This is a genomic window from Phaeovulum sp., from assembly GCF_030684035.1.
GTDB lineage: Bacteria > Pseudomonadota > Alphaproteobacteria > Rhodobacterales > Rhodobacteraceae > UBA6213.
The window spans coordinates 55,562-110,693 of sequence record NZ_JAUXPI010000058.1 but is presented as its reverse complement, the minus strand read 5'-3'; the positions used below and the strand labels follow the sequence as shown (position 1 = coordinate 110,693).

General features: G+C 64.3%; 56 protein-coding genes (2 of these 56 cut by a window edge). 30 read left to right on the top strand and 26 right to left on the bottom strand.

Features of this window, described 5'->3' with window-relative positions; all coding sequences use genetic code 11:
• The 9 genes from Q8J98_RS13500 to Q8J98_RS13460 all read left to right on the top strand — a co-directional run.
• Nucleotides 1-722 carry the 3' portion of a type II and III secretion system protein family protein gene (locus Q8J98_RS13500; RefSeq protein ID WP_305294829.1) on the top strand. 685 nt of this gene lie to the left of the window's left edge, so the window shows 722 of its 1,407 coding nt (coding positions 686-1,407); its start codon lies off the left edge, out of view; it ends in the stop codon at nt 720-722.
• Between the two features lie 3 nt (nt 723-725).
• Nucleotides 726-1,394 (top strand): OmpA family protein, encoded by a 669-nt coding sequence (locus Q8J98_RS13495; protein WP_370868092.1) that lies wholly within the window; start codon nt 726-728, stop codon nt 1,392-1,394.
• A 259-nt stretch (nt 1,395-1,653) separates the two neighbouring features.
• Complete coding sequence (locus Q8J98_RS13490; RefSeq protein WP_305294828.1) at nt 1,654-2,922, top strand: AAA family ATPase; 1,269 nt, start codon at nt 1,654-1,656, stop codon at nt 2,920-2,922.
• 10 nt (nt 2,923-2,932) lie between these two features.
• The gene (locus Q8J98_RS13485) at nt 2,933-4,363 is read left to right on the top strand and encodes a CpaF family protein (protein ID WP_305294827.1); all 1,431 of its coding nucleotides are present in this window, start codon (nt 2,933-2,935) and stop codon (nt 4,361-4,363) included.
• A 2-nt stretch (nt 4,364-4,365) separates the two neighbouring features.
• Nucleotides 4,366-5,334 carry a type II secretion system F family protein gene (locus Q8J98_RS13480; RefSeq protein WP_305294826.1) on the top strand — a complete coding sequence of 323 codons (969 nt, stop codon included), beginning with the start codon at nt 4,366-4,368 and terminating at the stop codon, nt 5,332-5,334.
• Between the two features lie 13 nt (nt 5,335-5,347).
• Nucleotides 5,348-6,337 carry a type II secretion system F family protein gene (locus Q8J98_RS13475; protein WP_305294825.1) on the top strand — a complete coding sequence of 330 codons (990 nt, stop codon included), beginning with the start codon at nt 5,348-5,350 and terminating at the stop codon, nt 6,335-6,337.
• 4 nt (nt 6,338-6,341) lie between these two features.
• Nucleotides 6,342-6,914, top strand: a complete 573-nt coding sequence (locus Q8J98_RS13470) for a tetratricopeptide repeat protein (RefSeq protein WP_305294824.1) — start codon at nt 6,342-6,344, stop codon at nt 6,912-6,914.
• A gap of 26 nt (nt 6,915-6,940) precedes the next feature.
• Nucleotides 6,941-7,801, top strand: a complete 861-nt coding sequence (locus Q8J98_RS13465; RefSeq protein WP_305294823.1) for a lipopolysaccharide assembly protein LapB — start codon at nt 6,941-6,943, stop codon at nt 7,799-7,801.
• Between the two features lie 5 nt (nt 7,802-7,806).
• A complete protein-coding gene (locus tag Q8J98_RS13460; protein ID WP_305294822.1) occupies nt 7,807-8,304 on the top strand; it encodes a prepilin peptidase in 498 nt (165 codons plus the stop codon).
• On the opposite strand, the gene Q8J98_RS13455 is transcribed toward Q8J98_RS13460, so the two are convergent.
• Nucleotides 8,294-9,919 (bottom strand): hypothetical protein, encoded by a 1,626-nt coding sequence (locus Q8J98_RS13455; protein ID WP_305294821.1) that lies wholly within the window; start codon nt 9,917-9,919, stop codon nt 8,294-8,296. The genes Q8J98_RS13460 and Q8J98_RS13455 overlap by 11 nt on opposite strands.
• A gap of 119 nt (nt 9,920-10,038) precedes the next feature.
• On the opposite strand from Q8J98_RS13455, the gene Q8J98_RS13450 reads away from it, so the two are divergent.
• Nucleotides 10,039-11,349 (top strand): ATPase, encoded by a 1,311-nt coding sequence (locus tag Q8J98_RS13450; RefSeq protein WP_305294820.1) that lies wholly within the window; start codon nt 10,039-10,041, stop codon nt 11,347-11,349.
• Nucleotides 11,350-11,354: 5 nt separating this feature from the next.
• On the opposite strand, the gene Q8J98_RS13445 is transcribed toward Q8J98_RS13450, so the two are convergent.
• Nucleotides 11,355-11,732, bottom strand: a complete 378-nt coding sequence (locus tag Q8J98_RS13445) for an HIT domain-containing protein (RefSeq protein WP_305183584.1) — start codon at nt 11,730-11,732, stop codon at nt 11,355-11,357.
• 14 nt (nt 11,733-11,746) lie between these two features.
• Nucleotides 11,747-13,324 carry a DUF5928 domain-containing protein gene (locus Q8J98_RS13440; RefSeq protein ID WP_305294819.1) on the bottom strand — a complete coding sequence of 526 codons (1,578 nt, stop codon included), beginning with the start codon at nt 13,322-13,324 and terminating at the stop codon, nt 11,747-11,749.
• Between the two features lie 149 nt (nt 13,325-13,473).
• On the opposite strand from Q8J98_RS13440, the gene Q8J98_RS13435 reads away from it, so the two are divergent.
• Complete coding sequence (locus tag Q8J98_RS13435; RefSeq protein WP_305183586.1) at nt 13,474-14,292, top strand: sulfotransferase family protein; 819 nt, start codon at nt 13,474-13,476, stop codon at nt 14,290-14,292.
• Between the two features lie 10 nt (nt 14,293-14,302).
• Here the strand turns inward: Q8J98_RS13435 and ruvB are convergent, their stop codons facing one another.
• Nucleotides 14,303-15,337 (bottom strand): Holliday junction branch migration DNA helicase RuvB, encoded by a 1,035-nt coding sequence (gene ruvB, locus Q8J98_RS13430; protein ID WP_305183587.1) that lies wholly within the window; start codon nt 15,335-15,337, stop codon nt 14,303-14,305.
• Between the two features lie 383 nt (nt 15,338-15,720).
• Between ruvB and Q8J98_RS13425 the strand changes: the two genes are divergently transcribed.
• Nucleotides 15,721-16,038, top strand: coding sequence for a hypothetical protein (locus Q8J98_RS13425; protein WP_370868091.1), 318 nt, complete (start codon nt 15,721-15,723; stop codon nt 16,036-16,038).
• Nucleotides 16,035-16,646 carry a cytochrome b/b6 domain-containing protein gene (locus tag Q8J98_RS13420; protein WP_305294818.1) on the top strand — a complete coding sequence of 204 codons (612 nt, stop codon included), beginning with the start codon at nt 16,035-16,037 and terminating at the stop codon, nt 16,644-16,646. The genes Q8J98_RS13425 and Q8J98_RS13420 overlap by 4 nt, the downstream gene beginning before the upstream one ends.
• Nucleotides 16,647-16,883: 237 nt before the next feature.
• On the opposite strand, the gene ychF is transcribed toward Q8J98_RS13420, so the two are convergent.
• On the bottom strand, nt 16,884-17,981 hold the full coding sequence (ychF, locus tag Q8J98_RS13415; RefSeq protein WP_305183590.1) for a redox-regulated ATPase YchF: 1,098 nt from the start codon (nt 17,979-17,981) through the stop codon (nt 16,884-16,886).
• An 87-nt stretch (nt 17,982-18,068) separates the two neighbouring features.
• Nucleotides 18,069-19,670, bottom strand: coding sequence for a sulfatase-like hydrolase/transferase (locus Q8J98_RS13410; RefSeq protein WP_305294817.1), 1,602 nt, complete (start codon nt 19,668-19,670; stop codon nt 18,069-18,071).
• Between the two features lie 250 nt (nt 19,671-19,920).
• Between Q8J98_RS13410 and trpA the strand changes: the two genes are divergently transcribed.
• The gene (gene trpA, locus Q8J98_RS13405) at nt 19,921-20,712 is read left to right on the top strand and encodes a tryptophan synthase subunit alpha (RefSeq protein ID WP_305183592.1); all 792 of its coding nucleotides are present in this window, start codon (nt 19,921-19,923) and stop codon (nt 20,710-20,712) included.
• Between the two features lie 74 nt (nt 20,713-20,786).
• Here trpA and Q8J98_RS13400 read toward each other — a convergent pair whose 3' ends face one another.
• Nucleotides 20,787-21,602: a ZIP family metal transporter gene (locus tag Q8J98_RS13400; protein ID WP_370868094.1), complete on the bottom strand. Its 816-nt coding sequence runs from the start codon at nt 21,600-21,602 to the stop codon at nt 20,787-20,789.
• Nucleotides 21,603-21,684: 82 nt separating this feature from the next.
• Between Q8J98_RS13400 and Q8J98_RS13395 the strand changes: the two genes are divergently transcribed.
• Nucleotides 21,685-22,848, top strand: coding sequence for an alpha-hydroxy acid oxidase (locus Q8J98_RS13395; protein WP_305294816.1), 1,164 nt, complete (start codon nt 21,685-21,687; stop codon nt 22,846-22,848).
• Nucleotides 22,849-22,855: 7 nt separating this feature from the next.
• Here the strand turns inward: Q8J98_RS13395 and ruvA are convergent, their stop codons facing one another.
• Both ruvA and ruvC read right to left on the bottom strand, forming a co-directional pair.
• A complete protein-coding gene (gene ruvA / locus Q8J98_RS13390) occupies nt 22,856-23,512 on the bottom strand; it encodes a Holliday junction branch migration protein RuvA (RefSeq protein ID WP_305294815.1) in 657 nt (218 codons plus the stop codon).
• Nucleotides 23,509-24,012, bottom strand: a complete 504-nt coding sequence (gene ruvC / locus Q8J98_RS13385) for a crossover junction endodeoxyribonuclease RuvC (RefSeq protein WP_305183595.1) — start codon at nt 24,010-24,012, stop codon at nt 23,509-23,511. Before ruvC ends, ruvA begins: the two co-directional genes overlap by 4 nt.
• Nucleotides 24,013-24,335: 323 nt before the next feature.
• Between ruvC and Q8J98_RS13380 the strand changes: the two genes are divergently transcribed.
• Nucleotides 24,336-24,530, top strand: coding sequence for a DUF1127 domain-containing protein (locus tag Q8J98_RS13380; protein WP_305294814.1), 195 nt, complete (start codon nt 24,336-24,338; stop codon nt 24,528-24,530).
• A gap of 80 nt (nt 24,531-24,610) precedes the next feature.
• Here Q8J98_RS13380 and Q8J98_RS13375 read toward each other — a convergent pair whose 3' ends face one another.
• From Q8J98_RS13375 to msrA, 3 genes are all read right to left on the bottom strand, one after another.
• On the bottom strand, nt 24,611-24,958 hold the full coding sequence (locus Q8J98_RS13375; protein WP_305183597.1) for a hypothetical protein: 348 nt from the start codon (nt 24,956-24,958) through the stop codon (nt 24,611-24,613).
• Between the two features lie 86 nt (nt 24,959-25,044).
• Nucleotides 25,045-25,917, bottom strand: coding sequence for a 50S ribosomal protein L11 methyltransferase (locus tag Q8J98_RS13370; RefSeq protein WP_305294813.1), 873 nt, complete (start codon nt 25,915-25,917; stop codon nt 25,045-25,047).
• A gap of 109 nt (nt 25,918-26,026) precedes the next feature.
• On the bottom strand, nt 26,027-26,665 hold the full coding sequence (gene msrA / locus Q8J98_RS13365; protein WP_305294812.1) for a peptide-methionine (S)-S-oxide reductase MsrA: 639 nt from the start codon (nt 26,663-26,665) through the stop codon (nt 26,027-26,029).
• Between the two features lie 280 nt (nt 26,666-26,945).
• Here msrA and Q8J98_RS13360 point away from each other — a divergent pair, with 280 nt between their 5' ends.
• The 3 genes from Q8J98_RS13360 to Q8J98_RS13350 are packed head-to-tail and all read left to right on the top strand — an operon-like array spanning nt 26,946 to nt 28,668.
• Nucleotides 26,946-27,326, top strand: a complete 381-nt coding sequence (locus Q8J98_RS13360; protein WP_305294811.1) for a hypothetical protein — start codon at nt 26,946-26,948, stop codon at nt 27,324-27,326.
• 35 nt (nt 27,327-27,361) lie between these two features.
• Entirely contained in the window at nt 27,362-27,886 is a 525-nt protein-coding gene (locus Q8J98_RS13355) for a sigma-70 family RNA polymerase sigma factor (protein WP_305294810.1), read from the top strand.
• The gene (locus tag Q8J98_RS13350; protein ID WP_305294809.1) at nt 27,883-28,668 is read left to right on the top strand and encodes an anti-sigma factor; all 786 of its coding nucleotides are present in this window, start codon (nt 27,883-27,885) and stop codon (nt 28,666-28,668) included. The genes Q8J98_RS13355 and Q8J98_RS13350 overlap by 4 nt, the downstream gene beginning before the upstream one ends.
• A gap of 52 nt (nt 28,669-28,720) precedes the next feature.
• Here the strand turns inward: Q8J98_RS13350 and Q8J98_RS13345 are convergent, their stop codons facing one another.
• Entirely contained in the window at nt 28,721-30,916 is a 2,196-nt protein-coding gene (locus tag Q8J98_RS13345) for a primosomal protein N' (protein WP_305294808.1), read from the bottom strand.
• 230 nt (nt 30,917-31,146) lie between these two features.
• Between Q8J98_RS13345 and fsa the strand changes: the two genes are divergently transcribed.
• The 4 genes from fsa (at nt 31,147) to Q8J98_RS13325 (ending at nt 34,286) form a co-directional block, all read left to right on the top strand.
• Nucleotides 31,147-31,800 carry a fructose-6-phosphate aldolase gene (fsa, locus tag Q8J98_RS13340; protein WP_305294807.1) on the top strand — a complete coding sequence of 218 codons (654 nt, stop codon included), beginning with the start codon at nt 31,147-31,149 and terminating at the stop codon, nt 31,798-31,800.
• Nucleotides 31,801-31,883: 83 nt separating this feature from the next.
• Nucleotides 31,884-32,588: a DUF484 family protein gene (locus Q8J98_RS13335; RefSeq protein WP_305294806.1), complete on the top strand. Its 705-nt coding sequence runs from the start codon at nt 31,884-31,886 to the stop codon at nt 32,586-32,588.
• Nucleotide 32,589: 1 nt separating this feature from the next.
• Entirely contained in the window at nt 32,590-33,513 is a 924-nt protein-coding gene (locus Q8J98_RS13330) for a tyrosine recombinase XerC (RefSeq protein WP_305294833.1), read from the top strand.
• Nucleotides 33,514-33,584: 71 nt separating this feature from the next.
• On the top strand, nt 33,585-34,286 hold the full coding sequence (locus tag Q8J98_RS13325; protein ID WP_305294805.1) for a phosphatidylcholine/phosphatidylserine synthase: 702 nt from the start codon (nt 33,585-33,587) through the stop codon (nt 34,284-34,286).
• Here Q8J98_RS13325 and Q8J98_RS13320 read toward each other — a convergent pair.
• On the bottom strand, nt 34,283-35,119 hold the full coding sequence (locus Q8J98_RS13320) for a DMT family transporter (RefSeq protein WP_305183608.1): 837 nt from the start codon (nt 35,117-35,119) through the stop codon (nt 34,283-34,285). The two genes, Q8J98_RS13325 and Q8J98_RS13320, sit on opposite strands and share 4 nt — an antisense overlap.
• Nucleotides 35,120-35,338: 219 nt before the next feature.
• Here Q8J98_RS13320 and Q8J98_RS13315 point away from each other — a divergent pair, with 219 nt between their 5' ends.
• On the top strand, nt 35,339-36,313 hold the full coding sequence (locus Q8J98_RS13315) for a glutathione S-transferase family protein (protein ID WP_305294804.1): 975 nt from the start codon (nt 35,339-35,341) through the stop codon (nt 36,311-36,313).
• A 68-nt stretch (nt 36,314-36,381) separates the two neighbouring features.
• Entirely contained in the window at nt 36,382-36,768 is a 387-nt protein-coding gene (locus Q8J98_RS13310) for a DUF302 domain-containing protein (RefSeq protein WP_305294803.1), read from the top strand.
• Nucleotides 36,769-36,833: 65 nt separating this feature from the next.
• Here Q8J98_RS13310 and ileS read toward each other — a convergent pair whose 3' ends face one another.
• The gene (gene ileS, locus Q8J98_RS13305; RefSeq protein WP_305294802.1) at nt 36,834-39,761 is read right to left on the bottom strand and encodes an isoleucine--tRNA ligase; all 2,928 of its coding nucleotides are present in this window, start codon (nt 39,759-39,761) and stop codon (nt 36,834-36,836) included.
• A 223-nt stretch (nt 39,762-39,984) separates the two neighbouring features.
• On the opposite strand from ileS, the gene Q8J98_RS13300 reads away from it, so the two are divergent.
• From Q8J98_RS13300 to Q8J98_RS13290, 3 genes are all read left to right on the top strand, one after another.
• A complete protein-coding gene (locus tag Q8J98_RS13300) occupies nt 39,985-40,392 on the top strand; it encodes a group III truncated hemoglobin (RefSeq protein WP_305294801.1) in 408 nt (135 codons plus the stop codon).
• 393 nt (nt 40,393-40,785) lie between these two features.
• Nucleotides 40,786-43,005, top strand: a complete 2,220-nt coding sequence (locus Q8J98_RS13295) for a NosR/NirI family protein (RefSeq protein WP_305294800.1) — start codon at nt 40,786-40,788, stop codon at nt 43,003-43,005.
• Between the two features lie 40 nt (nt 43,006-43,045).
• Nucleotides 43,046-43,987 carry an FAD:protein FMN transferase gene (locus Q8J98_RS13290; protein ID WP_305294799.1) on the top strand — a complete coding sequence of 314 codons (942 nt, stop codon included), beginning with the start codon at nt 43,046-43,048 and terminating at the stop codon, nt 43,985-43,987.
• Between the two features lie 9 nt (nt 43,988-43,996).
• Here Q8J98_RS13290 and Q8J98_RS13285 read toward each other — a convergent pair whose 3' ends face one another.
• The 7 genes from Q8J98_RS13285 to argC all read right to left on the bottom strand — a co-directional run bounded on the left by Q8J98_RS13285 (nt 43,997) and on the right by argC (nt 50,086).
• Nucleotides 43,997-44,773, bottom strand: coding sequence for an enoyl-CoA hydratase-related protein (locus Q8J98_RS13285; RefSeq protein ID WP_305294797.1), 777 nt, complete (start codon nt 44,771-44,773; stop codon nt 43,997-43,999).
• 71 nt (nt 44,774-44,844) lie between these two features.
• On the bottom strand, nt 44,845-45,312 hold the full coding sequence (locus Q8J98_RS13280; protein ID WP_305294796.1) for a cytochrome c-type biogenesis protein: 468 nt from the start codon (nt 45,310-45,312) through the stop codon (nt 44,845-44,847).
• Nucleotides 45,313-45,317: 5 nt separating this feature from the next.
• Nucleotides 45,318-47,279: a heme lyase CcmF/NrfE family subunit gene (locus Q8J98_RS13275; protein WP_305294794.1), complete on the bottom strand. Its 1,962-nt coding sequence runs from the start codon at nt 47,277-47,279 to the stop codon at nt 45,318-45,320.
• Between the two features lie 176 nt (nt 47,280-47,455).
• On the bottom strand, nt 47,456-47,929 hold the full coding sequence (locus Q8J98_RS13270) for a holin family protein (protein ID WP_305294793.1): 474 nt from the start codon (nt 47,927-47,929) through the stop codon (nt 47,456-47,458).
• Entirely contained in the window at nt 47,920-48,534 is a 615-nt protein-coding gene (locus Q8J98_RS13265) for a holin-associated N-acetylmuramidase (RefSeq protein WP_305294791.1), read from the bottom strand. Before Q8J98_RS13265 ends, Q8J98_RS13270 begins: the two co-directional genes overlap by 10 nt.
• A gap of 69 nt (nt 48,535-48,603) precedes the next feature.
• On the bottom strand, nt 48,604-49,047 hold the full coding sequence (ccmE, locus tag Q8J98_RS13260) for a cytochrome c maturation protein CcmE (protein ID WP_305183620.1): 444 nt from the start codon (nt 49,045-49,047) through the stop codon (nt 48,604-48,606).
• A gap of 10 nt (nt 49,048-49,057) precedes the next feature.
• Entirely contained in the window at nt 49,058-50,086 is a 1,029-nt protein-coding gene (argC, locus tag Q8J98_RS13255) for an N-acetyl-gamma-glutamyl-phosphate reductase (RefSeq protein WP_305294790.1), read from the bottom strand.
• 412 nt (nt 50,087-50,498) lie between these two features.
• On the opposite strand from argC, the gene Q8J98_RS13250 reads away from it, so the two are divergent.
• Nucleotides 50,499-51,659, top strand: coding sequence for a DNA cytosine methyltransferase (locus tag Q8J98_RS13250; protein ID WP_305294789.1), 1,161 nt, complete (start codon nt 50,499-50,501; stop codon nt 51,657-51,659).
• Complete coding sequence (locus Q8J98_RS13245; protein WP_305294787.1) at nt 51,631-52,488, top strand: hypothetical protein; 858 nt, start codon at nt 51,631-51,633, stop codon at nt 52,486-52,488. Before Q8J98_RS13250 ends, Q8J98_RS13245 begins: the two co-directional genes overlap by 29 nt.
• A 57-nt stretch (nt 52,489-52,545) precedes the next feature.
• Here Q8J98_RS13245 and Q8J98_RS13240 read toward each other — a convergent pair whose 3' ends face one another.
• The 4 genes from Q8J98_RS13240 to Q8J98_RS13225 all read right to left on the bottom strand — a co-directional run.
• Nucleotides 52,546-53,559: an SMP-30/gluconolactonase/LRE family protein gene (locus Q8J98_RS13240; RefSeq protein WP_305294785.1), complete on the bottom strand. Its 1,014-nt coding sequence runs from the start codon at nt 53,557-53,559 to the stop codon at nt 52,546-52,548.
• Nucleotides 53,556-54,062 carry an OsmC family protein gene (locus Q8J98_RS13235; protein WP_305294784.1) on the bottom strand — a complete coding sequence of 169 codons (507 nt, stop codon included), beginning with the start codon at nt 54,060-54,062 and terminating at the stop codon, nt 53,556-53,558. Before Q8J98_RS13235 ends, Q8J98_RS13240 begins: the two co-directional genes overlap by 4 nt.
• A complete protein-coding gene (locus Q8J98_RS13230; RefSeq protein WP_305294783.1) occupies nt 54,062-55,000 on the bottom strand; it encodes a 3-keto-5-aminohexanoate cleavage protein in 939 nt (312 codons plus the stop codon). Before Q8J98_RS13230 ends, Q8J98_RS13235 begins: the two co-directional genes overlap by 1 nt.
• 64 nt (nt 55,001-55,064) lie before the next feature.
• Nucleotides 55,065-55,132 carry the end of a cyclase family protein gene (locus Q8J98_RS13225; protein ID WP_305294782.1) on the bottom strand. Its footprint extends 703 nt past the window's final position, so only the last 68 of its 771 coding nucleotides appear in the window; its start codon lies off the right edge, out of view — the gene reads right to left on this strand; the stop codon is at nt 55,065-55,067.

Here is a 55,132-nt window from a genome sequence, read left to right as displayed (position 1 = left end):
AAGACAGCTTCGGCGGCATCGGCGCGACCGTGACCATGGGCGACATCACGCTTGGCGTCATGCTCGAGGCGCTTGAAGCCAAGGGCATGGTGCGCACTCTGGCCGAACCGAACCTGACCGCGCTTTCTGGCCAGGAAGCCAAGTTCCTTGCTGGCGGCGAATACCCGATTCCGGTTTCCACCTCGGATGGCATCGCGATTGAATACAAACCCTTCGGGGTCGAGCTTTCGTTCGTGCCGCGGGTGGTTGATGGCGACATCATCAACCTTGAAATCAGGGCGGCGGTCTCGGCAATCGACACCACCCAAACCATGGTCAACAACAACGGCTTCTCGATCAATGCTTTCAAGCGGCGCGATGCCCAGACCACCGTGGAAATGCGCGATGGTGAAAGCTTTGCCATCGCGGGCCTGCTGCAAGACGATTTCAACGACCTCAACAACCAGATCCCCTGGCTTGGCGATGTGCCGGTGCTGGGTGCCTTGTTCCGCTCTGCCTCGTTTGAGCGGCGGCAGTCCGAACTGGTGATCATCGTGACCCCGCATCTGGTCACCCCGACGCGCGGCGAGGCGCTTGCCCTGCCCACCGACCGGGTGCGCCCGCCAACCGAAAACCAGCTCTTCCTGTTCGGCAAGACCTCGGATCAGACCCCCACCACGGGTGCTGCCGCCGAAGTCGCCCGGCAGGATTTTTCGGGCTCCTATGGCTATGTGATGGAGTAGGCGATGCGCGCGCACACAAAACTTGCGGTCATGCTGCTGTGCCTCGCCGGGCTTGCCGGCTGCCAGCGCAGCGGCTCGTTCTTTGGCGAGGCAGGGTCCGAGCTTGATACCGCCGATTTCGGCAATTCGACGATGAACAACACGATGCTGCAATCGGGCGAGCGCGACTATGCGGTCAACCTCAACCAGCGCTTCACCGCGCAGGTGCCAACCACGGTGAACTTTGCCTTCAACTCCTCGGTGCTCGATGGTGCCGCGCAGCGGGCGCTGGCACAGCAGGCCGACTGGATCAGGCAATTCCCGGAAGTGCGTTTCCGCGTCTATGGCCACACCGATCTGGTCGGGTCCGATGCCTACAACAAGGCGCTCGGTCTGCGCCGCGCCCAGGCGGTGGTCGCCTTCCTCACCTCGCAAGGCATCAGCCGCTCGCGGCTGGAGGCGATGGTCTCCTACGGAGAAACCCGGCCGCTTGTCTATGTCCAAACCGAAGACGTGCGCAACCGCCGCACGGTCACCGAGGTTTCGGGCTTCGTGCGCAACAATCCCACGGTGATGAACGGCAAATACGCCGAGATCGTGTTCCGCGATTATGTCGCCTCGGCGCAATGGATGCAGCTGAGCGGTGCCACCGGCGGCGCTGCTGCGGCGGCCGGGGTAGGCGGTGGCGGCTGAGGCATTCGGTCAATCTTGCGAATATCGGGGGCGGTCTTTGGGAACAAAGGCCGCCCCGGCATTTCGATAGTCTCTCGAAATCGCACAATTACGTTTCTTTAGCCCCATTCTGGCCAAGATTGGCAGCGAATTTACCCTCCTGAGATAGTGGCATGGCGAGTGAGTCGTGCAGGGGTGTGTGAGCAATGAATGCGGGACAACAGCAAGAACTGCCCCAAGGCATCGCCCCCCTGCCCCGCGGACAGAAGGACGACAGGCAATGAGCAGCGCAGCAACAGTCTTGAAACCGGAACCGGCCCCGATTCTGGCCTGCACCATCTCGCGTGATGTGGCCAACTTCGATCTGCTGATCGAGGATATGGAAGCCGAAATGGGCGAAAGCTGGGGTGATCTAAACTTTCAGGATGCGGTGCTGTTTCTGAACCAGCCCGAGGCGGCGCAACTTCGGTTCGTGGCAATCGCTGTGGACAATGAAGACGAAGCCGACCTGAAGCGGATCTCCGGCATCATCAGCGCCGCCAAGGAACACGCCGTTCATGTGATCCTGATCGCCGAGGAAATCAGCCCGATTGCGCTGCACCAGCTGCTGCGCCTCGGGGCCGACGATTTCGTGCCCTATCCGCTGCCGGAACGCGCCCTGCACGATGCCATCGAGCGGCTGGGCAAGGCCCCCGCCCCGGCGGCAGATCAGCCGATCGCGCTGCATGACCCCGCGCACGCCAAGCCGAAATTCAAGGCCACCGGTGGCAAGGATGCGGTGATTCTGCCGGTGCACGGCCTGGCCGGCGGCACCGGTGCCACCACCTTTGCGGTAAACCTCGCCTGGGAGCTTGCCAATATCGACAAGAAGAATCCGCCGCGGGTCTGCCTGCTCGATTTCGATTTCCAGTATGGCTCGGCCTCGACCTATCTCGACCTGCCGCGCCGCGAGGCGGTGTTCGAGCTGCTCAGCGACACCTCGCAGATTGATGCCGACAGCTTCAGCCAGGCCCTGACCACCTTCAACGACCGCCTGCATGTGCTGACCGCGCCCGCCGACATGCTGCCGCTCGACATCGTCACCAGCGACGATATCGCCCGGCTGCTTGATCTCGCGCAGGCAAACTTCGATTTCGTCGTCATCGACATGCCAAGCACCGTAGTCAGCTGGACCGAAACCGTGCTGTCGCATGCGCATGTCTATTTCGCGCTGCTCGAACTCGACATGCGCTCGGCGCAGAACGCGCTGCGGATGATCCGGGCGCTCAAATCCGAGGGTCTGGCCGCCGAAAAACTGCGTTTCGTTCTGAACCGCGCCCCGCGCTTTACCGACCTCACCGGCAAGAGCCGGGTGCGGCGGCTGGCCGAAAGCCTCGACATCGCCATTGAGGTGCAGCTGCCCGACGGCGGCAGACAGGTCACCCAGGCCAATGACCACGGCCTGCCGCTGGCGGAAACCGCCGCCAAGGCACCGCTGCGCAAAGAGATCCAGAAACTTGCCAAGTCGCTCTACGACTTGAACCGCGCCGCCGAGGCAGGCCGCAGCTAAGGACGTTAAGATGTTTTCGCGTTACAAGAAACCCTCGGTCTCGGCTGCGGCCCCCGCCGCCCACAGCGCCGCCCCGGCGGCTGCCGCCCCACATGCCGCGATATCGCACCGCCGTATCGCCCCGGTGCAAGATGCCGCCACCGCCGCGATCCTCGACAAGGAACGCAAGCGCAAGGAGCGGATGGGCGAGCTGAAGGTCGAACTGCACAAGCGGCTGCTGGAAAACCTCAACCTTGCTGCGCTTGAAACGGCCCCCGAAGCCGATCTGCGCGCCGAAATCGCCTCGATCGTTTCCGAGGCGCTTGGCGAGATGTCGGTGGTGCTGAACGGGGCCGAGCGCGCCACCCTGAACCAGGAGCTTTATGACGAGGTGATGGGCCTCGGGCCGCTGGAGCCGCTACTGAAAGACGACACCATCAACGATATTCTGGTGAACGGCCCGCAGCAGATCTTCGTCGAACGCGCCGGCAAACTGGTGCTGACCGACACCACCTTCAAGGACGAAAAGCACCTTCTGCGGATCATCGACAAGATCGTGTCGGCGGTGGGTCGCCGGGTCGATGAATCGAACCCCTATGTTGACGCCCGCCTAGCCGATGGCTCGCGTTTCAACGCCATGGTGCCGCCGGTCGCGGTTGATGGCAGCCTCGTCTCCATCCGCAAATTCAAGAAAGACAAGCTCGGCATCGACGATCTGGTGCGCTTTGGTGCCTTCACCGAAGAAATCGCCGCCTATCTTCAGGCCGCGGTTTCGACCCGGCTCAACATCATCGTTTCCGGCGGTACCGGCTCGGGCAAGACCACCACACTCAACGCGCTTTCGTCGTTCATCGACAATACCGAGCGGATCCTGACCATCGAAGACACCGCCGAATTGCAACTGCAACAGGTCCACGTCGGCCGCATGGAAAGCCGCCCGCCAAACGTCGAGGGGCGCGGTGCGGTGACCCAGCGCGATTGCCTGCGCAACGCGCTGCGGATGCGCCCCGACCGCATCATCGTTGGCGAAACCCGCGGCGAAGAGGTCATCGACATGTTGCAGGCGATGAACACCGGCCACGACGGATCGATGACCACCATCCACGCCAACTCGGCGCGCGATGCGGTCAGCCGCCTAGAAAACATGGTGGCGATGTCGGGCATCGAAATGCCGATCAAGGCGGTGCGCAGCCAGATCGCCAGCGCCGTCAACCTTGTCGTGCAGGCCTCGCGCCTGCAAGACGGCTCGCGCCGCATGGTCTCGGTAACCGAAATCACCGGCATGGAAGGCGAGGTGATCTCGATGCAGGAAATATTCCGCTACGAGCGCCTCGGCCTGGCACCTGACGGCAAGATCATCGGCCGCTTCACCGCCACCGGCGTGCGCTCGCATTACTCCGACCGCTTCAAGCAATGGGGCTACGATCTGCCAGCCTCGATCTACGAACCCGTGGGGAACTGAGCATGATCATCAGCCCGACTCCGATCATCTACGGCCTGATCTTCGTCGCCGTGCTGCTGTTGGTCGAAGGCATCTACCTGCTGGTGTTCGGCAAGTCGATTTCGCTCAACAGCCGCGTCAACCGCCGACTGGAGCTTCTGGAGAAAGGCGGCCGCCGCGAAGCGGTGCTGGAACAGTTGCGCCGCGAAATCTCGCAGCACCGCAACTCCAAGGGCATTCCGCTTTACTCGCTGCTCGCCGAAAAGGCGCAAAAGGCCAATATCGCCTTTTCGCCAAGGGCGCTGATGGCGGTGATGGGCTTGCTGGTGGTGGTCGCCTATCTTGGCCTCACCATCGGCACCGATGCTGCGGCCCCGGTGCGCATCGCGCTGGCGGTGGCGATGGGGGTTGGCGCTGTGTACCTCTGGGTCAGCGGCAAGGCCAACAAGCGCATGTCGATGATCGAAGAGCAATTGCCCGACGCGATTGAGCTGATGGTGCGGTCCCTGCGCGTCGGCCACCCGTTTTCCGCTGCCATCCAGATCGTCTCCAGAGAGGTCGCCGACCCGCTTGGCTCCGAATTCGGGATCATCGCCGATGAGGCTGCCTATGGGCGCAACGTCTCGGAATCGCTCGCTGATCTGGCCGAACGCATGGATATGCAGGATCTGCGCTTCCTGGCGGTCGCGGTGTCGATCCAGCAAAGCTCGGGCGGCAATCTGGCGGAAATTCTCGAAGGGCTTTCCAAGGTCATCCGCGCCCGCTTCCGGCTGTTCCGCCGGGTCAAGGCGATCACCGCCGAGGCGAAATGGTCGGGCAAGTTCCTTTCGGCCTTTCCGCTTGGCGTGCTGCTGATCATCCAGGTCACCTCCCCCACCTATTACGACGCGGTCAAGGAAACCTCGGCTTTCGTTCCTGCGGCCATCATCGTCTTCGTGTTTCTTGGCATCAACATGCTGTTCATGAGGGCAATGGTGAACATCAAGGTCTGAGGGGGGGGTCATCATGCAGTTTTTCGCGCCCATTACCAGAATGCTGACCGAGACGCTCGGCCCGCTCGGGCCGGTGATCGCTGTTGCCGCTGTCGGCATCCTCCTGATGCTTGCGGTGCTGCCGACAATGCTGCGCAAAAGCACTGACCCGCTCGACAAGCTGCGCGAAAGCGTGCGCGGGACGGCGCAACGCGCGGGCACCGAGGCGCAGCAATCGCTGCGGGTAGGCAGCGGCAAGAACAAGCTCGAAAAGTTCGCCGGTTTCCTTGAACCGCAGACCGAAGAGGAAATGACCGACGCGCGGCTGAAAATGACCCGCGCCGGTTATCGCAGCAAGAACGCGGTGCGCAACTTCCACGCCATCCAGTTCGGGCTGGGGCTGGGCATGCTGGCGCTCGGCGTGGTCTTTGCTCTGGTCTCGACGCAGACCGGCGAGGTTTCGACGCCGCAGATGATCCTGACCGTGCTGCTGCCCGGCGGTGCCGGGTATTACCTGCCGAAATACTGGGTCGAGCGGCGCGTGCAAAAACGCCAGAGCGATATCCAGAACGGCTTTCCCGATGCGCTTGATCTGCTTCTGGTTTGCGTCGAGGCCGGGCAATCGCTCGATCAGGGCATCATTCGCGTCTCGAAGGAATTGCAGGCGGGCTACCCGGCATTGGCCGAGGAATTCGGCCTTGTCGCCTATGAAATCAAGGCCGGCAAGGAAAAGTCGCAGGTGCTGCGCGCCTTTGGCGAGCGTTCGGGCGTGCAGGATGTGAACTCTTTCGTGACGGTGATGATCCAGTCGCAGACCTTCGGCACCTCGATCGCCGAGGCGCTCCGGGTCTATGCGGGCGACATGCGCGACAAGCGGGTGATGCGCGCCGAAGAGGCCGCCAACAAGATCCCCACCAAGATGACCCTCGGCACCATGATGTTCACCGTGCCGCCGCTGCTCATCATCCTTGTCGGCCCGTCGGTTCACGATATGATGCAGACCTTCGCGAACCTGAACATGTGAGGCGATGCGATCTGGTTTTCCGGGCGGCAAGGCCGCCACCGCGATCATGGCCGTTCTGGCACTGGCCGCCTGTCAGCCGACAGGCGGTCTTGGCCGTGATCCGGGCTCGCCCTACGCGCCTGGCACGGCGCGCGGTGCCGCAGTGGACGGGCTGACGGTCGGGCATCGGCTGATGGAAGCGGGCGAATACGAACTGGCGCTTGAAGCCTATTACCGCGCCGCGGCAGAACAGGGTGCCACGGTCGATGTCATCGCCGCCCTGGGCTCGGCCAATCTGCAACTCGGGCGGCTCGGGCAGGCTGAAAGGCTGCTGCGGCAGGCCATTACCATCGACGGCAAATTCGTGCCCGCCTGGAACAACCTCGGCGTGGTGCTGATGGAAACCGGCAAATATGCCGAAGCCGCGCGGGTTTTTCAGACCGCCTACGCGCTTGACAGTGGCCAAACAGACTCGATCCGCGAAAATCTGCGCCGCGCGCTCGCCAAGATCGAAAACCCGTCGTATGATCTGCCCGGCGAGGCATATTCGCTGGTCAACCGCGGGAACGGGCAATACCTGCTTTTGACCAGTCCCTGAGGCAACGAGCAAAAGGACGCACAAAGATGCGCCACCCGGTTCTGATTTCGCTCTGCATTGGCAGCGTGTTTGCATTGCTTGGCTGCGAGCAGCAGTCCGACGCCGACGTGGCGCGCGCCATGGCCAGCGTCAACGTGATCGACGAGACCAACCTTTCCGATGTGATGCTGACCGCGGGCGACCCGAACGAGGCGGTCGCCTATTTTCTGCGCGCCACCACCGAAAAGCCCGGCCGCATCGACCTGATGCGCGGGCTGGCAAAATCGCTGGTGCGGGCCAAGAAGCCCAACGACGCCGCGGCGGTCTGGGAAGCGGTGCTGGCGCATCCCGAGGCAAGCAACCAGGACCGCGTCGATTTTGCCGACACGCTCATTCGGATGAACGCCTGGGAACGCGCCGAGGCCGAGTTGAACAAGATCCCGCCGACGCATGAAACCTACGCGCGCTACCGGCTGGAAGCGATGGTTGCCGACTTCCGCAAGGATTGGAAGAAGGCCGACAGTTTTTATGAAATCGCCGCCGGGCTGACCACCACCCCCGCTTCGGTGCTCAACAACTGGGGCTATTCCAAACTCTCGCGCGGCGACCACGCCGGGGCCGAAAGGTTGTTTTCCGAAGCGCTGACGCATGACGCCAGGCTTTTCACCGCCAAGAACAATCTGGTGCTCGCCCGCGCCGCGCAGGGCAAATACGACCTGCCGGTGATGCCGATGACCCAGATCGAACGGGCGCAGTTGCTCTATACCGCGGCGCTTTCGGCGATCAAGCGGGGCGATGTCAACATTGGCCGCACGCTCTTGAAGCAGGCGGTCGATACCCACCCACAGCATTTCGAGGAGGCCGCGCGCGCGCTTGCCGCGCTTGATGCCAACGTCGGGCGGGGTTAGCCCCCGTGCTCGGCCTTTCGGTTCCCGCCTCGGCGCTGGTGTTTCTGGTGCTGGTCAGCCCGATCTGCGCCTGGGTCGCCTGGTCCGATCTGAAAACCATGAAAATCCCGAATGCGGCGGTGCTCTCGCTGCTCGGCGTCTATCTTCTGGCCGGCCCGCTTTTGCTGCCCCTCGATGTCTGGGCCTGGCGCTGGCTGCACTTTGCGCTGGTGCTTGTCGCCGGGATCATTCTCAACGCGGTGGCGCATTTCGGCGCGGGCGATGCGAAATTCGCCGCCGCGATGGCACCGTTTTTTGCGCAGGCGCACCTGAACCTTGTGCTGATCCTGCTGGCGGCGTTCCTGCTTGGCGCGTTTGTCGCGCACCGTCTGGTGCGGCGGGTGCCCGCGCTGCGCGGCCTCGCCCCCGACTGGGTATCCTGGAGCCGCGCCGATTTTCCGCTTGGTCTCGCGCTTGTCGGCACGCTTTGCGGCTATCTGGCGATCGTCGCGCTCACGGCTTGAACGGGCGCAGCAGAATGAAGCTGGCGCTGCGCCGCGCTTCGGTCAGCGTCCACCCATCTTCCGCCAGCGCCTTGAGCATGTCGGCGCGCGAGTGCAGCGTGGTCGGGCAGAGCGGCACCAGCACGAATTCCGCCGCCTCGATGCCCGGCGCACCGCCATAAAGCCACGCCGCCCCCCCCGGCAGCGGCGGAAACGGCCCGTAAAGCCAGAGCGACGAGAAAAGATCGGCCACCAGTATCCGCTTGCCCGCATACCCCGCCGCCACAAGCTCTGCCGCCGCCGTCTCGAACCAGGCGCTGTAGCCCGCCTGCAATTCGCACTCGGGCAGGGTCTCGCCATTGAGCACCGCCGCCTCGTCCCGCTCGGCGCGGTCGCGGTAGGCGGCAAAGGGGCCGCCCGGCAGATCAAGCGGCTGCAACGCGCTTGCCCGGTAAAGCCGGGTTTCCTGCACCAGAAGGTCGGCATGCTCGGGGCGAGCCGAAAGCAGCGGCACCATGCCTTCGCTGCTGGCAAAGGCCTGCCGGAACGGGCTCGCGGCAAGGTTGAGTATCGAGGGTGTGGCAAAAGCCAGTGCCGCCACCGCCGCGGTGGTCAAACTGGCCTTGAGCGGCATGCCAAGGCCGTTATGGCGGTAGGGATCGGGCCGAAGCTGCAACGCGAAAGCCGCCAGCAACACCAGCCACTGCGGATCGTTGCCAAAGTTCTGCCAGGTGATGAGGAAGAACCCCGGCGTCAGCACCAAAAGCAAAAGCCCCTCGGCCAGCCTGTCGGATTGTCGCAAGAAGGCGACGGTCGCCAGAAGCGCCAGCGACCCGCCCAGATAGGCGGGCGCGCCGACCACCCCGGCAAGCGACATCCCCGGCACCACCCGTGTGTCAGACTGGGTAACGCTTAGAAGATCGCCGAAATAGGCGGGCCAGAATGCCGGCCCCGCCAGCACCGTCAGCGCCGCAACCACCGAAAGCCCCGCAAACATCGCCGCAATGAACGCCCGCCCCTCGCCGCGCGCCGCAAAGGCCAGAAGGATCGCGGGAGCGAGGCCGACGAAATAGGTGACCTTGATCAGCGCCAGCGCCGCCATGCCGAACCCGATCAGCGCGCCGTCAAGCCAGGGCCTGGGCTCGCCCGCGCCCGGCAGAACCGCCAGCGGCACGATGATATAGACCACCGCCCAGGCCCAGCGGTTGTAATGCATCGAAAGCGACACGGCGGAATTCGCCTCGCCATGCACCAGCGCAAGGCACAGCACCACCACATAGGCCCCATAGGCCAGCGCCCCGGTCGCCTCGAACCGCGACCCCGCCGCGCGCGCCAGCGGCAAAAGCAGCAAAAGCGCCACCGCCACTTCGGCCCAGATCACCGCGTGGCCAAGCCCCGCCCCGAGCCAGACGAAAAAGGCGACAGGTGCCAGCGCCAGCACCCCTATCGGCGTGGTAAAATCAAGGTGCGGCCACTGCCCCGCCTCGGCCATCCGCAGCACCATGTCGGCCAGATGCAGTGTATCGCCTTCGTGCTTGCCCAGGTAAAGCCCGCCCTTGGCAAGCATCGCCCCGCCCATCAGCACGATCAGCCCGAACAGAAGGCCGCTTAGCAGCAGCGCACTCGCCCTTTGCATCGCAGCCTCTCCACTCTGGTTCCATGTTTTGGCCACATTAGCCGGGCAACGTGACGGTGTGAATTGCTCATTCGGGGCAAAGCGCAAAGCAGGCGCATGCGGCAAAGGGTCGGGCAGCGATGAACATGATGGCTTCTGGCGTGCTGGCACCGGTGCCGCCGAAAAATCTGGCGGAAACCGGCATCTCGCCGGTGATGATGCGCGATCTTCTGCTCAAGACGATGTTTCGCACCAATCTCGATACCTGCTCGTCAATCGCCCGCGTCATCGCGCTGACCATTCCGGTCACGCAAGAGCTTGTCGACCTCGCGCGCAGCCAGCGCCTGCTGGAGGCCACCGGCACGCTGCATGCCAATTCGGGCGGCGAGATGGGCTATCAGCTGACCGACGCGGGCAAGGCGCGCGCGCTTGATGCGCTGGCGCAGTCCGAATATTACGGTGCCATGCCGGTGCCGCTTGCCGCCTACCACGAACAGATCAAGCGCCAGTCGATCCGCAACATCCAGATCACCCGCGACCAGTTGACCGCGGCGATGGGCCATCTGATCCTGCCGAAAGAACTACTCGACAACCTCGGCCCGGCGGTCTCATCGGGCCGCTCGATCCTGATGTATGGCCCGCCCGGCAACGGCAAATCGTCGATTTCCAATGGCATCCGCGATGCCTTGGGCGACCGCATCTATATTCCCCGCGCGGTGGAATATGCAGGCCAGGTGATCACCGTCTTCGACCCTATCGTGCACACCGCCGCCGAGGAAAGTGTCGATGACCCGACCAGCCTGCGCCGCTCGGGCAACCGGTTCGACAACCGCTATGTCTATTCGGTGCGCCCCACGGTCATCACCGGCGGCGAATTGTCGCTCGACATGCTCGACCTCACCTACAACCCGACCGCGCGCACCTATACCGCGCCCTTGCAGATGAAATCTTCCGGCGGCGTCTTCATTGTCGATGACCTTGGCCGCCAGGCGGAACCGCCGCAAAAACTGGTCAACCGCTGGATCGTTCCGCTCGAGGAAAACCGCGATATCCTGTCGCTGCAATCGGGCGAAAAGTTCGAGGTGCCCTTTGACACGCTGGTGATCTTTTCCACCAACTTCCACCCCAACGAAATCTTCGACAAGGCGGCGCTTCGCCGGATCTTTTTCAAGATCAAGATCGACGGGCCCTGCCAGCAGGACTTCCTCAAGATCTTCGCCATGGTGGCGCGCAAGAAGAAGATGGCGCTCGACGAACGCACGATGCTGCATCTGATGCAGGTGAAATACCCCACCATCGCCAACACCTACGCCAACTATCAGCCGGTGTTCCTGATCGACCAGATGATCGCGATCTGCAATTTCGAAGGCATCCCGATACAGATGACCCCCGACCTGATCGACCGCGCCTGGGCCAACATGTTCGTGCGCGATGAGGCGATCGCGCACTAGCCGCCTCAGTGCGGCAGCATCCGCCCCAGCATGCGCCCGCCCAGAATGTGCAGGTGGTAGTGCTGCACCTCCTGCACGCCCGCCTCGCCCGCATTCGATATCGCCCGATAGCCGCCCCCGCCCTGCCCCGGTGCCGCCCCGACCAGCGCACAGACCTGCGCCGCAGCGCGCATGAAATCCATGATCTCGGCCTCACTCGCTTCGGCCGCGAAATGGTCGAAGGTGACATAGGGGCCCTTGGGGATCACCAGCACATGCAATGGTGCCTGCGGGCGGATGTCGCGAAAGGCCAGCGTATGCGCGGTTTCCAACACCGTATCGCTCGGTATTTCGCCGCGCAGGATTCGGGCGAAGATGTTTGCGGGGTCATAGACATAGGCCATCGGCGGCGCTCCTTTCAATCGACAAACAGGTGTTCGGTGGCGGCAATCTCGCGTGCTTCCATGTCGGGCACAGCCAGAAAACCTGCCAGCGCCCGGGCGTTTTCTGCAATATCGGCGCTCTCCCGCATCCGGTAAAGCGCGGCGAAATGCGCATCCTTGATCCGGTCGCTTTCAAACTTCAGGTCATAGCGGATCGTCGGCAACAGCCGGTCAGCCACCTCTTGCGGCGTGCGCTCGCCCGCCAGGCCCACCCGGCGGGCATGGCCCAGAAGGTAGTCGTCGGTGAAATCGCATTCGATCTCCAGCAGCCGTACCTGCGCCCGGTCCGAGGTGAAATCCCGCATCAGTTCAATCGCTGCGGGGTCAAGGCAAATCACCAGCCGGTTGGTCGCATGATAGTCGTATAGCATGCGCATCAGGGCGCGGCGGTGGCGATTGCGCTTCTCCACCGATGTCTGGATACCGCCAAGGTCCGGCAAGGGGCAGGCCGCCTCGTGGAACAGGTATTCCACCGCCGGAACCCCGGCAACCTGCCGCATCCGCTCGACCAGGCGCTTGGCAACGTGCCATTTCTTGCACACCACCAGCATCAGCTCGCGCTCGCGCCCAAGACTCGATTCGGTCTCCCAGAAACGCGGTGCAAAGCGGCGGCCAACCCGGCCGCGCCCGGTCAGAAAGTGAAACAGGCTTCGCCCCTCGTTCGAGATCGAGAACCGCGCCCCGGTTGCCGCCCAAAGCGCCGCAAGCCTCGCCTTCAGCGATTGCGCATCGGGGCTGATCTTGCGGGCAAACAGGTAATCTTGCGCCAGCAACAGGTCATACTGGTCGTTGTAGAATGTCACCGGCATGCCGTAATCGGAGAACAGCAAAAAGGTCAGCGTGCGGGTGCTGATCTCGCCATCGGGCACAAGGTGGCGCACGATGGTTTGAAAAAACGTCTCGTCCGGGATCCAGGTAGAGCGGAAAAACCGCATCACATCGGCACGCAGGTCGATGAAATCGAACACGGATTCGACCGTGCGGCGGCGCAGGCACCACCACTGCGAGCCGATCATCATCTGCAATTCCGCCGGGATCGCGCGGCTGAGGCCAAGCTTCTGCTGCCATTCCAGGCTGGTGTAGAACCACCACTTGTGGTTGCGCTCGTTGAACCAGTGCCGATAGGTCAGCCGCTCCTCCTTCATCCCGGTCTTGATCCAGTCCGAGCTGAAAAAATCGAAGCTTTCGATGTAATCGACATCCTTCGCGTCCAGAAACGCATGCGCGTATTCGGCGGTCTTGATCGGCATGCAGTCGCCCGACAGCATGTAAAAATGCGTGGCGCGCGGAAACGCCTTCTCCGCCGCCCGAAGCGCCTCCAGCGTCGCGCCGACAAGGCTCCACTCGCCCCAGCCGCATTTGAGCCGCCGCCTGGCAAAGCTTACCGACGGGTTGGCACCAAGCTCCGCGCGGATCTTCGCATAATCCGCCGCCTTCGCCCGCGCATCGAAGTGGATCGACACGAAATCTCCGGTCGCGGTCAGCCGCTTGGCCTGCGCGATAACCCCCTCCGGGTCCTTGTGGGTCAGCAGGATGAAGGCGATTTTTGCCATTTTGGAAACACACGCGGCGATTTTGCCCGATTATTCGCTTAACTAGCGTGAACGCACGTTGAAAAGACAGAGCTTCTTTGCTTTCTAGGGCTAAATGTTCTGCCCGCGGGCACATTGCCCCACCGAAGGCACCAAGGAGAAGCGCCAGAATGGGATTCCCCGGCACCTGGATGACCGAAAGCCAGTCCATGCTCTACCGCGTGGTGCCGAAATGCGCCTGCTCGACGATCGGCCAGATCATGTATTTTTCCGATCACGGCAGCTTTTTTGAAGGCGATGTGCATGATGCCACCGCCGGGCTGCACAAATGGTCGATCGAGGCCAGCCAGCGGGTCATCACCGAGAACGTGAAACACCATTCCTCGTATTCCTTCACCTGCGTGCGCAACCCCTATGCGCGCATCCTTTCCTCGTTCTTCGACAAGATCGCCGGCATCCAGCGCAACGGCAAACGCTACCGCGGCAACCTCGTGCCGCAGCTTGCACAGAAATACGGCATCGACGTGGGCAACCCCGAAAACGGCTTCGAGTTCGACCAGATCGCCTCGTTCCGCCGATTCTTGCTGTTCGCCCGCGATACCATCCGCTGGCGCCGCCCGATGGAGCCCGATATCCACTGGTCGGCAATGTCCGGGCATATTTCCACCTTCATCGCCAATGGCGGGCGCTACGACGCGATCTTTTTCACCGAAAAGTTCAACGAGGGCATGCAGAGGGTGCTCGACGCGGTGCAAACCCCGGTGCCGATAGACCTTGCGCAAATCCCCAGGTTCAACGAAAGCGAAGGCCATGGGCCAAAGCGCGCGCATCCCGTAAGCGCCTATTTCGACGACCTTTCGCGGCACCTGATCTGGGAAATCTACAAGCGCGACTTTCAGCTTTTCCGCTACGATTTCGACAACCCCGACAACAAGATGCCACTCGGCGAGATCGACCTCGACGAGGTGCACGCGAAGCTTTCGACCTGAGGCGGCGCGGCTAGCCGCCCTGGCCGAACAGATCGCCCGATCCCGCTAGCCTTGGTGCCGCAAGCCCCATATGTGTCCAGGCCCGCGCGCCAAGCACCCGCCCGCGCTGCGTGCGCTGCACCAGGCCCTGCTGCAAAAGGTAAGGCTCGATCACCTCTTCGATCGCGTCGCGGCTTTCCGACAGGGCGGCGCATAGTGTTTCCACCCCCACCGGGCCGCCTGCGTAATGCTCGGCAATCAGCCCCAGATAGCGGCGATCAGCTCCATCGAGCCCCAGGCTGTCAACCCCGAGCCGGGTCAGCGACGAATCCGCAATCGCCCGGGTCAGCCGCCCGTCGCCCTCGACCAGCGCGAAATCGACCACCCGCCGCAGCAACCGCCCGGCAATCCGCGGCGTGCCCCGCGCGCGTTTCGCAATCTCGCGTGTGCCCTGCGCTTCCGCCGGAATCCCCAACAGCCGCGCCCCGCGCGCAACGATCAGGTCAAGCTCGTCCTCGGTGTAAAAGACCAGCCGCGTCGGAATGCCAAAGCGGTCGCGCAGCGGGTTGGTCAGCAGACCCAGCCGAGTCGTTGCGCCGACCAGCGTGAAAGGCTGCAACTCGATGCGCACGGTGCGCGCCGCAGGCCCCTCGCCGATCACCAGATCAAGCTCGAAATCCTCCATCGCCGGGTAAAGCACTTCCTCGACCGCAGGCGAAAGCCGGTGAATCTCGTCGATGAACAGCACATCGCGCGGCTCGAGGTTGGTCAGAATCGCCGCAAGATCGCCCGCCTTGGCCAAAACCGGCCCGCTGGTCATGCGAAAGTTCACCCCCAGCTCGCGCGCCATGATCTGCGCCAGCGTGGTCTTGCCCAGCCCTGGCGGCCCGTGAAACAGCGTGTGGTCCATTGCCTGCCCGCGCATCTTGGCGCTTTCGATGAACACCCGCAGGTTGGCGCGCGCCTCCTCCTGGCCGACAAACTCCTCCAGCACCTGCGGCCGCAAGGCACGGTCGGCGTCTTCCGGCATCGGCGCTGCGCGCAAACTCGGGTCGGGCGTCATCATCGGGGGCCTCTCGCTAGCGGCGCAAGTTTCGGAGCAATCGCCGCCCTGCGCAAGGGCAAGCATACCTGGATCTGCCGGTCGTTTTTTGTGCCGCGTCGCAGAACAGAATCTTTTCCTTGATCCTGATCAAAGACTGAATTGTTGCAAAATATTTCACAACCCCGTGAAGTCATCAGGGCACGGCCCAGAGGTTCCGGGGTCTGGTCGAACAGGGCAACCGGGCCTGCCTTTCGTGCCATAACTCCGACGAAACCTTCGGCCTCTTTGTCGCCAGCGCGAACCGGCAAAAGGATCGCCCGGATATCGACACCATCCATGCCTGGCTGCCCAATACCAGTCGCCATTGGGCGGCGGTGCGCTGTGTCGATTGCCACACACCAACGGTGACCGAGGCCTCCACGCTGTCGCTTTCGCACAAGATCGTGGGCAATGGTGCGGCGGTCAGGGATTGCGCGGTGTGCCACAGTGTCGATAGCAGGCAGCGCGCAGCACTCTATCGCCATTCGCGCGAGGTCAGCGGCACGCTGGGCTTCGAGAATGCGGCACTCATCCAGAACTCCTATGTGATCGGCGCATCCCGCCATACCTTGCTCGATCGTCTGGGGCTGCTTCTGGTTCTGGCCGCGCTGGCCGGGATTGCAGGGCACGCGAAGCTGCGCATCATTGGAAAACTCATTCGCAAACGAGCCCGACATGAGTGAACGGGGTGTTCATCCTGCACATCTGGATCCGGCTCTGGCACTGGACCAACGCGGCGCTCATCCTGCTGCTGTCGGCAACTGGTGCCAGTCTGCAGTATTCATCGCCAGGCCTGCCGCTGATCCCGTTCGAGCTGGCGGTGAGATTGCATGACCTCGCGGGCATCGGCCTGATCAGCGCCTATTCGGTGTTCGTCGTCGGCAACATCGTCAGCGGCAACTGGTGGCAATATGTCCCCAAACCCGGCAGCTTCTGGAAGAAGATACGGGTGCAGTTCATGTATTACGTCCGGGGCATCTTTCGTGGCGAGAAATCGCCCTACCCGCCATCGGTCGAGGCGAATTTCAATGCGATGCAGCAGATCATCTATTGGGTGATCATGTATCTGGTGATGCCGACCGTGCTTGACACCGGAATCGTCTATCTCTGGCCTGATCTGGCTCCAAGCGATGTGTTCGGCCTTGATGGACTGTTCCCGGTGGCGATTCTGCACTATCTCGCCGGGCGGGTGATCTTTCTGTTCATGTGCGCCCATATCTATCTGGGCACCTGTGGCGACAAGGTTTCCAGCCACTTCAAGATGATGATCACCGGCTGCCACGAACACTGATCGCCCGCCACAAGTGATCGCACCGCTTGGCCGCCGGTCTTGCCCCTTCGGGGCAGGTCCGGTTACTTTTCTGCCCGCAGCCATTCGCGCCCGGGACCGCGCCGCGTGGCGGCGCGGTCAGCCCCTAGGGCAGCGCACAAGCCGCCGATGCAGCCCCCCGCAGCGGTGAAAAAAGCCTTAACGGTTTTGGTTTTTGCAATGTATTTCAATGAGTTGCCTAAGATAACACGCGTGTTATCAGGCATTGAAAAGGAAATGCAGCACGTCGCCATCCTGCACCACATAGGTCTTGCCTTCGATGCGGAACTTGCCCGCCTCGCGCGCCCCCGCCTCGCCGTTTCCGGCCACATAATCCGCGTAGGCTATCGTTTCGGCCCGGATGAAACCGCGCTCGAAATCGCCGTGAATCACCCCCGCGGCCTGCGGCGCGGGCGTGCCTTTCGCAATCGTCCAGGCCCGCGCTTCCTTCGGCCCGACAGTGAAATAGGTCTGCAAACCCAGAAGGTCGTGCCCGGCCCGGATCAGCCGGTCAAGCCCGGCCTCATGCAGCCCCATCTCCTCCAGAAACATCGCTGCCTCGTCGGGCGAAAGCTGCGCGATCTCTTCCTCGATCCGCGCCGAGATCACCACCGAAGCCGCCCCCTCGCGCGCCGCCATCGCTGCCACCCGCTCCGAGAAAGCGTTGCCCGAAGCTGCCGAAGCTTCCTCGACGTTGCAGACATAAAGCACCGGTTTCGCGGTCAAAAGCTGAAGCAACCCCCAGGCCCGGCGGTCATCCTCGGCCACCTTCACCGTCCGCGCCGGCCGCCCCGCCTCGAGCGCCACCAGCGCGGCCTTCAAAAGCCGCTCCTGATCCGCCGCCTCCTTGTCGCCGCCCTTGATCTTGCGCTGCAACCCCGCAAGCCGCCGCTCGATGCTCTCCATGTCGGCAATCATCAGCTCGGTCTCGATCGTCTCGGCATCCGCCACCGGATCGACCCGGCCCTCGACATGGGTGATGTCGCCGTCCTCGAAACAGCGCAGCACATGCGCCACCGCATCCACCTCGCGGATCGTGGCAAGAAACTGGTTGCCCAGCCCCTCGCCCTTGCTCGCGCCCCGCACCAGCCCGGCAATATCAACGAAAGTCATCCGGGTCGGGATGATCTGCTTGGAGCCCGCAATGGCCGCAAGCTTTTCCAGCCGCGGGTCGGGCACCGCCACCTCGCCCACGTTCGGCTCGATCGTGCAAAACGGAAAGTTCGCCGCCTGCGCCGCGGCGGTGCGGGTGAGCGCGTTGAAAAGCGTCGATTTGCCGACGTTCGGCATGCCGACGATACCCATCTTGAAACCCATGCCCGGCCCGCGCCCCCATCCGAAAACTCGCCTGCTTCTAGGGAGTGGCCGCGCGAAGAGCAAGCACCGCCGTAGGCCGCCCGCACGCTACTGCCAGAGCGCCGCCGCCAGCACACCGTCGCCCGCCAGCATCGCATCGAGCGGCCCGGCACCGAATTCCCCGGTCAACGTCGGTGCCGCGCCGAGCAGCGAAACCCCAAGCCCGGCGCGCTGCGGCGGCGCGCCAAACCCGAGCCATTCAAGCAGCGTCGGAAAGACATCGAACATTGCGCCGGGTCGGGCGTTCACCTCGCCTGCCCGCGCGGCATCAAGAAACATCACCGTATTGAACCGCGCCGCGGGCGGGTGCAGCACGCCGTTGGTATCGTAATGCGACAGGTGGTCAGAGAGGAGCACGATCTTCTGCGGTCGCCCGTTGCCAGCCGCCTGCACGGCGCGAACGAAATCGCGGGCACCCTCGGCGGTGCAGCGCATGACGGCAGCAAGATCGTCGCTGATCCGGGCGCGGCCCGTGTCGGTGCAATCGCGGGAAAGAAAGCCGTGCTTGCCATGCGGGCCGATGGTTTCAACAACCAGCGCTACCGGCCCCGGCTCGGCCACAAGCGCCGCATAGCGCGCGGCCGCGGCTTCAAACACCGCCTGATCGTCGAGCGTCCATTCGATCAGCGCCGCCTCGAACGCGGCCGGGGGCATGGTTGCGCGGAGCGTATCGATATCGATCAGCGTGGGGTTGCCGTGGCGACGAAAGAACTGGTCCATGCCCGCAAACGTGCCCTCGCTACCCACCAGAAACGCGCTGCGGTAGCCGCGCGCCGCAAGAATGTCGCCAAGGCAGGTGCTGGCCGGAAGGAACTCTGTCTGCGGCAGGAAGTTGTTGCCATAGCGCAGGCCGTTCGGCAGCAGCGGCACGCCGCACTGCGAGGCGACGATACCGGCAATGCTCCATCCTGTGCCGAGCGCCCGCCCGACACTGCGAAAACTGATCGCCTCGGCGGCAAGCTCGGCAAGCGGCGCAAAGGCCGCGCCGAAGGCGGCGGTGTTTTCATAGCGTTGCTCGCTGCCCTCCAGATAGACCAGTATCAGATCCGGCAGCGGTGCCACAGGTGCCACCAGCGCCGGTGCCACCAGCCGCGTCGGCAGCACCGAGGCCACCGCGCCATGCGCCACCCGGCCAAACGCGAATTGCGTGAGCGGGTTCGCCAGCAGCACCAGCAGCGCCACCAGTGCCGCCGCCGATTGCGGCGCGCCAAGCAGGTTCAGCAGCCAGAAGCTCGCAAAGGTGAAGATGCCAAGGCTCAGCAGCGTCTCCTTCACTTCGACGGAAAGACCTGCCAGCGTCATCCCCTCGGTGCCGAAACCCGCGTGATGGAGGATCGCCAGCATGTCCACCCGGCCAAAGACCTGCGCGACCAGGGTGAAGGGCAGCATCAACAGCACCGCAAGGCAAAGCATCAGCATCCCCCATCCGGGGCGTAACCAAAGCCTGCGCCCGCCCAGCGGCAGCGCCAAAAGCAGCAGCACGAGCGTCGGGATCGACAGGATACCTGCGTCAAGCTCTGGCCGCGCCGCAACGGCAAGGCCAAGCACCGCAATGATGAAAAGCGCCAGCGCCGCCAGCAGGTCGCGCCCGCCGCGCCAGTTTTCGCTCCGGACAAACGCCCGCCGAAATATCTGGCGCAGGTTTTGCATCGGTGGGCTCATTTCAGGCAGGCGGTTGCATCCATGCGCCCTTTCTATCTGCGCCGTCGGTCGCGGCAAGCCCCCGTCCCCGGCAACGAGGTCAATGCCGCGGCGGCCGCTTCGGAGCGCGGGCTTCGGCACGGTCGCGGGCGGTTTTGGCGAAGAAGCAGATCATCGGCACACGCGCCCCGCCTGAGCCATTGATTTTCCGCGCCCCATGTCGCAAACCCGGCGGACAACAGCCAGACCGGGGCCGGACATGACCAGAATCGACGCCACCTTCGCCCGACTTCGCGGCCAGAACCGCAAGGCCTTTGTCGCCTACATCATGGCAGGCGACCCCGATGTGGCAACCTCGCTGGCGCTGATCGAGGGCATGCCCGCTGCCGGGGTGGACATCATCGAACTCGGCATGCCGTTCACCGACCCGATGGCCGACGGCCCGACCATTCAGGCAGCAGGCCAGCGCGCCCTTGGCGGCGGCCACAAGATGGACCGCACCTTCGAGATGGTCCGTGCCTTCCGTGCCAATAATGCCGAAACCCCGATCGTGCTGATGGGCTATTACAACCCGATCTACGCGCGCGGCGTGGCAAGGTTTCTTGCCGAGGCGACCGCCGCCGGGGTGGATGGGCTGATCGTGGTTGATCTGCCGCCCGAGGAAGATGCCGAGCTCTGCCTGCCCGCACAGGCAGCAGGCCTCAACTTCATCCGCCTCGCCACCCCCACTACCGATGCCAAACGCCTGCCCAAGGTGCTGCAAAACACTTCCGGCTTTGTCTATTACGTCTCGGTCACCGGCATCACCGGCGCCGCCGCCGCGCAAGCTGCCGAGGTCGGGCCCGAGGTCGCTCGGATCAAGGCTTCAACCGATCTGCCGGTCATCGTCGGCTTTGGCATCACCACGCCCGACGCCGCGAAAACCATCGCCGGGGTCGCCGATGGCTGTGTCGTCGGTTCGGCAATCGTCAAGCTGATCGGCGAGGGCAAAAGCGCCGCCGAGGTGCTGGCGCGCGTCGCCGAACTGGCCGCAGGGGCACACCGCGCCTGAACCGCTTCTTTGCCGAAACACCCCGGGGGGGGAGAGGCCGCAGGCCTCCCGGGGGGAGCGTCCCCCGGCTTCGCTCAAGCCAGCGTCACATCAAGCACCATCATCAGCACGAGACCGAAGATCAGCCCGGCGGTCGAGCGGTTCTGGTGCCCGTTCCGGTGCGTTTCGGGCAGAATCTCGTGGCTGATGATGTAAAGCATCGCCCCCGCCGCGAAGGTCAGGCCCCAGGGCAGAAGCGTGCTTGAAACCGAAACCGCCGCGGCGCCGATCAGCGCGCCGATGGGCTCCACCAACCCTGTCGCCATTGTCACCAGAAAGGCGCGCATGCGCGAATAGCCCTGGCCGATCAGCGCCACGGCGACCGCCAGCCCTTCGGGAATATCCTGCAGCGAAATCCCTGTCATCACCGACAGGCCATTGGCCATTTCGCCTGCGCCAAAGGCGACGCCGATCGAAAGCCCCTCGGGGAAATTGTGAATGGTAATCGCCAACACAAAAAGCCAGATCCGCGCCAGCGCCTTCGGGTCCGCGCCTTCGCGCCCGGTGGCGAAGTGTTCGTGCGGCAGCGATGCGTTGAGCCAGGCCACAAAGGCTGCACCAAGGCAGATCCCCGCCGCGGCAATCAGCGCGGCGAGCACCAGCGAGCCGTGCAGCAGTTCCGCCGCCGCGATCCCCGGCAGGATCAGCGAGAAATACGAGGCCGAAAGCATGACCCCAGCGGCAAAGCCAAGCATCGTGTCGCCCGTGCGTTGCGACATCGAGCGCCCGATCAACGCCGGAATTGCCCCCGCAGTGGTGGCAATCGCAGCCACCATGCCACCGGCGAAGCCAAACAGAACCGTTTCCAAGCCGAACCCCTTGTTTGCGCCACAAGGCACGAGCGGAGGCATAATGGCAAGCGCGCGCAAGGCCATTGCATGATGCGGTATGAATTGGTAATTGATCTTTACCAATTCAGCGAAAGGCCATGCCATGCCGACAATCACCTGCATCGAAGACCTGAAGCAACTGCACAAGCGCCGCGCCCCGCGGATGTTCTATGAATATTGCGAAAGCGGCAGCTATACCGAGCAGACCTTCCGCGAAAACACCTCGGATTTTGCCCAGATCCGGCTTCGGCAGAAGGTTGCGGTGGACATGTCGAGCCGCAGCCTTGCGGGTGCCATGATCGGCCAGCCGGTGGCGATGCCGGTGGCGCTGGCCCCGGTTGGCTTTACCGGCATGCAAAGCGCCAATGGCGAGATCAAGGCGGCACGGGCGGCAGAAGCCTTTGGCGTTCCCTTCACGCTTTCGACGATGTCGATCAACTCGGTCGAGCAGGTTGCCGAAGCCACCAGCAAGCCTTTCTGGTTCCAGCTTTACGTCATGCGCGACGAGGATTTTGTCGATGGCATGATCGCGCGGGCGAAGAAAGCCGGGTGCTCGGCGTTGGTGCTGACGCTCGATCTGCAAATTCTGGGCCAGCGGCACAAGGATTTGAAGAACGGCCTTTCTGCACCGCCGAAACTCACGCTTTCCTCGATCATGAACCTCGCCACCAAGGTCCGCTGGGGGCTGGGCATGCTTGGCGCGAAAAGCCGCTCCTTCGGCAATATCGTCGGCCACGCGAAAGGCGTGGAAAACATGAGCTCGCTCAACGCCTGGACCAGCGAGCAGTTCGACCCGCGGCTTGACTGGTCGAAGATTGCCCGCATCCGCGACCAATGGGGCGGCAAGCTGATACTGAAAGGCATTCTCGATGCCGACGACGCCCGCATTGCCGCCGATTTCGGGGCAGACGCGATCATCGTTTCCAACCACGGCGGCCGCCAGCTTGACGGCGCGCTGAGCGCGATCCGCAAACTGCCCGAGATCGTCGCGGCGGTGGGCGACCGGATCGAGGTGCATCTCGACAGCGGCATCCGCTCGGGGCAGGACGTGCTCAAGGCGCTGGCGCTGGGTGCCAAGGGCACCTACATCGGGCGCGCCTACATTTACGGCCTTGGCGCGATGGGGCAGCCCGGGGTGACGAAAGCGCTGGAGGTGATCCGCAACGAGCTGGATATTTCGCTGGCGCTTTGCGGCGAACGCGACGTGAAGGCGCTTCGGCGCGAGAACCTGCTGGTGCCAAAAGGCTTTTTCGACGCCTACGACTAGGCGCGGATCAATTCTTCGGTGCCAGCAACCGCAGCGCGGCGCGGATCAGGCGGGGGGTGTCGGTCGCTTCGGGGTTGGCCGAGGCCTCGGCCACGGCCGCTGCGGCATCTGTGGCGGAATAGCCAAGGTTGGCGAGCGCCGAAAGCGCCTCGGAGGCGGCCGAGGGTGGCGGCGCGGCGGTGGCGCGGCGGGGTGCCGATGCCTCGATCACCTCATCCGCCGCCGCCAGATCGACGCTGAGCGCGCCGCCCATCGACATCACCGAGGGTGCCTTGCCGCGCAGTTCCAGCACCACACGCTGCGCGAGCTTGGGGCCGATGCCGGGCGCCGCGCGCACGCTTGCCCAATCGCCAAGCGCGATGGCGCGGGCAAGCGCATCAGCGCCAAGCGTGCCCAGAATCGAAAGCGCCGCCTTGGCTCCGACGCCTTGCACCGATACCAGCAGCCGGTGCCATTCCTTTTCGAGCAACGTAGTGAAGCCGAAAAGCTGAAGCAGGTCTTCGCGCACCAGAAGCTCGGTATAAAGCGCGGTCGCCTCGCCGACCGGCGGCAGTGCGGCGGCAGTGCGGGCCGAGACATGCACAATGTAGCCCACCCCGCGCACGTCGATCAGCACCTGATCCATGGCGCGGTGCAAGATTACCCCGGCGATGCGCCCGATCATGCCGCCCCCCTGATCGCCCGTTCCATGCGCCCGGCACTTTGCAGATGGTGCGCATGGCAGATGGCGATGGCCAGCGCATCGGCTGCGTCGGGTCCGGCGAGGTCAACCCCGGGCAACTGGAACCGCACCATATGCGCCACCTGCCCCTTGTCGGCATGGCCTACACCCACCACCGCCTTCTTCACCGCATTCGGCGCATATTCGCCCACCGTGAGGCCAGCCTGCGCGGGCACCAGCAGCGCGATGCCGCGCGCCTGCCCAAGTTTCAGTGTCGCCACCGCATCCTTGTTGACAAAGGTCTGTTCCACCGCCGCCGCATCGGGGGCATAGCGCGCCACCACCTCGGTCAGGGCCGAGAAAAGCGACAACAGCCTGAGCGCCAGATCATCGCCTTGCGAGTGAATGATGCCGTTGGCAACGTGGCTCAGCCGCGAGCCCTCCATGTCGATCAGCCCCCAGCCGAGGTTGCGAAGGCCGGGGTCAATTCCCAAAACGCGCATGCTGCCCTGCTCTGTTGCTTTTTTCCCGCACTAGCACGAAAAGCGAACATCGCAAAGCCCGAAGCCGTCTTTCTGCGGTGCAGCAAGAAAATTGTCTTGCTACCGCCGCCACGGCAACAAAACGCCAGCTTCTGGTGCAAATCCGACATTTTCCGCCCGCTTTGCAGGGGCTCTGGAACACTTGGTTAAGCATCTGCAAAGCCATGCAAATTGCGCATGGCGGGGCTGTTGTAGCGGCGCTTGTTTTGGCAAATCGCCAGGCCTATGTGCGACATCGAAAGGCCAATGCTTTCAAAATGAGCAGAACGTAAAAGGAAATCGAAATGTCCGCCCTTGATACCAACCGCACCATGACCCACGCCGGTTACACCAGCCTCGTTTCGCGGTTCTTCACAGCACTTGCCACCTGGAACGATGCGCGCCTGACCCGCAATGAACTGGCCAAGCTTTCCGACCGTGAGCTTGATGATATCGGCCTGACCCGTGGCGATATCGACCAGGTTGCCGCGCGCTTCTGAGCCACGGTTGCCTGCACGCGGGAATGCCCGCCAAAAGGCCGCGCCGATAACTTCGGCGCGGCCTTTTCATGCCCGGTGGGTCAGCGCAGGTAGGGGCGCAACCTGGCCGAAATTGCCAGCGTCGCCACATCGGCCGAAAGCACCCAGGCCCCGGCGCGCTCCACCGCCGTGCCATTGGCAAGCACCGCCAGACGCTCGTTGTAGATGTCATTGCCAAGCTCTGCGTGCAGCCCGCCCTTCATCAGCAGGAAGGCGCAGAGGATGAACGCCAGAGGGCGCAGCCAGAACACCCGGCGACGCGGCGGTTTGACAGCGGCGTAATGCGAACGGCCAAGCGTTCCCAGCGCCTCGAAGGCACCGCCAGAGCCGTTGATGGTGTCGATGCGTTCAAGCCGCTCGTAAAAGTTTTCCAGATTGCGATCGACCATGACACTCTCCCCGAACACAGGGCACTGAAGTTGACGATCAGCAGACTGTGCCACAGAATTGCGGCAGAGTGACGCGGCAAGTTGGGCTATTGTTGGCGGTTCAGAACCAATGTCGTCCAGTCGCCGTATTCGTCGCGCGAACGCAAACCAAAGCCGACGGCTTCGTAGGTTGCAACCACCTCGTCGGCCTGTTCGTTGAGGATGCCCGAGAGAATCACCTGCCCGCCAGCCAGAAGATTCGCCGCCATGTCGGGGGCGAGCGAAATCAGCGGGCCCTTCAGGATATTGGCAAACACAAGGTCGAAGGGTGCTGCGGCGACCAGCAAAGGATGGTCGAACCCGGCCGCCTCAAGGCATTCCACGCGGCCTGCCAGATCGTTTGCCACGGCATTGGCGCGGGCGGTATCAACCGCCACCGGGTCGATATCCGAGGCAAGCACCCGCCCCGGCCAGATCTTTGCCGCAGCCATTGCCAGCACCGCTGTGCCGCAGCCGATATCGGCCACGTTCTTCGCCCGCACCCCGGCGCGGTCGAGCCTGTCGAGCGCTGTCAGACATCCGAGCGTGGTGCCGTGGTGGCCGGTGCCAAAGGCCATCGCCGCCTCGATCAACAGCGGCACCGCATCGGCGGGCAGCTTTTCAGCGTCATGGGCACCGTAAACAAAGAACCGCCCGGCGACCACCGGCGACAACTCGCGCCGCACATGCGCGACCCAGTCGGTCTCGGGCAATTCAGACACCGCGAAACTGGCGGCATCGAAGGCCGCGGCAAGCAGCGCCAGCGCCACGCCGTCGGGGTTTTCGGTGAAATAGGCCCCGACTTCCCAACGATCGGAACCATCCTCGATCTCGCCCACGCCCACGCCATAGGGAGCGGGATCGAGGTTTTCGAGCATTTCGGCCAGCGCCTCGGCCGGTTCGCGGGCGGCAAGCGTGGTAAAGGCGGTGAAGGTGGTCATGCTGGCTCCTGACGGGTCGGGCGCAGTAAGGCGCAACCGGGGCGCGCGTCAAGGGCGGGGGGCCGTCTGCCCCCCGCGCCCCCCGAGGGTATTTTGGCGATGAAGAAGATCAGTGCATGAGGCCGATCGGGCAGGAAACCCCGGTGCCGCCGATGCCGCAATAGCCCTGCGGGTTCTTGGCAAGGTATTGCTGGTGGTAGTCCTCGGCGAAATAGAAGCTCGGCGCGGGCAGGATTTCGGTAGTGATCGCGCCAAAGCCCGCGGCGGCAAGGCGCGCGGCGTAGTCGCGGCGCGAGGTGGCGGCAGCCGCCGTTTGCACGAGCGAGGTGGTGTAGAGGCCCGAGCGGTATTGCGTGCCCCGGTCGCCGCCCTGGCGCATTCCCTGCGTCGGGTCATGGTTTTCCCAGAAAGTTCGCAGCAGCGCCTCGTAGCTGATCTGCGCCGGGTCGAAGGTTACCCGCACCACCTCGTTATGGCCAGTCAGCCCGGTGCAGACCTCCTTGTAGGTCGGGTTCGGGGTGATCCCTCCAGCGTAGCCCACCGCCGTCAGCCAGACGCCGGGCAGTTGCCAGAAGATCCGTTCCGCACCCCAAAAACAGCCCATGCCGAACAACGCCAACTCCATGCCCTCAGGAGGCACCTCGTCGAGCGGCAGGCCCGAGAGAAAATGCGCTTCGCCGAGCGGCATCGGCGTGGCGCGGCCAGGCAGCGCTTCGGCCTGGGTCGGCAGACGGTCGGGTCGGTGCATGGCGATTCCCCCTTTCGCGACAAGATAGGGCCGAGGCGGTTGGGTTTCCAGCGGGTGCCGCGCGGCGAGGCTGATCGGATGGCCCTCTCGGGCGGAGCCGGATCATCAGCCTCGGGCCAAAGGAAGCCGTAGCCATGGCCGAGATCTCGTCGCTTTTGCTAAGGCACCGGAACGCATCCTCACCTTCGCGTGAACGGCGGGATGAAAGCGGCTGCGATTGCGTCTTTCATTGCAGGGTGGCTGTGGGAGACAGCGCACCCGGTAACTCAGGGAGCAAAACATGATCCGCAGACATCTTATCGTTGCCGCCGCTCTGGCAGGTCTTGCGGGACCCGCCTTTGCCGACACCGGCATCACCATGGCCGATACCAGCCTAGGCAAGGTGCTTGCCGATGCCAATGGCATGACGCTTTACACCTATGACCCCGATACCGGCGGCATGTCGGCCTGCTACAACAGTTGCGCGGTGAACTGGCCGCCGCTTCTTGCCCCCGCCGGATCAGCGCCGGAGGGTGCCTATGGGCTGACCACCCGCACCGACGGCGCAATGCAATGGACCTATGATGGCAAACCGCTTTACCTCTGGATCAAGGATACCAAGCCGGGTGACGTGACCGGTGACGGGGTTGGCGGCGTCTGGCATATCATCAAGGCGAACTGACCTGACAAGGGAGTCCGGCGCATGAGCGCCCGCAAATGACCACGCTGGACGAGATCGAGGCCGCCATTCCGGCGCTGCGCCGCTACGCGCAGGCGTTGCTGCGCGACCGCGCCGCGGCGGATGATCTCGTCCAGGATTGCCTTGAAAGGGCGCTTGCCCGGCGCGAAGGCTGGCGTGGCGAGGGCAGCATGCGCGGCTGGATGTTCCGCATATTGGTGAACCTGCACCGCGACGGGCTGCGTCGGGGCGCGCGCGGCCCGCAGCTATCGGTGGTGGGCGAGGGCATGGCCGAGCTTGCCCGCCCCGGCGCTCAGGAAGGCCATATGGCGCTGCGCGAGGTGCAGGAGGCAATTGCACGCCTGCCCGCAGAGCAGCGCGAGGCGCTGTTGCTGGTGGCGCTGGAGGGCATGAGCCTGGCGGAGGCCGCGGCGGTGCTCGGGCTGGCCGAGGGCACCTTGGCCTCGCGGCTGGGCCGGGCACGCGCCAGCCTGCGCGCCGCCACGGGCCGCGATCTGCCGCGGCAGGAAAGACCGCGCGAAGAAGGAACCGAGCAAAGATGACCGAGCGGCACCCGCTGACTGACCCGGAACTGATCGCGCTGCGGCATGGCACCCCGCCCGAGCCAGCACGCGCCGCGCTTGCCGCACGGCTTGGTGCAGACGCGGCGGGCCGGGCGACCGTTGCCGAATGGGACCGGCAGGATACAGCGCTTGCCGCGCTTTATGGCCCCATCGCCGCCGAGCCGCTGCCCGAAACCCTGCGCACCATGCTGGATCGCGCGGCGCGCGAAGATGCCGCCCCGCGCCACCGCGCCGCCTTGCCGAAATTCGCCCGGCTTGCGGCGGCGGTGCTATTGCTGGCACTGGGTGCCGCAGGCGGATGGACCGCGGCGCGGCTGACGCCGGGCGAGGGGGCGGCTGTGCCGGTGGCACTTGCTGCCATTCGCGCGCACCAGACCTTTGCGGTCGAGGTCGCGCACCCGGTGGAAGTGGCCGCAACCGAGGCCGAGCACCTGACCCGCTGGCTTTCCAAGCGGCTTGGACATCCGATTGCCGCCCCCGATTTTGCCAGTTTTGGTTTTGCCCTGATGGGCGGGCGCATCTTGCCCACTGAGACCGGTGCGGCCGCGGTGTTCATGTACGAAAACGCGACCGGCCAGCGCATCACGCTTTATGCGGCCGCGGGCGATGGCAGTGCCGAAACCGCGTTCCGTTTTGTTGAAGCCGGGGCGACGCAGGGGTTCTGGTGGATCGACGGCAGCCTGCGCTACGCGGTGGTGGGCGAGGTTCCGCGCGAAGCGCTGCGGGCGATTGCAACAGTGGCGTGGCAGCAGTTGACCTGAGGCGAGAGTCTGTCTTGTTACAAAACCGGTGGCCACTTTTGCCGGACAGGCTCTAAAGAAAGCTCTGCGGGTCGATATCGACGCTCAGCCGCAACTGTCCCGGCAGCTTCAATTGCCCCAGCCATTCAGCCAGAGCCGCTTGCAAGGGCGCGGCGCGGTCGGCCTTGACCAGAAGCCGCACCCGGTGCCGCCCGCGCACCCGCGCAATCGGCGCGGCGGCGGGGCCGTAAAGCTCGGCACCGATCCGCTTCAGCGGCGCGGCGCGGCGGGCAAGCTCGGTGCCAAAATCGAACACCCGCGCCAGATCGGGGCCGGAAAGGATGATCCCCGCCATGCGGCCGAAGGGCGGCACCCCGGCGGCGCGGCGGCCTTCGGCCTCGGCGCGCCAGAACTCCTCCTCGTCACCCGCCAATATGGCGCGGATCACCGGATGATCCGGCTGGTGGGTCTGCAACAGCGCCACGCCGGGCCGCCCGGCCCGCCCGGCGCGCCCGGCCACCTGGCGCATCAGCTGAAACGTGCGCTCGGCGGCGCGCAGGTCCGACCCTTGCAGACCCAGATCAGCGTCGATCACCCCGACCAGTGTCAGGAGCGGGAAGTTGTGCCCCTTGGCGACAATCTGGGTGCCGATGATGATATCGGCACTGCCTGCGGCAATGCCCTCGATCGCCGCCTTGAGGGCGCGGGCGCTGCCGAACAGATCCGACGAAAGCACCGCCAGCCGCGCCGCCGGAAACCGTTCCGCCACCTCTTCGGCCAGCCGCTCCACCCCCGGCCCGACCGCCGAAAGCCGCCCCACCGCGCCGCACGCCGGGCAGGCCTCGGGCAGAGGCTCGGTTTCGCCGCACTGATGGCACATGAGGCGCTTGAGGAACCGGTGCTCGACCAGCCGCGCATCGCAGTGCCTGCAACCGATCTGGTGCCCGCAGGCGCGGCAAACGGTAACCGGCGCGTAGCCACGGCGGTTGAGAAACAGCATCGCCTGCTCGCCCGCATCGAGCCGTGCCTGCACCTCGCCGACCAGTGTCGGCGAAATCCACCGGCCCGCCTCCTGCGCCTCGGCGCGCAGATCGATTGCCCGCATCTCGGGCAATTCCGCTACGCCGAAGCGGCTGGCGAGCGCGATGCGCGCGTATTTGCCCGCCTCGGCGTTCACCCAGGTTTCCAGGCTCGGCGTTGCCGAGGCCAGCACCACCTGCGCATCGCAAAGCGAGGCGCGCAGCACCGCCATGTCGCGCGCATTGTAAAGCGCGCCCTCCTCCTGCTTGTAGCTCTGGTCGTGCTCCTCATCGACAACGATCAGCCCAAGGTCGCGAAACGGCAAGAACAGCGCCGAACGCGCGCCGACCACCAGTTGCACCCCGCCCGCCCCCGCCATCCGCCAGAGCCGCCGCCGTTCCGCCTGGGTCTGGCCCGAATGCCACTCGCCCGGCCGCGCCGCGAACCGCGCCTCCACGCGGGCAAGAAACGCCCCGGTCAGGGCGATCTCGGGCAAGAGCACCAGCGCCTGGCGGCCCGCAGCAAGGCATTCTGCCACCGCCTCCAGATAGACCTCGGTCTTGCCCGAGCCGGTGACGCCCTGCAAAAGCGTCGTGCCATAGCCGCCGCCGCGCAAGGCCGCGCGCAACTTTGCCGCCGCCGCCGCCTGATCCTCGGCCAGCACCAGCCCCGGCAGCGCCGGATCGAGCCGGGCAAAAGGCGCATCCCGCGGGCTTTCCGCCTCGATCACCGCGCCCGAGGCGACCAGCCCCTTGATCACCGATGCGCCAACCCCCGCCAGCGCCGCCAACTCGGCCAGCGCGAACCCGGCACCGCCATGCTCGCCAAGCACCCGCAGCACGCGGGCGCGGGCGTCGGTCATCCGCTCCGGCACTGCCTCCCCCGCGCGAAAGAGCTTGCGCATTCCCGGCGGGTCGCCAAGCCCCGGTGCCCGCGTTGCCAGCCGCAGCATCACCGAAAGCGGCGTCAGCGTATATTCGCCCATCCGCACCAGAAACGCCCGCATCGCACCGCTCAGGGGTGCCGCGTCGAGAACCCGGATGATGGTGCGCAGCTTGGTCAGATCGTAATCGCCCTTGCCCGTCCCCCAGACGACGCCCAGAACCCGGCGCGGCCCAAGCGGCACCTCGACCAGCGCCCCGGCAAAACACCCCCCCTCCGGCGCGCGATAATCAAGCGGTCGCCCCACCGGCTCGGCGGTCAGCACCGCCACCAGCGCGCCTTGCGCGAAATGCCCGGGCTCATCCATGCCGAAGCCCGGACAGTTTCTTGCCTCCGGCGGGGGTATTGTTGCAAAGAAGATGTGCCGCCTTCTTCTTTGCAAGAAATACCCCCGGGGGGGTGAGGCGCGAATGCGCCGAGGGGGGGCCGGCAGCCCCCCCTTGCCCGCCCGCCGCAGGCGATTTGCCGCGCGCAAGGGGTTCCGGGCGGCGAGGTTTTGCGCTATCACGCTGCCGAACTTCCTGCAGGAGCCTTCCCATGAAATTTTTCGTCGATACCGCCGATGTCGCCGCCATTCGTGAGCTCAACGACCTGGGCATGGTCGATGGCGTCACCACCAACCCCTCGCTGATCCTCAAATCGGGGCGCGACATCATCGAGGTAACGCGCGAAATCTGTGCCATGGTTTCAGGCCCGGTCTCCGCCGAGGTGGTGGCGACCGATGCCAGGACGATGATCTCCGAAGGTCTCGCGCTTGCCAAGATCGCCCCCAACATCGCAATCAAGGTGCCCCTCACCTGGGATGGCCTGACCGCTTGCAAGGCTTTCGCATCCGAAGGCCGCATGGTCAACGTTACGCTGTGTTTTTCTGCGGCGCAGGCAATTCTTGCTGCCAAGGCCGGGGCAAGCTTTGTCTCGCCCTTTGTCGGGCGGCTTGATGACAACAACCACGATGGCATCCAGCTGATCGAGGATATCCGCACGATCTATGACAATTACGGCTTCAAGACCGAGATTCTTGCCGCTTCGATCCGCTCGGTGAACCATATCACCGATTGCGCGCGGATCGGTGCTGATGTCATCACCGCGCCGCCCGCCGTGATCAAGGCGATGGCCAACCATGTGCTGACCGACAGGGGGCTGGAGCAGTTTTTGAAGGACTGGGGCAAGACCGGACAGAAGATCAACTGACGGATGAAAAATCCCCCTGATTTTTTGTCTGAATAGTGTAAGCTGCCGCCAAAATGGCCACCGGAACGGGCGGGGATACGGGCATGAGCGAGCAGGCACTGACCAACCATCTGCGCGAAAAGATCATCAGCGACCCCGAGGCCATCCTTGAGGATCGCGATGTGATGCGCGCGCTTGTCACCGCCAACGAGCGCGCGATGGGGGCCAACATCGTCGATCTGCGCGGCGTCGCCATGGATCGGCTGGAAGCCCGGCTTGACCGGCTGGAAGACACCCACAGGTCGGTGATCGCGGCGGCCTATGAAAACCTTGCGGGCACCAACCTGATCCACCGCGCGGTGCTGAGCATGCTTGACCCGGTCGCGTTTGAAGATTTCCTGCTCAACCTCGGCAGCGAAGTGGCCGAGATCTTGCGCGTCGACTCGGTGCGCCTGGTGCTTGAAAGCCTGCATTCAGAAAATGACCCGGCGCTGCGGCAATTGGGCGATGTGCTCTGCGTGGCCGAACCCGGCTTCATTCACGAATACATGCGCGCCGGGCGCAGCGGCCCGACGCGCAGTGTGGTGCTGCGCCAGACCCTGCCCAATTCCGATGCGATCCATGGCGACAAAGCCGACTGGATTCGCTCCGAAGCGCTGATGCGGCTTGATTTCGGCGAGGGGCGGCTGCCGGGCATGCTGGTGATGGGGGCCGAAGACCCGCACCAGTTCAAGCCGTCGCAGGGCACCGACCTTCTGGCCTTTTTCGCCGCCGTGTTCGAACGTGCAATGCGCCGCTGGCTTGGCTGACATGGCCGGGGGCTTCTCCGCCGCCGCCAGCGACGCGCTGGCAACCTGGCTGGAGCACAGGCGCGCGCTCGACGGCGCGGCGGAACACACGATTACCGCCTACCGCGCCGACGTGGCCGAGTTTCTCGGCTTTCTGTCGGCACACCATGGCGATGGCATGGGGCTGGCGCGACTGGCCGAGATCGGCCAAGGCGACATGCGCGCGTTCCTTGCGCATGAGCACGGGCGCGGGCTGGGGGCGCGGTCGCTGGCGCGGCGGCTTTCAGCGGTCAAGGGCTTCATCCGCTGGCTGGCCGACCGTGAAGGCTTTGATGCGACCCATGTTCTGGCCGCGCGGGCACCCAGATATCCCCGCAGCCTGCCGCGCCCGCTGAGCGAAGACGGCGCGCGCGAGGTCATCGACCGGGCCGGTGCGCAGGCAGAAGAACCCTGGATCGCGGCGCGCGATGGCGCGGTGCTGACCTTGCTCTACGGCTGCGGCTTGCGGATTTCAGAGGCGCTCGGGTTGAAGGGTTCCGATCTGCCGCTTGCCAACGCGCTGCGCATCACCGGCAAGGGTGGCCGCGAGCGGATCGTGCCGGTTCTGCCCGCTGCGGCAGCCGCTGTTGCCGAATACCTGCGGCTTTGCCCCTATCGTGCGGCCCCGGAGCACGCACTTTTTCGCGGCGCGCGCGGCGGGCCGCTCAACCCGCGCCTGGTGGCACTGGCGATGCAGCGCGCACGCATGAGCCTCGGCCTGCCCGCCACCGCCACGCCGCATGCGCTGCGCCACAGCTTTGCCACGCATCTCTTGGCCGCCGGCGGAGATCTGCGGGCGATTCAGGAGCTTTTGGGCCATGCGAGCCTGGCAACCACGCAGATCTATACCGCTGTTGACAGCGCCCGCCTGATGCAGGTCTACAACGCCGCACACCCGCGCGCCTGAGCGCGTGCCCGGCCAGGACTGCGCCCTGCGCGACCATTGCCAGCCCGGCGATTTTGCGCCATGACAGGCGCATGACACCCCGCCTCAAGGCTCTTTTCGTGCATCTCCTTACCGCCACCGGGGCGGTGCTGGCGATGCTGGCGATGCTGGCGGCGGTCGATGCGGACTGGAGCCTGATGTTTCTGTGGCTCCTTGGCGCGCTCATTGTCGATGCTGTCGACGGGCCGCTGGCGCGGCGCTATCAGGTCAAGAAGAACTGGCCGACCTATGATGGTGTGCTGCTCGACCTCATCATCGATTATCTGACCTATGTCTTCATTCCCGCCTTCGCGCTGTTTCGCTCGGACCTGCTGCCGGGCTGGACAGGCTGGATCGCGATCATCGTCATCACCTATGCCTCGGTGGTGTATTTCGTCGATACCCGCATGAAAACAAAGGATTGTTCTTTCGCGGGCTTTCCGGCTTGCTGGAACATGGTGGTGCTTGTGCTGTTCGCGGCGCAACCCAATTTCTGGGTAACCCTGGCGGTTGTCGTGGCGCTGGCCGGGGCGATGTTCACCAATCTGCGCTTCATCCACCCGGTGCGCACGGCACGCTGGCGGGCGGTCTCGTTGCCGGTTGCCATCGCCTGGACCGGCTTTGCCGCCTGGGCAGCCTGGGTCGATTTCGCCCCCGAAAGCCTGGCGCATTGGGGGCTGATTGCGACTTCACTCTACCTTCTCGGGGTCGGTCTCGTGCAACAGGCGCTGCCAGAGCGCGGCATCAAGGGCTAAAGCCGGGTCAACATGACCCCGGCCACGATCATTGCCCCGGCAAGCGCCTTGCCCGGGTTCATCCGTTCGCCAAACACCAGCCAGCCGATCAGCACCGCGAACAGGATCGAGGTTTCGCGCAGCGCCGCGACCACGGCGATCGGGGCGACCGTCATCGCCCAGACAGAAATCGCGTAGGCCCCATAGGAAGCGGCCGAGGCCAGGCCGCCGAGCGCCCAGCCGCGCATCCCGCCCGCCAGCACCCGCCGCCCGCGCCAGGCAACCATGCCCGAGGCAAAGAGGATGCCATCGACAACAAAGATCCAGCCGACATAGGCGATTGCATCGCCCGACACCCGCGCGCCGAGGCCGTCGATCAGCGTATAGCTCGCCGTCGCCAGCGCCGAGCCAAGCGCGAAGGGCAGAAGGCGGCGGCTTTCGCCATCGGAAAACACCCCGCGCGCCATCAGCAAGATGCCGAGACCCAGCACCGCAATGCCCGCATACTGGGCGCGGCTGACTGCATCGGCCAGAAAAATCGCGCCGACAATCGCCACAAACATCGGTGCCGCACCGCGCGCAATCGGGTAGACGCGGCTCAGATCGCCGTGGTCATAGGCATGGGTGAGAAAGAACTTGTAGCCAAAATGCGTGCAACCCGCCGCCAGCACCCAGGGCCATGCCTCTGCGTTCAGCCAGGGCCGGTTCACGGCCACCACAAGGCCGATCGGAACCTCCATAACCGACAGCACCACCATGCCGCCGATCTTCGAGCTTCCGACCTTGATCAGCGCGTTCCAGAGCGCGTGCAGAAAGGCCGCGCCCAGAACCGCCAGTAGTACCGCGAGTGACATCGTCCACCCCTGCCCCGACGCGCCATCGGTAGTGCCTTGCCCCGACGGCAGCAAGGGGGGGCGCTGCCCCCCCCCCACCCGCCTGCGGCTCTCCCCCTGGGGTATTTGAACAAAGAAGAAGCAGCGGCTGTGCAGGGGTGAAGGGCGGTTGCGCGCTGGTGGCGGTTTCATCCAGGCGACGGAGCGCGTAGTTTGGGCAGGAGGTGACGGAGGCGCTGCATGGGATTGTTGGTCAACGGCGAATGGCACAGCAGCTGGTACGACACCGCTGCCACGGGCGGTGCCTTCGTGCGCAGGGCGGCGCAGTTTCGCAACTGGGTCACGCCTGACGGCGCGCAGGGCCCATCGGGCTCGGGCGGTTTTGCGGCGGTCTCGGGGCGGTATCACCTCTATGTCTCCCATGCCTGCCCCTGGGCCCACCGGGCGCTGATCTTTCGCGCGCTGAAGGGGCTCGGCCCCCATATCGGGGTTTCGGTGGTGCACCCGGACATGCTGACCGAGGGCTGGACCTTTGCCACCGACTTTTCCGGCACCACGGGCGATGGGCTTTTCGGCCTGCCCTTTCTGCGCGACATCTATCTGCGCGCCGAGCCGCGCTATTCTGGCCGCGTCACCGTGCCGGTGCTTTGGGACCGCGAGCGGGGCTGCATCGTTTCCAACGAATCTTCGGAAATCATCCGCATGTTCAACTCGGCCTTCGACAGGCTGACCGGGAACCATGACGACTTCTGGCCCGAACCGCTGCGCGCCGAGATCGAGGCGGTGAATGCGCGGGTCTATGACACGGTGAACAACGGCGTTTACAAGGCAGGTTTCGCCACCACCCAGGCCGCCTATGATGCGGCTGTGCTGGCGCTTTTCGACAGCCTCGAGTGGCTGGAGGCGCGGCTTTCGCGCCAGCGCTACCTTGTGGGAGACCGGCTTACCGAGGCCGACTGGCGGCTTTTCACCACGCTGGTGCGGTTCGATCCGGTCTATCATCTGCACTTCAAATGCAACCGCCGCCGCCTGATCGACTACCCCAGCCTCTGGGCCTATACGCGGGCGCTTTATCAGGTGCCGGGCGTGGCCGAGACGGTGCGGTTCGACCATATCGTGCGCCACTACCACTTCAGCCACGAAACCATCAATCCGCACCGGATCATTCCGGTCAACCCCGTGCTCGATTTCAACGCCCCGCATGGGCGCGGTTGAACGGGGACTCGCATTCAGCCTTTGGAATGCCTACTTCGGGCAGGCAATGATTTCAGGGAGACACGATCATGAGCTATACGATCAACCGCACCATCACCGGGGCCAGCGTTGACGAGGTTGACGCCCGCACCCGCGCCGCGCTTGCTGCCAAGGGCTTTGGCGTGCTGACCGAGATCGACGTGCAGGCGACGATGAAGAAAAAGCTTGATGTCGAAATGCCTGCCTACCGGATTCTGGGTGCCTGCAACCCCGGCATGGCGCACAAGGCAATCGGCATGGAGCCGCGTGTTGGTGCCATGCTGCCCTGCAACGTGATCTTGCGCGCGGTCGATGGCGGCATCGAAGTTTCCGCCATCGACCCCGTCGCCTCGATGCAGGCCATCGACAATGCCGATCTGAAGGCAGTGGCCGCGCAGGTGCGCGAGTTGCTCGGCGAGGCTGTCAAGGCGATCTGACAAACCCGCTTCTTCTTTGCCAGAAATATCCCGCAGGGACCGGGGGCGCGCAGCCCCCGGCTTTTTCAGGCCAGCGCGTCGTCGCAGCGGGCGCAGACCCCGACGTGGGCATGGCTGCCCACGTCGGGCAGGATCTTCCAGCAGCGCTCGCACTTGGCACCGTCTGCAAGCTCGAACACCACCGCGACACCCGGCACCTCTGGCAGGTGGAAGCTTTCCTCGGGCGCGGGCGTAGCGGTCAGTGCCAGCGACGAGGTGATGCAGAGGTCGGCGAAAGCGACCGATTTGAGCGCCGCGAGCAGCCCTGCATCCTCGACATGCACCACCGGAGCCGCTTCAAGGCTGGCACCGATCACCTTGGCGGCACGCTGCACCTCCAGCGCCGCCGTCACTGCGCGGCGGGCGCGGCGGATGCCTTCCCATTTCGCGGCCAAGGGTTCGTTGAGCCAGTCGGCAGGGGTTGCGGGCATGTCGACCAGATGCACCGACGATGCCTCGCCGGGAAAACGGCTCAGCCAGACATCTTCCATGGTGAAGACGAGGATCGGCGCAAGCCATGTGGTCAGGCGGTGGAAGAGGAGGTCGAGCGTACTGCGCGCGGCGCGGCGGGTCAGGCCGCTTGGCGCATCGCAATAAAGCGCATCCTTACGGATGTCGAAGTAGAAGGCCGAAAGATCGACCGTGGCAAAGGTGAAGAGCGCCTGAAACACACCCTGAAAATCATAGGCCGCGTAACCCTTGCGCACCACATGATCAAGCTCGGCCAGCCGGTGCAGCAGCCATTGTTCCAGTTCGGGCATATCGGCGGGGGCGACCCGCTCGGCCTCGGAAAAGCCGGCAAGGTTGCCCAGCAGGAAGCGCATGGTGTTGCGCAGGCGGCGGTAGCTGTCAGCCACGCCTTTCAGGATCTCCTTGCCGATGCGCTGGTCGTTTGTGTAGTCCGACTGCGCCACCCAGAGCCGCAGGATATCGGCACCGTATTGCCTGATGACCTCGTCGGGAAGCACGGTATTACCGACCGACTTGGACATTTTCATGCCCTTTTCATCAAGCGTGAAGCCATGCGTCAGCACCGCGCGGTACGGCGCGCGGCCCTTGGTGACGCAGGCTTGCAGCATTGAGGAATGGAACCAGCCACGGTGCTGGTCGGTGCCCTCAAGGTAAAGGTCGGCGATGCCATCGGGCGCGCCATCGGCCCGGTCACGCAGCACGAAGGCGTGGGTCGAGCCTGAATCAAACCACACGTCGAGCACGTCGAAGACCTGATCATAGGCGGCGGGGTCGGCGATGCCTTGCAGCATCTTCTCCTTGAAGCCGGGCGCATACCAGACATCCGCCCCCTCATCCTCAAAGGCGCGCACGATGCGGGTATTCACCTGCGCATCGCGCAACAGGAAATCGGCGTCGGTTGGCCGCGCGCCCTTCTTCACGAACACCGTCAGCGGCACCCCCCAGGCGCGCTGCCGGCTCAGCACCCAGTCGGGCCGCGCCTCGATCATCGAATAAAGCCGGTTGCGGCCGGTGGGTGGGGTCCATTGCACCAGCTTGTCGATCGATTTGAGCGCGCGGGCGCGGATGGTATCGCCATAGGTGCCCATGCCGTCGTCAAGCTTGCGGTCGATCGCGGCGAACCATTGCGGCGTGTTGCGGTAGATCAGCGGCGCTTTCGAGCGCCACGAATGCGGATAAGGGTGCTTGATCTTGCCCTTGGCCAAGAGCGCGCCGGAATAGGCCAGTTGCTTGATCACGCTGACATTCGCCGGGCCTTCCTTGCCGTCGGGGGTGATGATCGCCTGCCCGCCAAAGAGCGGCAGATCGGCGCGGAATGTTCCATCGGGTTCGACGTTGTGGGTCATTTGCAGGCCGTGGCGCAGGCCAACCTGATAGTCATCATCGCCGTGGCTGGGCGCGGTGTGGACAAAGCCGGTGCCAACATCGTCGGTGACATGCTCGGCGGCGAGAAGCGGCACGTCATAATCCCACTCGCCCGCGCCGCCCTCGACGCCGCGGAAGGGGTGGGCGAGGACAACTGCTTTCAGTTGATCCGCGCTAACTCGATCCAGCATGGCGAAGCTTTCCACCTTCGCCGCCTTGAACACCTCGCCCGCGAGCTTGTCGGCAAGCACCAGCCTTTCGCCCACCTTCGCGGTTGAGCCCTCGGCTACCGTCTCAACTTCGTAAATCCCGTATTCGATGTCGGGGTTGAAGCACACCGCTCGGTTCTGCGGCAGGGTCCACGGGGTTGTGGTCCAAATCACCACTGAAGTTCCAAACAGTTTACCGATTTTCTCGCCTGGAACGCTCTCTGTCATTGACACATAGCGATCCACCCTAAACCGCACCCAGACCGTATGGCTCGTGTGGTCGTGATATTCCACCTCGGCCTCGGCCAAAGCGGTCTTTTCCACCGGCGACCACATCACCGGCTTGCTGCCTTGGTAAAGCGAGCCGTTCATCAGGATCTTCATGAACTCGTCGGCAATCACCGCCTCGGCGTGGTAATCCATCGTGAGATATGGGTCATCCCATTTGCCGGTGACACCAAGGCGCTTGAATTCCTCGCGCTGCACCTCGACCCAGGATTCGGCAAAGCGACGGCATTCCTGCCGGAACGCGACGATATCGACCTCGTCCTTGTCGAGGCCCTTGGCGCGATACTGCTCCTCGATCTTCCATTCGATCGGCAGGCCGTGGCAATCCCAGCCGGGCACATAGCGGGCATCAAAGCCCATCATCTGCTGGCTGCGCACCACCATGTCTTTCAAGACCTTGTTCAGCGCATGGCCGATGTGCAGATGGCCGTTGGCGTAGGGCGGGCCGTCGTGCAGCACGAAGGGCTTGCGCCCTGTCTGCGCGCGCAGGCGGTCATAAACGCCGATATCTTCCCAGCGGGCAAGCCATGCGGGCTCGCGGTCGGGCAGACCCGCGCGCATCGGAAAATCGGTTTCGGGCAGGAATACGGTCGATCGGTAGTCAGGCGTTTCGGCGCACATTCGGGCGGTCCTTCAAGGCGGATGGGCGCGCGGGGGGCGCGCAGGGCATGGCGGCTTTTCCCGGCGGCTCTGAGGTCAGAGCGCCGGGCCGGTAATTCGTGCCGTGATGCGTGCCAGCCGGATCATGCCGCCTTATAGGTGCGCGCCTCGGGCGCGTAAAGTGGCCCCGCCTTCCCCTTGCACTACCGGCCGCGCGCGTCTTATTTGGGCGAGGAGGTGCCGAATGCCGAACCTGCCGCCCCGTATTGCCGTTACGCCCGAGGAAATCGAGCGGGTGGTGGCGCGATTTTACGCGCGCACCCGGGTGCATCCGGTTCTGCGGCCCATTTTCGCCGCACATGTCACCGATTGGCCTGCGCATGAGGCCAAGATCGTGCGGTTCTGGCGCGGCGCGATTCTGGGTGAAGTCGGCTACGAAGGCAGCCCGATGATGGCGCACCGCCGCGCCGGAAACGTGGAGGCGGCGCATTTCCCGGTCTGGCTCGGGCTTTTCGATACGGTGTTGCGCGAGACGCTGCCCCCCGGCCCCGCCGGCGAATGGTCGGCGCTTGCGCATCGGCTTGGGCGCGGGCTGCGGCTTGGCGTCGAAGATGTGGGCCGAGCGCCGTCTGTGGTACCGAACTTTCACTGAGGCTTCGGCAAGGACATGTTGCCAGCACTGGCAGATGGACCCTGGCCTCCCTGATAGAAGCGCCGTTCCAGCTGCCCGCTACCGGGCTTTTCCTCTGCCTCTCGACCTGACGGGACGGGAAAATGACGCGGCAGGCATCGTGGCCTTGCCGAGGCGAATGCGAAGGCTTGCGGGGGCCTTGACGATCACGAATGATCCTCGGCTGGGCCGGTTCAGCATGGCGCGGCTTGGCGGCATCATTACCCTCACTGATGCAGCGGGGCAGCCCCGCCCGCGCCAACCCTGCAAAAATGCCGCATTGCGCCTTGAAATAAGGTATATCTGGCCGCAGGGGTAAGGGATATATCCTGCGCATCGCCGCCTTCCAAGCGCATTCCCAGCATGGAGCTTTGCATGCACGCCGTCAGATTTGCCCGAAGCTTCGGGCTTGGCACACTTCTGTCGGCGCTACTGGCGCTTGTTGCGCTGGCGCTTCCAGCCGCCGCGCAATCGGAAGCGCCGCTTCTGCCCGATTTCATCGCGCTCTACCCGGCTGGTAAGCTGGTGCCCGGTGCCGAGGCCTACGGCCCGATGCGCGACGATATTCCGGTGGTGCCGCTGTTGAAGGGCAGCGAAACCATCGGCTACGCCTTCATGAATTCCGACCTCGTCGGTGCCATTGGCTATTCCAGCCGACCGATCCACATTCTCGCTGCGGTCTCGCCCGATGCGGTGGTGCTGGGTGCCGCGATGTTGCAACAATCCGAACCGCTGCTGCAAAGCGGCAAGCGCGCCACCACCGTGAAACAGCTTGTCGCAAGCTACGCCGGGCGCGACCTCAAGCCCGAGGCGGTGCCAGGCGGCACCGGGAAGGACAGGCCCTATGTTTCAGGCGTTTCGGTTTCGGTTCGGGTGATCGAAGACTCGATCATCCGCGCCGGTCTCAAGGTCGCCTTCACGCTCGGCCTTGGCGGGCTTGAAATGCCCGCCCGCCCGCCGGGCACCTTTGCCACCGTAAACCCCGAGGCCGAGGCACCTGCAACGTGGCAGGCGCTGCTCGATGCGGGCCTGCTGCGGCAACTCCGGCTGACCAACGCCCAGCTGAACCAGGATTTTGCCGCACCGGGCCAGCCCCCGAACGCAGCCAAATTCCCGGCGCGCGGGGCGGCTGACGAGCTGTTCATCGACCTCTACGCCTCCGACATCTCGGTTCCCGGAATCGCCGCGCAGCTTTTGCGCGGCGTCGAGCGCACAGACCTTTTCGCGATGGTCGAAGCGGGCGGGGCCGCGATCGTCGTTGCGGCGCGGGGCGATTATTCCTGGCGCGGATCGAACTATCGTTATGACGGGCTTTTTGACCGCATTGCGCTGGTGCAGGGCGACAAGACCATTCGCTTCAACAGCCGCGACCAGATGTCGATTTACCGGCTGGCGGTGCCCGATACACCGATTCTGACCGAAATCAGCCTGCTCGCGATCCCCGCATTTGCCGAGTTCGACCCGACCCAGCCGTGGCGGCTGGAATTGCTGGTCGAACGTCGCATGGGTGCCATCGAGCGAACCTACCTGACCTATGGCGTTGATTTTGCGCTTCCCGCCAACTTCATCACGCCGGCGGTGATGACGGTTGCGCAATACGAACAGGCAGCGGAACGCGCCGCTGTGGTGGCAATGCGCAATAGTGTCTGGCAGAACAAGTCTGTCGAGCTTGCCGGGCTCGCGGTGATGCTCGCAGTGCTGACCGCCGCCTTCTTCTTCCAGAGCTACCTCACCCGTTCCGCCGGGCTCACCTTCTGGTTCCGCATCGGCTACCTCGGCACGACGCTGGCGTTTCTTGGCTGGTATTCCAACGCCCAGCTTTCCATCGTCAACCTGATGGCGCTGGCCAGCTCGTTGCAGTCCGGTTTCGACTGGGAAACCTTCCTGATGGACCCGATGGCCTTCATTCTGTGGTTCTCGGTGGCTGCCGCCCTGATCTTCTGGGGCCGGGGGGCCTATTGTGGCTGGCTTTGCCCCTTCGGTGCCATGCAGGAGCTGACAAACCGTCTCGCCAAGGCCCTGCATATTCCGCAATGGACCCTGCCCTGGGGCCTGCACGAGCGGCTTTGGGCGGTGAAATACATCATTTTCCTCGGGTTGTTCGGGGCCACGCTGACCTCGCTCGATACCGCAATCCGCTATGCGGAGGTGGAGCCGTTCCGCACCGCGATCACGCTCAAGTTCGCCCGCGCCTGGCCATACACGCTCTACCTCTCGGTGCTGCTGTTCATCGGCCTCTTTGTCGAGCGCTTCTTCTGCCGCTATCTCTGCCCGCTCGGCGCGGCGCTTGCCATTCCGGCGCGGATCCGCATGTTCGACTGGATAAAGCGCTACCGCGAATGTGGCAGCCCTTGCCAGATCTGCTCGAATGAATGCATGGTGCAGTCGATCCACCCGACCGGCGAGATCAACCCCAACGAATGCCTGAGCTGCCTGCATTGTCAGGTGCAATACCAGTCAAAATCAGTCTGCCCGGTGGTCATCAAGCAGGTGAAGCGGCGCGAGAAGGTCGCCCAGGGCGTCCATGCCGTGGAGCATGTGATCGAGCGGACCCACCACGCCAACCACCCCCATGCTGTCAAAGTTGCCGAGTGACACCACCTGTTCCTGTCTGAATGTACCACGGAGAAACACCATGCCCGCACTGAACCGCCGCCGTTTCCTGACCATCTCAGCCGCCGCCGGGGCGGTTGGGGCGGGTGCCTTCGCCGGACGCGCGCTTCAGGCAGCGCCGCTTTACCGCTGGGATGGCGTGGCGCTTGGTGCCGGTGCGTCGATTACACTGGCCCACCCCGACGCCGAACGCATCATCGGCCGCGCCTTGGCCGAGATCGCGAGGCTTGAGGCGGTGTTCAGCCTCTACCGAAAGGATTCGGCGCTGACCGTGCTGAACGCGAATGGAAGCCTTGCGAACCCGCCCTTCGAGCTGCTGGAATGTCTGGCGCTCTGCGGCACCATCCACAGTGCAAGCGGCGGGCTCTTCGACCCCACGGTGCAGCCGCTCTGGCGGCTCTACGCGGAAAGCTTCGCCAAGGGGGCCGCGCCTCTGCCCGAAGCGGTTGCCGCAGCCCGGGCGCTGGTCGGCTGGGGTGATGTGCGCATCGGTGCCGACCGGATCGCATTCGCCCGCCCCGGCATGGGTCTTACGCTGAACGGCGTTGCGCAGGGCTTCATCGCCGACCGCGTTGCGGCGCTTCTGACCGCCGAGGGGCTGACCGATGTGCTGGTCGATACCGGCGAAATGCGCGCACTGGGTGGCCACCCTGATGGCGGGGCTTGGCCGGTGGCGCTGGATGTCGAAGGCACGATCCTGCCCGATGCCGTGAGCTTGCGTGAAATGGCGCTGGCCTCGTCGGCACCGCGCGGCACCACCTTTGATGATGCGGGCTTGCAGGGCCATATCCTCAACCCCGCTACCGGCGCGCCATCGGACCTTCCCTGGCGACTGGTCAGCGTCACGGCACCTTCGGCGGCACTTGCAGATGCGCTGAGTTCCGCCTTTTGCCTGATGCCACGCGAAGCGATCGTGGCAACGCTTTCGGCGTTCCCAAGCGCGAGGCTGGTCTATCTGGGCTGAGGCGAAGCGCTAGCGCCCTTCGAACCGGGGCGGGCGCTTTTCGTGAAAAGCGGCAATGCCTTCGGCGAAATCGCGGCCGATGCCAAGCGCGCCCTGCAACTGCGCCTCAAGCGCAAGTTGCGCGGCGAGGTCGTTGCCCGCCCCCGCCAGCATCGCCTGCCGCACCGCGAGATAGGCGCGCGTCGGGCCTTTGGCGAGTTCGGCGGCGCGGGCGCGCCAGTGGTGGTCGAAATCGACATCGGCCACCGCTTCCCAGATCATCCCCCAGTCGGCGGCCTGCCGCGCGGATATGCGCTCGGCAAAAAGCGCCGCCCCCATGGCGCGCGCCTGCCCGACGAGCCGCGGCAAGAACCAGGTGCCACCGGCATCGGGCAGAAGGCCGATACGGGTGAAGGCCTGTATGAAGCCCGCGCTTTCGGCGGCAATGACCACATCCGCGGCAAGCGCGAGGTTGGCCCCCGCCCCCGCCGCCACGCCATTCACTGCGGCAATCACCGGCACCGGGCAGTTGTGCATGGCAGCCAGCATCGGCGCATATTCCTCGCGCAGAACCCGCTCCAGATCGAGCGTGGCAAGGTCGGTGCCGTCGCCCAGATCCTGACCCGCGCAGAAGGCCCGGCCCTCGCCGGTCAGCACGACCACCCGCGCATCGGCACCGGCGCGGTGCAGCGCATCGGTTATTTCTGCGCGCATCGAGGTGTTGAGCGCGTTCATCACCTGCCCGCGCGCCAGCGTGATGACCGCCACACCGTCGCTCGTCTCATAGCGGATTGCGCCGTAGGGCATTGGCCTGCCTCCCCTCAAATGCTGCCACCCACGCTAGCGGCAGGGCAAGGAAGCGAAAGCGAAACCGCGCGTCACTCCTGCAGGATTTCCGCGACGCGCCGCGCCTCGGCGTCGTCAAGCTTTGGTGCGGCCGCATCGCCCTTGCGGCGGCGGCGCAGGAACACCGTAGCCCCGCCCAGCGCCAGCAACAGCGCCACCGGCCCGGTGAGGTAGAGGATCAGGTTCACCCCCCTGGCCTCGGGCTCGAACAGAACATATTCGCCGTAGCGCGCGGTGATGTAGTCGAGCACCTGCCAATCGGCATCGCCTGCCACCAGCCGCTCGCGGACCACCAGCCGCAGGTCGCGCGAAATCGTGGCGTTCGATTCGTCGATGTTTTCGCCCTGGCAGACCGGGCAGCGGAGCACCTTGCCAAGCTCGCGCGCACGCGCCTCCAGCACCGGGTCGGACAGAACCTCGTCGGGCTGCACCGCCCAGAGCGGGGCAGCAAGTTGTGGCGTGGCCAGAAGCGCAAGGGAAAGCAGCAGGGGTTTGAGCATCTGCATCACTCCGCCGGGGCCGCTTGCAATGGCAGCGCCTTGCGCGCCCCCGCCGCCACCCGGTAGCGCCGGTCGGTAAGGCTCAGCAGCCCGCCCAATGCCATCAGGATCGCACCAGCCCAGATCCAGTTGGCAAACGGCTTGATATAGGTGCGCACCGCCCAGCCGCCGCCGGTTTGCGGGTCACCCACCACAAGATAGACATCGCGCCAGATGCCGTTGTCGATTGCCGCCTCGGTGGTCGGCATCCCCTGCACCGGGTAGACGCGCTTTTCGGGGTAGAGCGTGGCGACCAGTTTACCGCCCTGCCGCACCGTCATGGTGGCGGTGCTTGACCGGAAGTTCGGGCCCGGCACCTGATCGACCGCATCCAGGGTGATTTCGTAGCCCGACACCGTGAACGGCTGGCCGATCTGCGCCACCCGGATATCTTCGCTTTGCCACGCGGTCAGCAGACCGATGCCGATGAAGGTGATGCCAAGCCCGCCATGCGCAAAGGCCTTGCCCCAGTCGGCGCGCGGCAGACGGGCAAGCCGCATCGGCCGATGCGCCGCGCGCAGCCAAAGCTCGGCGAGCGCGCCAAACACCAGCCAGCTGCCCAAGCCCGCCCCCACCAGCGCGACGGTCGAGCGGTTGGTGCCGACCGCCCAGGTCAGTGCCACCACTGCCAGCGCCAGCACTGCGGCCGCCCAGAGCGGGCGCAGCGCCCGCGCAAAGCTGGCGCGCTTCCACGGCATCACCGCGCCGATCGGCAGGGCAATGGCAAGCGCCAGCATGAACGGGGTGAAGGCCTTTTCAAAGAACGGCGCGCCCACCGAAAGCTTGCGCGCCCAGAAAAGCTCGGCCACCAGCGGCCAGACGGTGCCGACGAACACCACAAGTGCCGCCACCGCCAGCAGGATGTTGTTCAGCACCAGCGCTGATTCGCGGCTGACCATGCCGAACACACCCTTGGCCTGCATTGCCCCGGCGCGGGCCGCATAAAGCGTCAGCGCGCCGCCAACGAAGATCGCGAGAATCGCCAGAATGAAGAGGCCCCGCTGCGGGTCCGAGGCGAAGCTGTGCACCGAGGTGATGACCCCCGAGCGCACGATGAAGGTGCCGATCAGCGAAAAGCCGAAGGCGAGGATCGCCAAGAGGACGGTCCAGCTTTTCAGCGCCTCGCGCTTTTCCACGACAATCGAGGAATGCAGCAAGGCCGCGGCCAGGAGCCAGGGCATGAACGAGGCGTTTTCGACCGGATCCCAGAACCAGAAGCCGCCCCAGCCAAGTTCGTAATAGGCCCACCACGACCCGAGCGCGATGCCGATGGTCAGGAACATCCAGGCGGCCAGCGTCCAGGGCCGCACCCAGCGCGCCCAGGCGGCATCGACGCGACCCTCGATCAGCGCCGCGACAGCAAAGCTGAACGCCATGCTCAGGCCGACATAGCCGAGATAGAGGAACGGCGGATGGAAGGCGAGACCGGGGTCTTGCAGCAGCGGGTTCAGGTCTTGCCCGTTGAACGGCGGCGAGACCAGCCGCAGGAACGGGTTCGAGGTGAAGATGATGAAGCCAAGAAACGCCGCGCCGATCATCGCCTGCACCGAAAGCACCCGCGCCCGGAGCCGTGGCGGCAGCGCCGAGCCGAACCAGGCGGCGGAGGCCCCGAAGGCCGCGAGGATCAGCACCCAGAGCAGCATCGACCCCTCGTGGTTGCCCCAGACGCCCGAGATCTTGTAGAGCATCGGCTTGTCGGTATGCGAATTGGAAAAGACCAGTTGCAGCGAGAAATCCGAGGTCACGAAAGCCCAGGTCAGCGCGCCGAAGGAAAACGCGATCAGCAGGAACTGCGCCGAGGCCGCGGGCTCGCCCACCGCCATCCAGCCCGCCCAGCCTTTTTGCGCCCCGATAAGCGGCACGCTTGATTGAACGAGCGCCACCGCGAAGGCGAGGATCAGCGCGAAATGGCCAAGTTCGTTCAGCATCGGATTCATTCTCCCCATGGGCGCGAGACGCGATCATAGGGGGATGCGCGGGCAAGGCCAATGGGCAAGCGCTTAGATGACGCGGAGGTGAGCAAGAAAAGGGGGCTTTCCGCCCCCCTCTGCGCGGTTCCCGCGCATTCACCCCCCGAGGATATTTGGCTGAAGCAGGCGCGGGATCAGCTGCTGCCAGCCCCGCGCCATTCGCGCAGCGCCAGATTTTCGTCTTGCTGCAGCGGCGGCGAAACCGGGGCGGCGCGATTGCGGAAGTAATAGGCCTCGCGCGCCCCGAAATAAAAGCTGACGATTGCCCCCAGAAGCCACCAGAGCGGCTCGGGCACATAGGCAAGGCCCACCATGCGCTCGGCAAAACCGACAGGGTCGGCCATCGCGTAGATGAAAAGCGACAGAGTGCCGAGCGCCAGCATCGGTCGAGGCATCCGGTTCAGCCCGTTCACGAAACGGTCGAAACGGCCGGGGCGCAGATACTGGAACTCGGTCCCGTGCTCATCAAGCGCCGCGATATAGGCCGCTTGCGAGGCCTCCATCTGTTTGGTGGCGTTGGCGGTAAAGACCTCGGCCACGCCAACCGCGGCGTTGCCAAGCGCGGTTGCCGCTGCCGAGCCGCCAATGACGCGATCGATCAGCCCCATGCTGCCACCCGGGCGCGATGTTCGGCATCGCTCAGATGAAAGCGCGGCGAAATGAATTCTTCGGCGCGTTTGATCCAGCCGCCCTTGCCGCCATCGCTTTCGCGCCGCGCATATTTCCGGCTTTGCGGGCGGCCATCGCCGAGCGCGTAGTAGAAATTGCGTCGGGCGACGCCGTAGGCATCGACAAGATGCCCGGGTGCTGCGGCAAAGGCGGCTTGCGTGGCGGCAGCGGTCTGTGGCCCGAGCACACCATCGACAGCCACATCCTGCCCCATCTGGTTCAGCAACCGCTGCAGAATGCGAACCGCGCCGCCGCCCGCGTTCACATACATGTCGAACACGCTCGCTTGCAGCGGCTCCGGCAGGGCCGCAAGGTTGGCCGCCTCGAAATAGTGCCGGATGAAGATGTCCTCGGCCTCGGCAGCTGTCACGGCGCGCACATCCGCCGCGTCCACCCGCCCGTCGCCGTCAAGATCAAGCCCGAGGCGGCGCAGCGTGCCGATGGTGACGCCATGCTTGGTGGCACCGCCGGGGTCGTCGGGGTCATCGGTATAGCCACCCTCGCGGGCGACGATTTCGCGGGCAATCTCGGCAATGGTCTTCACGGGCTATCCCCCTTTGGCTGGGGGGAAGCCTCATGGCTTCAGGTTAAGGCGGCCCGACCCGAGCGCGCGCTAGCTGCCGGGTGCCTGATAGACGCCCTGTTCCTTCAGCGCGTCGATCACTTCCTTGGGCATGTAGCTTTCATCGTGCTTGGCAAGGATTTCGCTGGCGATGAAGACCTCGCCTTCCATCTTGCCGGTGCCGATCATGCCCTGACCCTCGTTGAAGAGGTCCGGAAGCACGCCGGTGAAGCTGACCGGAACCGTGGCCGCGCCATCGGTGACGCTGAAGGTGACGGTTTCCGAGGCGCCGCGCACCAGGCTGCCGGTTTCCACCAATCCGCCGATGCGAAAGGTTTCGCCCGGTTTCGGCGGCTCTGACAGAACCTGACTGGGCGAGCGGAAGAAGTTGATGCCGTCGCGCATCGAATAGCCGATGAGTGCGGTCGCCAACACGAGGGCGAAGGCCGTCAGCAGCAGTACCTGGACGCGGCGTTTCTTCTTCAGACTTTTCATCGTCGCTCCTTCAGGGGAAGACCGGGGCGAGCAGCAGGCCCGCGGTCTCGTCAATGCCAAGCATCAGGTTGGCGTTCTGGATCGCTTGCCCAGACGAGCCCTTGTTCAGGTTATCAAGCGCGACCATCACCACCGCCCGGCCGGGAAGGCGGTCGCCGATCACGCCGACATGCACATAATTGGAGCCTGCAATCGAGCGTGTCGAGGGGAGTGCGCCAAAAGGCAGCACCTCGAGAAACGGCTCGGGAGCGTAGGCGGCAGCCAGCGTGGCATGAATTTCCGCCGGGTTGCCGCGCAGATAGACGGTGGCGAGGATGCCGCGGTTGAAGGGCATCAGGTGCGGCGTGAACTGGACCCGCACGGGGCGGCCCGCCAACAGGCTGAATTCCTGATCGAACTCGCCGAGGTGGCGGTGGCTGCCGCCCGCCGAATAGGGGTAGGTGCCACCGGAAAGCTCGGCGTACAGCAGGTTTTCCTTCAAGGCGCGGCCCGCGCCGGAGACCCCCGCCTTGAGGTCGATCACGATCTCGTCAAGGTCGATCACGCCTGCCGAAATCAGCGGCCGGAGCGCGAACTGGCCGGCGGCGGCGTTGCAGCCGGTGCCGGCGACGAGGCGGGCGGCACGGATTTCGTTGCGGTAAAACTCGGTCAGGCCGTAGACGGCTTCCTTCTGGAGATCGGGGGCGGCGTGGGGTTTGCCGTACCATTTCTCATAATCGGCAGGGTCGCGCAGGCGGAAATCGGCGGAGAGATCGACGATCTTCAGCCCAAGCGGCAGGGCCGCGATCACCGCCTGCGAGGTGGCGTGGGGAAGCGCGCAGAAAGCGAGGTCGACGGCGGAGAAATCGATCTCTTCGATCTTGCAGAGGGCGGGCAGCGGCAGGTGGCGCAGGTGGGGAAAAACCTCGCCCATCGAAAGCCCGGCCTTGCGGTCGCCGGAAAGTGCGACGATCCGCATCGTGGGATGGGTGGCGATCAGCCTCACGAGTTCCGCCCCGGTGTAGCCGGAGGCACCGAGAATGGCGATATTGTGGATCATGGCGGGCGTCCTGACGTGGGTCGGGAATGGGATGCCGGAAGGGGGCAGCAGATGCAAGCCCTTTCAGGTGACGCCGGGGCGGCGGCGGCACCTAGATAACACGCGCGTTATGAGAGGTAAGACATTGTTTTTGCGAGAGTTTGCAGGGGTATGTTAAGGAGTTGTTAAGCGGTTGGGATGGAAGTTCTTGATGCCGAATTCGAAGATTCAATCGGCAACGCCAACTTGCCCGCAAACGAGACTACACCGGCGATGCGGAGTTTCTTCTACCCAGGCGAACCAATGACAGGTGCTTCTCTTCCCGCATCTTGATACGTCAACCTTATGTCAATCACGACACGGGATTTTGGACCCAAGAATCTTGAAATGTTCTCCTGACTAGGGCACAACAGAAACGAACCGGGAGTGGCAAATGCCTAGCTTTTACGAATTTTTTGCTGGCGCGGGCATGGCAAGAGCTGGGCTCGGCACAGGTTGGAAGTGCTTGTTCGCTAATGATTTTGACCGGAAGAAGGGCGAGACCTACAAGCGCAACTGGGGGCACGGCGAACTGGTTGTCGATGATATTCGCAACATAGCACCTGAAGACCTCCCAGGCGTTGCAGACTTGGTTTGGGGGTCGTTTCCTTGCCAGGATCTCTCCCTTGCTGGCGGTGGAGCAGGTCTTCGCGGCGATAGGTCAGGCACCTTCTGGCCGTTTATCTCCCAGATTCAGTCGTTGAAGGACGAAGGGCGCGCACCAAAGGTCGTGGTCCTCGAAAATGTTGTCGGCACCCTGACAAGCCATGCAGGAAAGGACTTTACCGCCATCTGTGAAGCCCTTGACGGTCTGGGCTACAGGTATGGAGCCATCGTTCTAGACGCTGAACTCTTTGTCCCGCAGTCGAGGCCCAGACTTTTTGTCATTGCAACACGCGATGACGTGGCGGTCCATGGCACGTCAGACGGGCCATCGCAGCCTTGGCATACGACTGCCCTCCGCCGTTCGTACTGCGCACTCCCCGAAGAACTTCAGAGGAACTGGATCTGGTGGAGGATGCCAAAGCCAGATCGCCGAGAAATGCGCTTCGCCGACGTTATTGAAGAAGCGCCCACTTCAGTGCGCTGGCACACCAAGACAGAAACGCGCCAGCTCTTGTCGATGATGTCGGAGGTCAATCTCGCGAAAGTCAAAACCGCACAAGCGTCTGGGATTCGGATGGTTGGTGGCGTTTACAAACGAACCCGTTTTCAACAGGGGGTCAAGGTTCAGCGTGCCGAAGTTCGCTTTGATGACATTGCGGGCTGTCTGCGCACGCCCGGTGGCGGATCATCGCGGCAATCCATTTTGGTGGTTGAGGGCGACCTGATCCGTTCGCGCCTCATTTCCACGCGGGAAACCGCGCGGCTGATGGGGCTGCCAGATGCTTACATGCTGCCAGAGGCCTACAATGAAGCCTACCATCTGACCGGCGATGGGGTTGCTGTGCCAGTGGTTCGGCATATCGCAAAACACATCATCGAACCGATAGTCTCTCGGCAGATTTATGAAGAAAGAGAGACTGATGAGTGTGATTCCGTGCGAGAAAAATGAGGCGCTTCGGGACCTGATCGTCGAGTTTGCCGAGGTCTTGAAAACTCAGTCGCACACACTCGGGACTCATGGTCTGGATGAACACGATTTTTACCTGTCCGGGCTGTTTCGCGGTAGCATCGAACGCGTTCGCGGTCAGTTCTCCGCGACGATGCAGCCGAAGCGCGACTTTGTCGCGGCCATCCTCAATCACATGCAAGACCAGGCTTTGATTGAAGACTGGATTTCTGCCGGTGGTGAAAATCGACATGACTACAGCATTACGCTGAACGACGGCCGTAGATCTGTTGTCGAGTTGAAGGGGTGCCTTGACGGGAACAACACCAACATTTTTGAACGCCCTCCTCACGCGGATGAATTCATTCTCTGGAGCGTGTGTTCAAACCCAGGGGCCGATCCGCGCCACAACGTTTGGTCTGGCATTCACACCCGGCTATCGGCCGAAATCATTTCTAGAAATCAGCGCGTCGATGGGCTGATCGTCTGGGACTGGATCTGCGGGACGATCGCTCGGCCATGCCCGAAAGTGCTTGGCAGCGCACAGCGCTTCACAGACGTCGGCCCATATCGACTGCCGCCCCCGTGCATCTATCTCTTTCCTTCGACCGTCCCGAGCCCGCGAAACAACGCCAGTCCGACCCCGCAGCCAATCGGCAATGTGGGTTTCCTCGATGCGCTCAACCGTTGCTTTGGCGGGATCCAGAACGAACTGAATAATGTGCGTATCACGGTTGCACATGCGGCGGCCGAGACGGTCAGGACAACGGAAGTCAGCAGGGATGATGTGGTTCAGAAAGTCTCTGAGGCCATCCCGATACGCCGCGCATAGTCTGGTAATCCCCCCCGGCGGGGACCGGAAGCCTTAGTGGCGCTGCCCCGGTGCGCTCTAGCGGTGCCAATGCTCCATCGGCATGCCGGGAACCGGGCTGCGGAACAGCGGAATCCGGGTGCCGCGCAGCGAGCCGATGTAGACATTGCGCAGGTCAGGGCCTCCGAAGGTGACCGACGCGAACCATGGCGCAATGCGCCCGCCGCAGGCCAGCATCAGCTCTGGCGTCACCGCATCGCGGGCGAAGGCATCGTAAAGCGCGGCAGAGGGGCCGGGCACGTCGTCATCGAGGATCACCCGGAAATCGCCCTTGGGGGTGATCGCAAAGATCCGGTCCGACATTACATGCGTGCCCCAGAGATTGCCGAAGGCATCAAAGGCGATGCCGTCGATAAAGCCGCCGGTATCGGCGGGGCCGAAGACCTCGCGCGCGGTTACCGAGGTGTCGGCACCAATACGCAGGCGGGTGATGCGGCGGCCGGAGGTTTCGACCACATAAAGCCATTCCTCGGCGGCATCGAAGCGGATCTCGTTGGTGAAACGGAAGCCATCGGCGACAATGCGCGCGCCACGTTCGTCGAGCACGGCCACATAGCCATCGGCGATATTGGGGCTGATCGCCTGCATCCAGTTCTTGATGCGGGTCGAGACGGTCAGCCAGATGCGGCCCTTGCTGTCGCGCAGCACGAAGTTGACCTTGCCGATCGGGGTGCCGTCGATGCTGTCGAGCAGCACCTCGCTTTGCCCTCTGCGGGTCATCCGCTCCAGCCTGTCGGTGCCGAAGTTGGAGATCAGGATCGAGCCATCGGCATCAAAGGCAAGGCCGTTGGGCAGCGTGCCTTGGGTGAACCGGGCGGCGGCATCGGCGGTTGCGGCAAAGCGATCATCGTGCATTTGCGAGATCAGTTCCTGGCTGCCGTCGGGGCGAATGTGCACGACACCGCCGCGCGCATCGGCCGACCAGAGCGAACCATCACGCTCAGCCAATATGCATTCGGGCCGCTGCAAGCCTTGCCCGACATAGGAAATGTCTGCTTCGGTGACGGTGAAGCCGTCGAGCGGGTTGGTCATAGCTCTTTCCATCCATCAGGCGTTTTCATCCGGTGGCGAATGGTGTTTTGGCGGCCCAAGGTTTGCTCGATGAAACAGCCCTTGCGCGCGGCATTGATAAGGGCCGCCACCTTGTCTTCCGCATCGGGGCTTTCGATTGCCACATCAACCTCGAAACTGCGCGGCCCGGTTTCATAGATCCGGCCCTTTGCCTCCCAGTCCCATTCAACGCGGGCATCGACGGTGAGGCCGGTCAGGGTTACCCCCATGCGCTTCGCGAAGGCGCGGATCTGGGTCATGATGCAGCCGGTCAACCCGGCCACGAACAGCGCCAAGGGTGGCGGCGCGGTGCCTTCGCCGCCGTGAAAGGCACCTTCGTCGGTGGCCAACTCGAACGGGCCTTCGGCAAACGGCTGCCGCATCTGCACGCTCAGGTCGTTGCGCATCTTGCCGCTGGCGGTGCCGTGGCAATCGAACTGTACCACCGCGCGCTGCGCCGGTTTGCCCGCAGGTTGCTCGCTCATCAGAAACTCACCTTGTCGGCACCCTTGAGCGCAAGCATCTGGCGCGCCTCGTCGGGCGTGGCGATCTGAAAATCGAGCGCCTCGATGATGCCGCGAATCTTGGTGACCTGTTCTGCATTGCTGACCGCGAGCCGACCGGGGCCAATATAAAGATTGTCCTCCAGCCCGACCCGAACATTGGCACCCTGCACCAGCGCCTGTGTCAGAAACCGCATCTGGTGCCGCCCTGCCGCCAGCACCGACCAAAGATAATCGGTGCCGAAAAGCCTGTCGGCGGTGGCTTTCATGATGCCGACATTCTGCGGGTCCGGGCCGATGCCGCCGAGAATGCCGAAGATGGTCTGGATGAAGAAGGGCGGCTTGAGAATGCCGCGGTCGGCAAGATGCGCGAGGTTGTAGAGGTGGCCGACATCGTAACATTCCAGCTCGAAGCGGGTGCCGTGGCCCTCGCCCAAGAGCTTTGCCACCCGCTCGATATCGCGGAAGGTGTTGCGGAAGATGAAATCATCGCTGGCGCGCAGGAAGGGTTCTTCCCAGTCGAATTTCCACTTGGTGTATTTGTCGGCCATCGGGTGCAGCGCGAAGTTCATCGAGCCCATGTTGAGCGAGCACATTTCCGGGCTGGCGCGCAGCGGCGCGGCAAGGCGCTGTTCGATCGTCATGCCAAGCCCGCCGCCGGTGGTGATGTTGACCACGGCGTTGGTGGCGCGGCGAATCTCCGGCAGAAACTGCATGAACACTTCGGGGTCAGCGGTGGGGCGGCCAACTTCGGGATCGCGCGCGTGCAGGTGCAGGATCGCCGCACCGGCTTTTGCCGCGGCAATCGCCTGTGCGGCGATGTCGGCGGGTTTGTAGGGCAGCGCGTCCGACATGGTGGGGGTGTGAATGCCGCCGGTGATGGCGCAGGTGATGATGATCTTGCGGGGCGATTTCGCCATTTTCAGTCTCCTCTCGGAACCGCACCGGGGCTTGGCGGGCGCGGCAGGGGTGCATGGAACGGGATCAGTCGTCGAGAATGGCCACGGCGCGCACGAAGCCTGCCGAGGCCGCCTTGATCTTGAAAGGGAAAC

Bases quoted from the DNA above. Each gene is read 5' to 3' on its own strand.
- Q8J98_RS13445 (WP_305183584.1), bottom strand. From the start codon at position 11,732: ATGGCCTATGTCTATGACCCCGCAAACATCTTCGCCCGAATCCTGCGC.
- Q8J98_RS13275 (WP_305294794.1), bottom strand. From the start codon at position 47,279: ATGCTGAACGAACTTGGCCATTTCGCGCTGATCCTCGCCTTCGCGGTG.
- Q8J98_RS13440 (WP_305294819.1), bottom strand. From the start codon at position 13,324: ATGGCAAAAATCGCCTTCATCCTGCTGACCCACAAGGACCCGGAGGGG.
- Q8J98_RS13395 (WP_305294816.1), top strand. From the start codon at position 21,685: ATGCCGACAATCACCTGCATCGAAGACCTGAAGCAACTGCACAAGCGC.
- Q8J98_RS13280 (WP_305294796.1), bottom strand. From the start codon at position 45,312: ATGCTCAAACCCCTGCTGCTTTCCCTTGCGCTTCTGGCCACGCCACAA.
- Q8J98_RS13325 (WP_305294805.1), top strand. From the start codon at position 33,585: ATGACACCCCGCCTCAAGGCTCTTTTCGTGCATCTCCTTACCGCCACC.
- ruvC (WP_305183595.1), bottom strand. From the start codon at position 24,012: ATGCGCGTTTTGGGAATTGACCCCGGCCTTCGCAACCTCGGCTGGGGG.
- ychF (WP_305183590.1), bottom strand. From the start codon at position 17,981: ATGGGTTTCAAGATGGGTATCGTCGGCATGCCGAACGTCGGCAAATCG.
- Q8J98_RS13400 (WP_370868094.1), bottom strand. From the start codon at position 21,602: ATGCCTCCGCTCGTGCCTTGTGGCGCAAACAAGGGGTTCGGCTTGGAA.
- Q8J98_RS13350 (WP_305294809.1), top strand. From the start codon at position 27,883: ATGACCGAGCGGCACCCGCTGACTGACCCGGAACTGATCGCGCTGCGG.
- Q8J98_RS13355 (WP_305294810.1), top strand. From the start codon at position 27,362: ATGACCACGCTGGACGAGATCGAGGCCGCCATTCCGGCGCTGCGCCGC.
- msrA (WP_305294812.1), bottom strand. From the start codon at position 26,665: ATGCACCGACCCGACCGTCTGCCGACCCAGGCCGAAGCGCTGCCTGGC.
- Q8J98_RS13250 (WP_305294789.1), top strand. From the start codon at position 50,499: ATGCCTAGCTTTTACGAATTTTTTGCTGGCGCGGGCATGGCAAGAGCT.
- Q8J98_RS13240 (WP_305294785.1), bottom strand. From the start codon at position 53,559: ATGACCAACCCGCTCGACGGCTTCACCGTCACCGAAGCAGACATTTCC.
- trpA (WP_305183592.1), top strand. From the start codon at position 19,921: ATGACCAGAATCGACGCCACCTTCGCCCGACTTCGCGGCCAGAACCGC.
- Q8J98_RS13270 (WP_305294793.1), bottom strand. From the start codon at position 47,929: ATGGGGCTGATCGATCGCGTCATTGGCGGCTCGGCAGCGGCAACCGCG.
- ileS (WP_305294802.1), bottom strand. From the start codon at position 39,761: ATGTGCGCCGAAACGCCTGACTACCGATCGACCGTATTCCTGCCCGAA.
- argC (WP_305294790.1), bottom strand. From the start codon at position 50,086: ATGATCCACAATATCGCCATTCTCGGTGCCTCCGGCTACACCGGGGCG.
- Q8J98_RS13310 (WP_305294803.1), top strand. From the start codon at position 36,382: ATGAGCTATACGATCAACCGCACCATCACCGGGGCCAGCGTTGACGAG.
- Q8J98_RS13315 (WP_305294804.1), top strand. From the start codon at position 35,339: ATGGGATTGTTGGTCAACGGCGAATGGCACAGCAGCTGGTACGACACC.
- Q8J98_RS13450 (WP_305294820.1), top strand. From the start codon at position 10,039: ATGAACATGATGGCTTCTGGCGTGCTGGCACCGGTGCCGCCGAAAAAT.
- Q8J98_RS13490 (WP_305294828.1), top strand. From the start codon at position 1,654: ATGAGCAGCGCAGCAACAGTCTTGAAACCGGAACCGGCCCCGATTCTG.
- Q8J98_RS13375 (WP_305183597.1), bottom strand. From the start codon at position 24,958: ATGGTCGATCGCAATCTGGAAAACTTTTACGAGCGGCTTGAACGCATC.
- Q8J98_RS13435 (WP_305183586.1), top strand. From the start codon at position 13,474: ATGGGATTCCCCGGCACCTGGATGACCGAAAGCCAGTCCATGCTCTAC.
- Q8J98_RS13480 (WP_305294826.1), top strand. From the start codon at position 4,366: ATGATCATCAGCCCGACTCCGATCATCTACGGCCTGATCTTCGTCGCC.
- ruvB (WP_305183587.1), bottom strand. From the start codon at position 15,337: ATGATGACGCCCGACCCGAGTTTGCGCGCAGCGCCGATGCCGGAAGAC.
- Q8J98_RS13410 (WP_305294817.1), bottom strand. From the start codon at position 19,670: ATGCAAAACCTGCGCCAGATATTTCGGCGGGCGTTTGTCCGGAGCGAA.
- Q8J98_RS13330 (WP_305294833.1), top strand. From the start codon at position 32,590: ATGGCCGGGGGCTTCTCCGCCGCCGCCAGCGACGCGCTGGCAACCTGG.
- ccmE (WP_305183620.1), bottom strand. From the start codon at position 49,047: ATGAAAAGTCTGAAGAAGAAACGCCGCGTCCAGGTACTGCTGCTGACG.
- Q8J98_RS13320 (WP_305183608.1), bottom strand. From the start codon at position 35,119: ATGTCACTCGCGGTACTACTGGCGGTTCTGGGCGCGGCCTTTCTGCAC.
- Q8J98_RS13290 (WP_305294799.1), top strand. From the start codon at position 43,046: ATGCCCGCACTGAACCGCCGCCGTTTCCTGACCATCTCAGCCGCCGCC.
- Q8J98_RS13360 (WP_305294811.1), top strand. From the start codon at position 26,946: ATGATCCGCAGACATCTTATCGTTGCCGCCGCTCTGGCAGGTCTTGCG.
- Q8J98_RS13370 (WP_305294813.1), bottom strand. From the start codon at position 25,917: ATGACCACCTTCACCGCCTTTACCACGCTTGCCGCCCGCGAACCGGCC.
- Q8J98_RS13230 (WP_305294783.1), bottom strand. From the start codon at position 55,000: ATGGCGAAATCGCCCCGCAAGATCATCATCACCTGCGCCATCACCGGC.
- Q8J98_RS13495 (WP_370868092.1), top strand. From the start codon at position 726: ATGCGCGCGCACACAAAACTTGCGGTCATGCTGCTGTGCCTCGCCGGG.
- Q8J98_RS13295 (WP_305294800.1), top strand. From the start codon at position 40,786: ATGCACGCCGTCAGATTTGCCCGAAGCTTCGGGCTTGGCACACTTCTG.
- Q8J98_RS13380 (WP_305294814.1), top strand. From the start codon at position 24,336: ATGTCCGCCCTTGATACCAACCGCACCATGACCCACGCCGGTTACACC.
- Q8J98_RS13470 (WP_305294824.1), top strand. From the start codon at position 6,342: ATGCGATCTGGTTTTCCGGGCGGCAAGGCCGCCACCGCGATCATGGCC.
- Q8J98_RS13475 (WP_305294825.1), top strand. From the start codon at position 5,348: ATGCAGTTTTTCGCGCCCATTACCAGAATGCTGACCGAGACGCTCGGC.
- Q8J98_RS13465 (WP_305294823.1), top strand. From the start codon at position 6,941: ATGCGCCACCCGGTTCTGATTTCGCTCTGCATTGGCAGCGTGTTTGCA.
- fsa (WP_305294807.1), top strand. From the start codon at position 31,147: ATGAAATTTTTCGTCGATACCGCCGATGTCGCCGCCATTCGTGAGCTC.
- Q8J98_RS13345 (WP_305294808.1), bottom strand. From the start codon at position 30,916: ATGGATGAGCCCGGGCATTTCGCGCAAGGCGCGCTGGTGGCGGTGCTG.
- Q8J98_RS13285 (WP_305294797.1), bottom strand. From the start codon at position 44,773: ATGCCCTACGGCGCAATCCGCTATGAGACGAGCGACGGTGTGGCGGTC.
- ruvA (WP_305294815.1), bottom strand. From the start codon at position 23,512: ATGATCGGGCGCATCGCCGGGGTAATCTTGCACCGCGCCATGGATCAG.
- Q8J98_RS13335 (WP_305294806.1), top strand. From the start codon at position 31,884: ATGAGCGAGCAGGCACTGACCAACCATCTGCGCGAAAAGATCATCAGC.
- Q8J98_RS13300 (WP_305294801.1), top strand. From the start codon at position 39,985: ATGCCGAACCTGCCGCCCCGTATTGCCGTTACGCCCGAGGAAATCGAG.
- Q8J98_RS13245 (WP_305294787.1), top strand. From the start codon at position 51,631: ATGAGTGTGATTCCGTGCGAGAAAAATGAGGCGCTTCGGGACCTGATC.
- Q8J98_RS13485 (WP_305294827.1), top strand. From the start codon at position 2,933: ATGTTTTCGCGTTACAAGAAACCCTCGGTCTCGGCTGCGGCCCCCGCC.
- Q8J98_RS13235 (WP_305294784.1), bottom strand. From the start codon at position 54,062: ATGAGCGAGCAACCTGCGGGCAAACCGGCGCAGCGCGCGGTGGTACAG.
- Q8J98_RS13455 (WP_305294821.1), bottom strand. From the start codon at position 9,919: ATGCAAAGGGCGAGTGCGCTGCTGCTAAGCGGCCTTCTGTTCGGGCTG.